This is a genomic window from Pseudomonas nabeulensis (genome assembly GCF_004682045.1).
GTDB lineage: Bacteria > Pseudomonadota > Gammaproteobacteria > Pseudomonadales > Pseudomonadaceae > Aquipseudomonas > Aquipseudomonas nabeulensis.
In genome coordinates, this window is the sequence record NZ_QUZT01000049.1 from 1 (window position 1) to 53,728 (window position 53,728).

40 protein-coding genes are annotated in these 53,728 nt (G+C 62.6%); 15 read left to right on the plus strand and 25 right to left on the minus strand.

The features are described 5' to 3' along the window. Nucleotides 1-77: 77 nt before the first annotated feature. The 3 genes from DYL61_RS22220 to DYL61_RS22230 all read right to left on the minus strand — a co-directional run bounded on the left by DYL61_RS22220 (nucleotide 78) and on the right by DYL61_RS22230 (nucleotide 2,969). The gene (locus DYL61_RS22220; RefSeq protein ID WP_135310112.1) at nucleotides 78-845 is read right to left on the minus strand and encodes an N-acetylmuramoyl-L-alanine amidase; all 768 of its coding nucleotides are present in this window, start codon (nucleotides 843-845) and stop codon (nucleotides 78-80) included. Nucleotides 846-969: 124 nt separating this feature from the next. Next, complete coding sequence (locus tag DYL61_RS22225) at nucleotides 970-2,292, minus strand: ATP-binding protein (protein WP_135310113.1); 1,323 nt, start codon at nucleotides 2,290-2,292, stop codon at nucleotides 970-972. Beyond that, nucleotides 2,289-2,969: a response regulator gene (locus DYL61_RS22230; protein ID WP_105694910.1), complete on the minus strand. Its 681-nt coding sequence runs from the start codon at nucleotides 2,967-2,969 to the stop codon at nucleotides 2,289-2,291. Before DYL61_RS22230 ends, DYL61_RS22225 begins: the two co-directional genes overlap by 4 nt. Before the next feature lie 175 nt (nucleotides 2,970-3,144). On the opposite strand from DYL61_RS22230, the gene dsbD reads away from it, so the two are divergent. The 3 genes from dsbD to dsbG are packed head-to-tail and all read left to right on the plus strand — an operon-like array spanning nucleotide 3,145 to nucleotide 6,454. After that, nucleotides 3,145-4,872 (plus strand): protein-disulfide reductase DsbD, encoded by a 1,728-nt coding sequence (gene dsbD, locus DYL61_RS22235; protein ID WP_135310114.1) that lies wholly within the window; start codon nucleotides 3,145-3,147, stop codon nucleotides 4,870-4,872. Next, nucleotides 4,872-5,717, plus strand: coding sequence for a TlpA disulfide reductase family protein (locus DYL61_RS22240; RefSeq protein ID WP_135310115.1), 846 nt, complete (start codon nucleotides 4,872-4,874; stop codon nucleotides 5,715-5,717). The genes dsbD and DYL61_RS22240 overlap by 1 nt, the downstream gene beginning before the upstream one ends. Beyond that, a complete protein-coding gene (dsbG, locus tag DYL61_RS22245) occupies nucleotides 5,693-6,454 on the plus strand; it encodes a thiol:disulfide interchange protein DsbG (protein ID WP_135310116.1) in 762 nt (253 codons plus the stop codon). Before DYL61_RS22240 ends, dsbG begins: the two co-directional genes overlap by 25 nt. A 130-nt stretch (nucleotides 6,455-6,584) precedes the next feature. Here the strand turns inward: dsbG and DYL61_RS22250 are convergent, their stop codons facing one another. Continuing rightward, a complete protein-coding gene (locus DYL61_RS22250; protein WP_135310117.1) occupies nucleotides 6,585-19,478 on the minus strand; it encodes a non-ribosomal peptide synthetase in 12,894 nt (4,297 codons plus the stop codon). A 51-nt stretch (nucleotides 19,479-19,529) separates the two neighbouring features. Then, nucleotides 19,530-20,282, minus strand: a complete 753-nt coding sequence (locus DYL61_RS22255; RefSeq protein WP_135310118.1) for a thioesterase II family protein — start codon at nucleotides 20,280-20,282, stop codon at nucleotides 19,530-19,532. Between the two features lie 302 nt (nucleotides 20,283-20,584). Between DYL61_RS22255 and DYL61_RS22260 the strand changes: the two genes are divergently transcribed. Continuing rightward, nucleotides 20,585-21,136, plus strand: coding sequence for an RNA polymerase factor sigma-70 (locus tag DYL61_RS22260; RefSeq protein WP_005789991.1), 552 nt, complete (start codon nucleotides 20,585-20,587; stop codon nucleotides 21,134-21,136). 164 nt (nucleotides 21,137-21,300) lie between these two features. Here DYL61_RS22260 and DYL61_RS22265 read toward each other — a convergent pair whose 3' ends face one another. The 3 genes from DYL61_RS22265 to DYL61_RS22275 all read right to left on the minus strand — a co-directional run bounded on the left by DYL61_RS22265 (nucleotide 21,301) and on the right by DYL61_RS22275 (nucleotide 23,888). After that, entirely contained in the window at nucleotides 21,301-22,314 is a 1,014-nt protein-coding gene (locus DYL61_RS22265; protein ID WP_135310119.1) for a GNAT family N-acetyltransferase, read from the minus strand. 68 nt (nucleotides 22,315-22,382) lie between these two features. After that, complete coding sequence (locus tag DYL61_RS22270) at nucleotides 22,383-23,171, minus strand: substrate-binding periplasmic protein (protein WP_135310120.1); 789 nt, start codon at nucleotides 23,169-23,171, stop codon at nucleotides 22,383-22,385. A gap of 93 nt (nucleotides 23,172-23,264) precedes the next feature. Next, the gene (locus DYL61_RS22275) at nucleotides 23,265-23,888 is read right to left on the minus strand and encodes a TetR/AcrR family transcriptional regulator (protein WP_135310121.1); all 624 of its coding nucleotides are present in this window, start codon (nucleotides 23,886-23,888) and stop codon (nucleotides 23,265-23,267) included. A 154-nt stretch (nucleotides 23,889-24,042) separates the two neighbouring features. Between DYL61_RS22275 and DYL61_RS22280 the strand changes: the two genes are divergently transcribed. The 8 genes from DYL61_RS22280 (at nucleotide 24,043) to ppnP (ending at nucleotide 33,242) form a co-directional block, all read left to right on the plus strand. Beyond that, nucleotides 24,043-25,821: an acyclic terpene utilization AtuA family protein gene (locus DYL61_RS22280; protein WP_135310122.1), complete on the plus strand. Its 1,779-nt coding sequence runs from the start codon at nucleotides 24,043-24,045 to the stop codon at nucleotides 25,819-25,821. A gap of 13 nt (nucleotides 25,822-25,834) precedes the next feature. Next, nucleotides 25,835-26,707: an SDR family oxidoreductase gene (locus DYL61_RS22285; protein ID WP_135310123.1), complete on the plus strand. Its 873-nt coding sequence runs from the start codon at nucleotides 25,835-25,837 to the stop codon at nucleotides 26,705-26,707. A gap of 3 nt (nucleotides 26,708-26,710) precedes the next feature. Then, entirely contained in the window at nucleotides 26,711-28,327 is a 1,617-nt protein-coding gene (atuC, locus tag DYL61_RS22290) for a geranyl-CoA carboxylase subunit beta (RefSeq protein ID WP_135310124.1), read from the plus strand. Between the two features lie 16 nt (nucleotides 28,328-28,343). Further along, nucleotides 28,344-29,501 (plus strand): citronellyl-CoA dehydrogenase, encoded by a 1,158-nt coding sequence (gene atuD / locus DYL61_RS22295; RefSeq protein WP_135310125.1) that lies wholly within the window; start codon nucleotides 28,344-28,346, stop codon nucleotides 29,499-29,501. Then, a complete protein-coding gene (locus DYL61_RS22300; RefSeq protein ID WP_135310126.1) occupies nucleotides 29,498-30,259 on the plus strand; it encodes an enoyl-CoA hydratase/isomerase family protein in 762 nt (253 codons plus the stop codon). The genes atuD and DYL61_RS22300 overlap by 4 nt, the downstream gene beginning before the upstream one ends. A 134-nt stretch (nucleotides 30,260-30,393) precedes the next feature. Beyond that, the gene (locus DYL61_RS22305) at nucleotides 30,394-32,277 is read left to right on the plus strand and encodes an acetyl-CoA carboxylase biotin carboxylase subunit (protein WP_135310127.1); all 1,884 of its coding nucleotides are present in this window, start codon (nucleotides 30,394-30,396) and stop codon (nucleotides 32,275-32,277) included. A 75-nt stretch (nucleotides 32,278-32,352) separates the two neighbouring features. After that, nucleotides 32,353-32,895, plus strand: a complete 543-nt coding sequence (locus DYL61_RS22310; protein WP_135310128.1) for a 3'-5' exonuclease — start codon at nucleotides 32,353-32,355, stop codon at nucleotides 32,893-32,895. Between the two features lie 62 nt (nucleotides 32,896-32,957). Next, a complete protein-coding gene (gene ppnP / locus DYL61_RS22315; protein WP_135292017.1) occupies nucleotides 32,958-33,242 on the plus strand; it encodes a pyrimidine/purine nucleoside phosphorylase in 285 nt (94 codons plus the stop codon). A gap of 49 nt (nucleotides 33,243-33,291) precedes the next feature. On the opposite strand, the gene DYL61_RS22320 is transcribed toward ppnP, so the two are convergent. Both DYL61_RS22320 and DYL61_RS22325 read right to left on the minus strand, forming a co-directional pair. Further along, nucleotides 33,292-34,098: an MOSC domain-containing protein gene (locus DYL61_RS22320; protein ID WP_135310129.1), complete on the minus strand. Its 807-nt coding sequence runs from the start codon at nucleotides 34,096-34,098 to the stop codon at nucleotides 33,292-33,294. A gap of 208 nt (nucleotides 34,099-34,306) precedes the next feature. Further along, nucleotides 34,307-35,242 carry a chemotaxis protein CheV gene (locus DYL61_RS22325; RefSeq protein WP_105694892.1) on the minus strand — a complete coding sequence of 312 codons (936 nt, stop codon included), beginning with the start codon at nucleotides 35,240-35,242 and terminating at the stop codon, nucleotides 34,307-34,309. 541 nt (nucleotides 35,243-35,783) lie between these two features. On the opposite strand from DYL61_RS22325, the gene DYL61_RS22330 reads away from it, so the two are divergent. From DYL61_RS22330 to DYL61_RS22340, 3 genes are all read left to right on the plus strand, one after another. Continuing rightward, nucleotides 35,784-36,233: a hypothetical protein gene (locus tag DYL61_RS22330; protein WP_135310130.1), complete on the plus strand. Its 450-nt coding sequence runs from the start codon at nucleotides 35,784-35,786 to the stop codon at nucleotides 36,231-36,233. A 376-nt stretch (nucleotides 36,234-36,609) separates the two neighbouring features. Continuing rightward, nucleotides 36,610-37,500, plus strand: a complete 891-nt coding sequence (locus DYL61_RS22335; RefSeq protein WP_135310131.1) for a sensor histidine kinase — start codon at nucleotides 36,610-36,612, stop codon at nucleotides 37,498-37,500. Beyond that, the gene (locus DYL61_RS22340) at nucleotides 37,497-38,156 is read left to right on the plus strand and encodes a response regulator transcription factor (RefSeq protein ID WP_135310132.1); all 660 of its coding nucleotides are present in this window, start codon (nucleotides 37,497-37,499) and stop codon (nucleotides 38,154-38,156) included. The genes DYL61_RS22335 and DYL61_RS22340 overlap by 4 nt, the downstream gene beginning before the upstream one ends. On the opposite strand, the gene yegS is transcribed toward DYL61_RS22340, so the two are convergent. From yegS to flhA, 15 genes are all read right to left on the minus strand, one after another. Beyond that, on the minus strand, nucleotides 38,115-39,035 hold the full coding sequence (gene yegS, locus DYL61_RS22345; protein WP_135310133.1) for a lipid kinase YegS: 921 nt from the start codon (nucleotides 39,033-39,035) through the stop codon (nucleotides 38,115-38,117). The genes DYL61_RS22340 and yegS overlap by 42 nt on opposite strands. 219 nt (nucleotides 39,036-39,254) lie before the next feature. Beyond that, nucleotides 39,255-39,647 (minus strand): DUF2802 domain-containing protein, encoded by a 393-nt coding sequence (locus DYL61_RS22350; protein ID WP_135310134.1) that lies wholly within the window; start codon nucleotides 39,645-39,647, stop codon nucleotides 39,255-39,257. Then, the gene (locus DYL61_RS22355; protein WP_010564003.1) at nucleotides 39,648-40,130 is read right to left on the minus strand and encodes a chemotaxis protein CheW; all 483 of its coding nucleotides are present in this window, start codon (nucleotides 40,128-40,130) and stop codon (nucleotides 39,648-39,650) included. It lies immediately after the preceding gene. A 53-nt stretch (nucleotides 40,131-40,183) separates the two neighbouring features. Then, a complete protein-coding gene (locus tag DYL61_RS22360) occupies nucleotides 40,184-40,975 on the minus strand; it encodes a CheW domain-containing protein (protein WP_135310135.1) in 792 nt (263 codons plus the stop codon). Further along, complete coding sequence (locus tag DYL61_RS22365; RefSeq protein WP_105694884.1) at nucleotides 40,975-41,763, minus strand: ParA family protein; 789 nt, start codon at nucleotides 41,761-41,763, stop codon at nucleotides 40,975-40,977. The genes DYL61_RS22360 and DYL61_RS22365 overlap by 1 nt, the downstream gene beginning before the upstream one ends. Before the next feature lie 51 nt (nucleotides 41,764-41,814). Then, entirely contained in the window at nucleotides 41,815-42,702 is an 888-nt protein-coding gene (gene motD / locus DYL61_RS22370) for a flagellar motor protein MotD (protein ID WP_105694883.1), read from the minus strand. A gap of 199 nt (nucleotides 42,703-42,901) precedes the next feature. Beyond that, a complete protein-coding gene (locus DYL61_RS22380) occupies nucleotides 42,902-43,642 on the minus strand; it encodes a flagellar motor protein (protein WP_025855889.1) in 741 nt (246 codons plus the stop codon). Then, the gene (locus tag DYL61_RS22385) at nucleotides 43,642-44,787 is read right to left on the minus strand and encodes a protein-glutamate methylesterase/protein-glutamine glutaminase (protein ID WP_135310137.1); all 1,146 of its coding nucleotides are present in this window, start codon (nucleotides 44,785-44,787) and stop codon (nucleotides 43,642-43,644) included. Before DYL61_RS22385 ends, DYL61_RS22380 begins: the two co-directional genes overlap by 1 nt. 47 nt (nucleotides 44,788-44,834) lie before the next feature. Then, entirely contained in the window at nucleotides 44,835-47,021 is a 2,187-nt protein-coding gene (locus tag DYL61_RS22390) for a chemotaxis protein CheA (protein ID WP_135310138.1), read from the minus strand. A gap of 10 nt (nucleotides 47,022-47,031) precedes the next feature. Next, the gene (locus DYL61_RS22395; RefSeq protein WP_105694880.1) at nucleotides 47,032-47,820 is read right to left on the minus strand and encodes a protein phosphatase CheZ; all 789 of its coding nucleotides are present in this window, start codon (nucleotides 47,818-47,820) and stop codon (nucleotides 47,032-47,034) included. Nucleotides 47,821-47,838: 18 nt separating this feature from the next. Continuing rightward, nucleotides 47,839-48,213, minus strand: a complete 375-nt coding sequence (locus tag DYL61_RS22400) for a chemotaxis response regulator CheY (RefSeq protein ID WP_015885173.1) — start codon at nucleotides 48,211-48,213, stop codon at nucleotides 47,839-47,841. 167 nt (nucleotides 48,214-48,380) lie between these two features. Then, nucleotides 48,381-49,121, minus strand: a complete 741-nt coding sequence (fliA, locus tag DYL61_RS22405) for an RNA polymerase sigma factor FliA (RefSeq protein ID WP_105694879.1) — start codon at nucleotides 49,119-49,121, stop codon at nucleotides 48,381-48,383. Then, nucleotides 49,118-49,951: a flagellar synthesis regulator FleN gene (fleN, locus tag DYL61_RS22410; protein ID WP_003192912.1), complete on the minus strand. Its 834-nt coding sequence runs from the start codon at nucleotides 49,949-49,951 to the stop codon at nucleotides 49,118-49,120. Before fleN ends, fliA begins: the two co-directional genes overlap by 4 nt. A gap of 104 nt (nucleotides 49,952-50,055) precedes the next feature. Continuing rightward, complete coding sequence (flhF, locus tag DYL61_RS22415) at nucleotides 50,056-51,372, minus strand: flagellar biosynthesis GTPase FlhF (protein WP_135310139.1); 1,317 nt, start codon at nucleotides 51,370-51,372, stop codon at nucleotides 50,056-50,058. 12 nt (nucleotides 51,373-51,384) lie between these two features. Next, a complete protein-coding gene (gene flhA / locus DYL61_RS22420) occupies nucleotides 51,385-53,499 on the minus strand; it encodes a flagellar biosynthesis protein FlhA (protein ID WP_135310140.1) in 2,115 nt (704 codons plus the stop codon). Between the last annotated feature and the right edge of the window lie 229 nt (nucleotides 53,500-53,728).

Consider the following 53,728-nt stretch of genomic DNA (forward strand, 5'->3'; position numbering starts at 1 on the left):
GAAAGCCGCTCATCTGCTGTTTCCTTAACTGACAGGCATTGGGGCATGCCCCCTCCCACATTTGACCGAGTACGACGTTACAGTCCGCGGTACTTTTCATTCAGGGCATACAGAATCGCGCAAGTCTCTGCATCCAGAAACCCGCAAAAGTCCCGTGGCCGGAAATGCATCTGAAACGCCCGCGTCCTGAGTTCAAACGCCTGGCGATTCTGCGCCGGCTTATAGCCATAGCGCTGAAACGCCCGCTCCACCTCCACTTCCGGTGGTAACCCGACACAAAAGCGGCGCTGGTACATCGCCCGCGTCGGCTCATCAAACCAGGCGCCTATACCCGCTTCGTACAGGCGCCGCCACGGCAGCCGAGGGCCGGGATCGCTCTTGCGCCAATACGCCACATCTGAATGCCCGAGGATGTCCGTAGGACCGATCTGCGCAAAGCGCCCGAGGATGTCGCGAAGCAGCGCGACCAGCACCTGGATCTGTTCCTCCTCGTACGCAGGAAACGTGAACATGCCAGCCTCATCCCGTGCCAGGTTGACGATCTCGATGCCAATCGCGCGGCTGTTGAGATTATCGCGGCCGCCCCATTGGCTGACCCCCGCATGCCAGGCGCGCTTGTCCTCGTCGACCAGGCGAAACACCCGCAACTCGTCATAACCGGCGGCGCGGTAGCTGGACTCTTCAGGGTCGGGTAGCAAATAGTGCGCGCTGACCCCGTCTTCGGTCAGGGTGCGCAGGGACGCAGCAAAGGGTGCAGCGGTGTAATGCACGATCACTTGCTGCGCGGCTTCACCGTTGCGTTCGTTGAAGCCTTTGGCAGGAAAACTGGTATCGATGACCAACATGAGAACCGTCCTTTTCAATGCAGGCCGAGTCTTTCAGCCCGTTCAAGCGCAAAAAAATTACCGCCATCCTGAAGGCTTGCACCTTGAGGAGGCGGTAACTATTTGGCACGTGAAAGAAAAGTGATCAGCGGCGCAGCGGCATACCCAGCTCGACGCGCAGGCCATCGGCTTGACTGTCGAATTTCAGCGAGCAGGAACAGCGCTGCACAATCGCTTGCACGATGGCCAGGCCCAGTCCGCAGCCTTCGCTGTTGCCATTGCGCCAGAAGCGTTGGGTCAGGTATTGCAGGTCTTCGGCGGAAATTTGCTTGCCGTGGTCACGCACGCGAAAGACCACGTGATCGTCGGCGGTAAACACGCTGAGTTCCACACGGGTGTCTGCCGGGGTATGGCGCAGGGCGTTATCCAGCAGGTTCCGCAAGGCGGCAACGGCCAGGCCGACCGGCATTTCCACCGGCGTGTCGCTGAGGTTGTCCGGCAGAATCAGGTCGATGCGCTGGTTGTCGCCGGCATTGGCATCTTCGATGGCCAAGCGTGCCACGTCCTCCGTGCTGGACTGCAGGCCATCGTCGAACGACAGGCTGCCCTCGACGCGTGCCAGCAAGAGCAATTGCTCAAGCGTGCGGTGCAGGCGGTCGGCGCCTTCCTCGGCGTGGGCCAGCGACTGGTCGCGGGCGGCGCCTTCGGTCATGCGCGCCACTTGCAGGTGGGTCTTGATCGCCGTCAACGGGCTGCGCAGTTCGTGGGCGGCATCGCCGGTGAGGCGACGTTCGCGTTCGATGGTCTTGGCGATGCGTTGCAGTAACTGATTCTGGGTGTCCAGCAGCGGCTTGAGTTCACTGGGCAGCGGGTGAATCTGCAACGGTTCGAGGGAGTCGGCGCTGCGACGCATCAGCGCATCGCGCATGCGGTTGAGCGGCAGCAGGCTCTGGCCGATGCCCAGCCACAGCAAGCACAGGCAACCCAGCATCGCCACGCCCACCGGCACCGACGCCGCCAGCAGGATCGACAGGTTCAGCGCCTCGCGCTCTACCTGGCGGTCGGCGGTGGTAATCAGCAGGTCGCCACGGGACAGTGTGAAGCTGCGCCAGCCGACACCGTCGATCACCTGGTCACGAAAGCCGCTCTTGCGCGACTCCAGGCCTTCATCCGGGGTGGTATGGCTACGCGCCAGGATTTCCCCGCGCAACGAGCTGACCTGGCACGCCATGCCGCCCGGCACATGCAGTTGTTCGGCGCTGAAATGCGCGCCACCGCTGACACTGGCCAGGCCCGGCATCTGCTCGGTCAGCCCGGCCACCATGCGCGCGGAGGCCACCAGCCGTTGGTCGAGGGAGAACATCATCTGGTTGCGCAAGTCGTTGAGCATCCAGGCGGCGGCCAAGGCCCAGATCAATACAAAAGCGGCGCCCAGCTTGAACGTGAGGCGCAGGCGCAGGCTTTTCACGAGGCGTCGTCCCCGCCATCCGCCGGCCCCAGGCGATAGCCGAGGCCGCGTACGGTCTCGACGATGCCGTTGCCCAATTTGCGCCGCAGGTGGTGGATGTGCACGTTGAGGGCATTGCTTTCCAGCTCATCGTTGAAGCCGTAGACGCTGTCCTTGAGCTGTTCGCTGGACAGAACGCGGCCCTTGTTGTGCAGCAGTGCTTGCAGCAGGGCCTGTTCGCGACGGGACAAATCCACCGGCTCGCCGCCCAGAAAGGTTTCGCGGCTGCTCGGGTCGTACGCCAGGCGACCATGTTCGATCAGGTTGACACTGCGCCCCGCCACCCGTCGCAGCAGGGTTTGCAGGCGTGCGGCGAGTTCGCGCAGGTCGAAGGGTTTGAGCAGATAGTCATCGGCCCCGGCTTGCAGGCCGTCGACACGGTTGGTCACCGAGTCCCGTGCGGTGAGGATCAGCACGGGGATTTCCAGGCCCTGGCTGCGCTGTTGTTGCAGCAACTTGAGGCCGTCCTCATCCGGCAGGCCGAGGTCGAGCACCATGATGTCGAACGTAGCGGCCTTGAGCATGGCCCGCGCCGCCGCCGCCGTGCCCACACGCTCCACGGTAAACCCCTGGGCGGTGAGGCCGGCCACGATGCCGCTGGCGATCAGTTCGTCGTCTTCGCAGACCAGTACGTGCATGCTGAACCCTTCATGAAAGATGGGGGGATTAGAAAAGGCACAGATTAAGCGCGCATTATGCCGCCAAAGTTCGCAACATCAGACATTCCCTACACTCTAGAATAGCGCCCGGTTAATCATCGGTTAATCAACGCCACACATTGTGTGCCTACTTGCAACGAACTAAGGCTTGACCATGCGGCATCTGTTTACCTTTCTGCTGGTGTTGTTCGCGGGATTCGCCCAAGCGTCACCGGGCAACCCGTTTGAGACCAAACCCGATTTCCTCCCGGTGGGCAAGGCCTTCACCTTTACCTCCGAACGTCTCGAAAGCGGCGAGACCCAGCTGTATTGGCAGATTGCCGACGGTTATTACCTGTACAAACAGCGCATGAAATTCGACGGCCTGGCCGAGAAACCGACGCTGCCTCAGGGTGAAGCCCATAGCGATGAGTTCTTCGGCGACCAAGAAGTGTATCGCCAGGGCCTGGAAGTGAAGATCCCCGCCGGCGTCACCGGCCAGGTCAAGCTGGGCTGGCAGGGCTGCGCCGATGCAGGCCTGTGCTACCCGCCGCAGTCGATCACCGTGGACCTGGGCGGTAATCCCGCCGTGGCGGCCACCGCCGAAGCCCAGGACCAGAGCCTGGCCAGTGGCCTGCAACAGCGCAGCCTGGGGTGGAGCCTGCTGATTTTCTTTGGCCTGGGCCTGCTGTTGGCCTTCGCCCCTTGCTCGCTGCCGATGTTGCCGATTCTTGCTGGCCTGGTGGTCGGCAGTGGCGCCAGCCCGCGTCGCGGTTTTGCCCTGGCCAGCAGCTATGTGGTGTGCATGGCGTTGGTGTATGCAGCCCTCGGTGTACTCGCGGCGCTACTGGGCGGCAACCTCGCGGCCTGGCTGCAAACGCCGTGGATCCTCGGCAGTTTCGCCGCGTTGTTCGTGATCCTTGCCCTGCCGATGTTCGGTTTTTTTGAACTGCAACTGCCGGCCTTCCTGCGTGATCGCCTGGACACCGTCAGCCGCCAGCAAAGCGGCGGCAGCCTGGTGGGCGCGGGGATTCTCGGCGCACTCTCCGGCCTGCTGGTCGGCCCGTGCATGACCGCGCCCCTCGCCGGTGCCCTGCTGTATATCGCCCAAAGCGGTAACGCGCTGCATGGCGGCCTGATCCTGTTCGCCATGGGCATCGGCATCGGCATCCCGCTGTTGTTGCTGGTGACCGTGGGCAACCGCTTCCTGCCTAAACCCGGCACCTGGATGAACGTGCTCAAGGGCATCTTCGGCTTCCTGTTCCTCGGCACCGCCGTGCTGATGATTCGCCCGGTGATCGGTGAAAGCCTGTGGATCGGCCTGTGGGGCGCATTGGCCCTGGTAATGGCTTACTGCGGTTGGACCCTCGCTCGCGAATACGGCCTGGCCGCCAAGGTGTTCGGCGCCGGGTCCCTGCTGTTGGGCCTGTGGGGCGCGGTGTTGGTGGTGGGCGCGGCCGGTGGCAGCGATGACCTGTGGCAACCGTTGAAGGTCTACAGCGGCTCTCGCGTTGCCGACAGCGCCAGCGCCCACGACGCCTTTATGACCATCAGCGACCCGGCCATCCTGCAAAGCCAGCTCGACAGCGCCAAGGTCCAGGGCCAATGGGTGCTGGTGGACTACTACGCCGACTGGTGCGTGTCGTGCAAGATCATGGAAAAACAGGTGTTCGGCAAACCCGAGGTGATGGACGCGTTGAAAGACGTGCGCCTGCTGCGCCTGGACGTCACCGCCGACAACGCCGCCAGCCGCGAGCTGCTCGGCCGCTACAAAGTGCCGGGGCCACCGAGCTTTGTGTGGATCGGCCCGGACGGCGAAGAACGCCGCGCCCAACGCATCACCGGCGAAGTGGATGCCGCCGCTTTCCTGCAACGCTGGACGCAAACTCGAGACGCGCCCTGATGCTGACCCTGACCATCGGCACCTTCGCCATCGCCCTGAACCATATCCTGCTGATCAGTGCGCTGATCCTCGCCACCCTGGTGGGCTGGCGCGTGGCCAAGCGCGGCGGTGAAAACCCGGAATCGGTGCTGTTCAGCCTGTTCCTGCTGGGCATGCTGGCGGCGCGCATCAGCTTTGTATTGATGTACTGGGATGAGTACAGCAACGACTGGCTGCAAATGGTCGACCTGCGCGATGGCGGCTTTCTCGCCTGGCCCGGCGTGATCGTGCTGATCCTCGGCGCGCTGGCCTACGGCTGGCGCCGCCCGCCCCTGCGCACGCCGCTGAGCGCCGGGGTCATCACTGGCCTGGTGTTCTGGGGCATGGCCAGCCTGGCACTGAACCTGTACGACAAGGGCTCGCAGCTGCCCGACATCACCCTGCGCAATGCCAATGGCGACGTGGTGCAATTGGCCGACTACAAAGGCGGCCCGCTGGTGATCAACCTGTGGGCCACCTGGTGCCCACCGTGCCGACGCGAAATGCCGGTGCTGGAACGCGCACAACACCAACGCCCTGACGTGACCTTCCTGTTCGTCAACCAGGCCGAGAGCATGCAAAGCGTCAGTACCTTCCTCGCCACCCAAGGCCTGACCCTGGATAACGTGCTGTTCGACGCCAGCGGCCGCCTCGGCCAGGCCGTGGGCTCCATGGCCTTGCCCACCACCCTGTTCTACCAAGCCGATGGGCGCCTGATCAACAGCCACCTGGGCGAGTTGTCACACGCCAGCCTGGCCCGCGCCATGGAACCCTTCGACACCGCCACAACAAGGAAACCGACATGCCAAGCCTCCGCCACCTGCTGATCTCACTACCGCTGACGCTGGCGGTCACCCTGGCCCATGCCGAAGACTGGCCCGCACCGATCAAACAGATCGAAGCCAAGGGCGCCAAGATCCTCGGCAAATTCGACGCTCCCAGTGGGCTCACCGGCTACGCCGCGCAATACCAGAACCGTGGCATGGCGCTGTACCTGACCGCCGACGGCAACAGCGTGATCGCCGGCAACCTGTACGATGCCCAAGGCAACGACCTGAGCAGCGCGCCCCTGGAAAAACTGGTGTACGCGCCGATGGCCAAGGAAGTCTGGGCCAAGATGGAAAAAAGCAGCTGGATCCAGGACGGCGACGTCAAGGCGCCACGCATCGTCTACCTGTTCAGCGACCCCAACTGCCCCTATTGCAACATGTTCTGGGAACAGGCCCGTCCTTGGGTGAAGGCCGGTAAGGTGCAGTTGCGCCACATCATGGTCGGCATTATCCGCGAAGACAGCGCGGCAAAATCGGCGGCATTGTTCGCGGCAAAAGACCCGCAAAAGGCGCTGGAAGAACATGAGGCCGCCGGCAAGGGCAGCAAGTTGCAGCCGCTGGCCAAGATCCCGGCAAACATCGAGGCCAAGCTCGATGCCAATATGAAGTTGATGGATGAATTGGAGTTGTCGGCGACGCCGGCGATTTTTTATCTGGATGACAAGGGTGGGTTGCAGCAACAGCAGGGGGCGCCGTCGCCGGAGAAGTTGGCCAAGATCATGGGGCCGAAATAAGCGGCGCCTGTGAGGGCCTCATCGGGGGCAAGCCCCCTCCCACATTTTGACCTGTGAATACATTCAAGTGTGGGAGGGGCGGTGCGACGATTCGACTGGCCCCCGATGAGGCCCTCACAGGCAATGAAGATTAAAGCCCCTCCAGTTCAGCCATCAAATCACTCAACCGATCCACCTTCTCCGCACTGATCTCATTGGCCGCCAGCCCCTCGATATACTCGGCCAGCTCCGCCACCGTGCTGCATTCGAACATCGCCCTGAGCGGCACATCCCGTTGCAAGGTCTTCTGCACCCGCGAGGCAATTTGCGTGGCCAGCAACGAGTGCCCGCCCAGTTCGAAGAAGTTGTCCTGCACCCCTACCCGTTCAACCTTCAGCACCTCAGCCCAGATCGCGGCCAACGTGGTTTCCAGTTCGGTACGCGGCGCCAGGTAGTCCTGGCTGTGCAATTGGCCGATTTCCAGATCGGGCAACGCCTTGCGGTCGAGTTTGCCGTTGGCATTCAGCGGCAGGCGTTCAAGCCATAGCCAGTGCAGCGGCACCATGTATTCCGGCAGTTCGGCGCGCAAGCGTTGCTTGATGCGGTCCAGGCGTTCGCCGGGGCTCAGCGCGGTGTCGGCGGCCACCAGATAGCCCACCAGGTGCTTGCCGTTGACGCCCTCCTGCACGCCCACCGCTCCATCGCGAACTTCCGGTTGCTCATGCAGGCGCGCTTCGATTTCACCCAGTTCGATGCGGTAGCCGCGAATCTTCACTTGATGGTCGATACGCCCGACGTATTCCAGCACGCCGTCACTGCGGCGGCGCGCCAGGTCGCCGGTGCGATACAGGCGTTCGCCCGGCGCACCGAACGGGTTCGGCACAAACACCGGTGCAGTGCGCAGTGGGTCGCTGACATAACCGCGCCCCACCCCGGTGCCCGCCACGCACAGCTCGCCGACTGCGCCTTGGGGCACCAGCTCCAGCGCGCCATTGAGCAGGTACAGGCGGTTGTTGTCGGTGGGCGTACCAATCGGCAGATAAGTGCCACGGGTCGAGGCCAGGTCGACGCGGTAGAACGCCACATCGTCCGAGCATTCCGCCGGACCATAGGCATTCACCAGGCCAATCTGCGGATAACGTTGCAACCATTGGTGCGCCAGCTCCGGTGGCATCGCTTCACCGGTCGGCAGCATCCAGCGCAGGCCGTCGAGGTTGATGCGGTCCTGGGCGAGCATGCCCTGGATCAGTGACGGCACGCTCTCCAGCACCGTGATGCCCTGCGCCTGGACATGCTCCAGCAAGCCTTGCGGATCATGGGCCAGCGTGTTCGGCACAATGTCCACCCGCGCACCAAACAACGGCGCGGCGAGGAACTGCCACACGGAAATATCGAAGCTTTGCGAGGCGGTCTGGGCGATCACATCCGCCTCACTCAGGTCCAGGTACGGCACCTTGCTCAGTTGGTTATTGAGCATGCCGCGCTGTTCCACCATCACGCCTTTGGGCAGGCCAGTGGAGCCCGAGGTGTAGATCACGTAGGCGAGGTTGTCCGGGGCGCTATAGACACCTGGGTTTTCGCCACGCGCCGGGATTTCCTCCCACACCAGCAATGAGCAATCGAAGCCTTCCAGCAACGCAATGGCCTGCTCGCGACACGCCTCGGTGCATACCAGCAGCGGCGTACGGCTCAGGTCGATGATGCTGCGCAAGCGCTGGCTGGGCAGGCCAGGGTCCAACGGCAAGTAACCGGCGCCGGCCTTGAAGCTGCCGATGATCATGCCCAGCAGGTCGAGGTTGCGCTCGGCCAGCAACGCCACCGGTTGGTCCAGGCCAACGCTCGCTGCGATCAAGGCATGGCCCAGGCCGTTACTGCGGCGGTTCAGTTCGTCATAGGTCCATTGCTGGTCGAGGCAACTGGCGGCGATACGCTGTGGATGCGCGGCCACCTGGGCTTCGAACAGTTCGACGTAGCTGCGCTCCAGCGGATACGCGTGCGCGCTCTGGTTGCAGCCGTCCACCAGGAACTCACGTTCCTGCTCGCCAATCAGCGGCAGCTCGGCCATGTCGCCATGGAAGCCCTGCACCAGCGCCAGCAGCAGGCGCTTGAACTCGCCGAGCATGCCTTGCACGGTACTTTCGTCGAAGTAGCGCTGGTCGTAGGACAGGTGCAAGCCCAGGTCATCACCGGGGTAGCACACCGCCGTCAGCGGGAAGTTGGTGTGAGTACGGCCAGAGTCCGAGGTGGCATTCAGGCTTTGTGCGCGGTCCAGCACCGAGACTTCCACCGGGGCGTTTTCGAACACGAACAGGCTGTCGAACAGCGGCTGGCCCTTGGGCAGTTCGCTGTGTTCCTGGATGGTCACCAGCGGCAGGTATTCGTACTCGCGCAGTTGCATATTGCTGTCGAGCAGGCCGCTCAGCCATTGGCGCACGCTGCACTTCTGATCGTCCTCGGGCAGCTTCACCCGCAGCGCAATACTGTTGATGAACAGGCCGACGGTGCGTTGCATCTCGGGCATTTCCACCGGTCGCCCGGCCACGGTAACGCCGAACAGCACATCACGATCGCCGCTCAGGCGGCGCAGCACCAACGCCCACGCCGCTTGGGCGAAAGTGTTGACGGTCAGTTGATGGGCCTGGGCCAGCTCACGCAATTGCGCGCCGTCACGGGCATCGAGACGGGTGTAGCAATCGCCCACCACCATGCCGCCGTGGCCCGCGTGATCACGCATAAAGGGCCGGTCGCTCGGAATCGGCGTAGTGCGCTCGAAGCCTCGCAGGTTCTGCTGCCACCACTGGCGTGCTTCATTCAAATTCTGGCGTTGCAGCCAGGCGATGTAATCGCGATAGCGCGGCGGCGTGGCCAGTTGCGCGTCGCGGCCTTCGCCGAGGGCCATGTAGAGCTCGAAGAAGTCATTCATCAGCAGCGAACGGCACCACGCATCGATGAGGATGTGGTGGTTGCTCATCATGAACCAGTAGCGCTCGGCGCCGACGCGGATCAAGCGCAGGTGGAACGGCGCCTGGTTGAGCAGATCGAAACCCGCTTCGCGCTCGGACTTGAGCAACGCTTGCAGGCGCGGCTCCTGTTCATCTTCCGGGTCGTTGCTCCAATCCAGGTATTCAATCGGCGTGCTACCCGGCTTATGAATCACTTGCAGCATGTCCTCGCCGACGTTCCAGCAGAACGAGGCGCGCAGGGCTTCGTGACGGGCGATCACCGCTTGCCACGCCTGGGCAAAACGCTCGGGGTCGAGGGCGCTGTTGATGCGGTAGCGGTCCTGCATGTAGTACAGGCCGGTGCCCGGTTCCAGCAGGGTGTGCAGCAGCAGACCTTCCTGCATCGGTGTCAGCGGGTAGACGTCCTCGATGGCGCTGGCCGGTACCGGCAACGCATCCAATTGCGGCTGGGTCAGCTGCGCCAGCGGGAAGTCGGACGGCGTGAGGCCACCGGCGTCATCCTTGAGGCAGTGGGCGACCAGGCTGTGCAGTTCGGCGAGGTAGGCCTCGGCCAATTCGCGGATGGTTTGCGGGTCATGACGCTCACGGCTGAAGGTCCAGCGCAGCACCAGCTCACCGCCGTAGACCTGGCTGTCGACGCTCAGGGCATTGGGCAGCGGCGCCTCCGGGTCATGGGCCAGCCCGGCGGACTCGTCCAGCGGGTGGAACAGCGCGTCACTGCCGAAGCTCTGGTCGAACTGGCCGAGGTAGTTGAAGGTGATATCGGCGGTTGGCAGCGCGGCCATGGTTTGCCGGGTCTGCGCGTCGGCCAGGTAGCGCAGCACGCCATAGCCGAGGCCTTTGTGCGGCACGCCGCGCAGTTGCTCCTTGATCGCCTTGATCGAGGCGCCCTGCCCGGCCGCCTCTTCGATCTGCACCGGGGTCAGGCGCAGTGGATAGGCACTGGTGAACCAGCCGACACTGCGGGTCAGGTCGATGTCATCGAACAGGCTTTCGCGGCCGTGGCCTTCCAGTTGGATCAGCGCCGAAGCGTGTCCGCTCCAGCGGCACAACACACGGGCCAGGGCGGTCAGCAACAGGTCGTTGACCTGGGTGCGATAGGCGCTTGGCGCCTGTTGCAGCAACTGGCGGGTGTGTTCGGCATCCAGGCGCACGCTGACGGTGTCGGCATCGCGGTTGCGCGTCGAACCCTGTGGGCGATCCACCGGCAACGCCACGACCGGGCCGGCCAATTGCGCCTGCCATACGTTCAGTTCTTCGCGCAGGGATTCGCTGCCGGCGTACGCCTGCAAACGGGCGGCCCAATCGCGCAGTGCGCTGGTCTTGGCCGGCAGGCTGACGGACTGGCCCTCGCTCAACTGGCGGTAGACCGTTTGCAGATCCTCCAACAACACGCGCCACGACACGCCGTCCACCACCAGGTGATGGATCGCGATCAGCAGGCGTTGCTGGCCTTCAGGGCCGTCCACCAGCAGGGCGCGCAACAGCGGGCCGTGTGCCAGGTCGAGGCTGCGCTGGGTGTCGGTGAACAGGGCGGTACACTGTTGCATGTCACGCACCTGGGCCTGCATCAGCACGCCGCCGTGAGGCACAGCCAAGTGTTCGGCGTGCCATTGGGCGTCGCGCTGGGTGAAGCTCAGGCGCAAGGCGTCGTGATGTTCCAGTACCGCCAGCAACGCTTGCTCCAGGCGATGGGGTTCCAGCAGTTGCAGCGGCTTGAGCACCAGCGCCTGATTCCAGTGCTGACGCTTGGGAATGTCAGTGTCGAAGAACCAGTGCTGGATCGGCGTGAGGCCCGAGCTGCCTGTCAACACACCTTGCTCGGCGGTAACCCGCTCGGAGCGCGTGGCGACGGCGGCCAGGGTTTGCACGGTCTGGTGCTGGAACAAATCCCGTGGGCTGAAATGAATCCCGGCCTGTCGCGCACGGCTGACCACCTGGATCGACAGGATCGAATCGCCGCCCAGTTCGAAGAAGTTATCGTCGAGGCCGACTTGCTGCACATTCAACACCGCTGCCCAGATGGCCGCGAGGGTCTGTTCCAGCTCATTGCGCGGCGCCACGTACTGTTGGCGATTGGCCTCCGGGTCCGGCTGCGGCAAGGCGCGGCGGTCGAGTTTGCCGTTGGCGGTCAGCGGCATAGCGTCCAGCACGATCAAGTGCGCGGGCACCATGTAGTCCGGCAGTTGCGCCTTGAGGTGCGCTTTCAGCGCATCCCGCAAAGCGCCGTGTTCGGCGTCGCTGACCAGGTAGGCCACCAGCTGTTTGCCGCTCGGCGAATCCAGCGCCAGTACCACCGCTTCGCGCACCGCCGCGTGTTCCAGCAGACGAGTTTCAATCTCCCCCAGCTCGATACGGAAACCGCGAATCTTCACCTGATGGTCGATACGCCCCAGGTACTCCACCAAGCCATCGGCGCGTTGGCGCACCAGGTCGCCGGTGCGGTACAGGCGGCCGCCGTTGCTGGCAAACGGATCGGCCACAAAGCGCTCCGCCGTCATGCCCGGACGCTCGTGATACCCCTGGGCCAAACCCGCGCCGCCAACGTACAACTCGCCCGTCGCACCTTGCGGCACCAACGCCAGGTCGGCATCGAGGATGTACGCCACACGGGCGCCGATGATGCTGCCAATCGGCACGCTGCCAGCGCCCTCCTCCAGTTGCTCCGGTGCCAGGCTGGCCAGCGGCATCACCACGGTTTCAGTCGGGCCATAGGCATTAAAGAACACCTGGGGCTGGAACGCGGCACGAATGCGCTGCAAATGCTCACCGGTCAGCGCCTCGCCACCGGTGATGCACATGCGCACCGGCAAGGTTTGCTGTTGGGTCGCCAGCCACTGCGCCAACTGGCTGCCGTAGCTTGGGGTGAAGCCGAGAATATTGATGCGATGGGTGCGGATCAGCCCGCAGATCTCTTCCGCATCCCACTGGCCTTGGGCACGCAGCACCACCTGCGCACCGCTGAGCAACGGCACCAGCAGACGCTCGGTGGCGGCGTCGAAGTTGATCGAATAGAAGTGCAGCTCGCAGTCATCCGGGCGCATACCAAAACGTTCGATCACCGCCGCGCAATGCATGGCGATTTCACCGTGGGACACCACCACGCCCTTCGGCTTGCCGGTGGAGCCCGAGGTGTAGATCAAGTACGCCTGATGCTGCGGCAAGCTGATAAACGGCAGCTCGCTGGACGGGTAATTGGCGAGTACCGGCAGGTCATCTTCCAGGCACCAGCACGCCACGCTGACTGGCAGTTCGCCGAGGGCTTCGAACATTGCCGCATCGCTGAGCAACAGGCCGATGCCGCTGTCTTCGATCATGTAGTGCAGGCGGTCGAGCGGGTATTCCGGGTCCAGCGGCACATAAGCGCCACCGGCCTTGAGGATCGCCAGCAGGCCGACCACCATTTCCAGGGAACGCGGCAACGCCAGGCCGACGCGCACCTGCGGACCGACGCCGCGCTCGCGCAGCATCCAGGCCAGACGGTTGGCGCGCTCGTCCAGTTCGCGGTAGCTCAGGGTTTCACCCGCGAAAGTCAGCGCAGGCGCATCGCCACGGACTGCGGCCTGCTGGCTGAACAACGTGTGGATGCACTGGTCGAGGCGGTGCTCGCCCTTTTCGATTCCCAAGCTGTCTTGCAAAGCTTTTTGCTCAACGGCGGTGAGCAATGGCAACTCACTGAGGCGCTGTTGCGGATCGGCGATCAACGCTTCCAGCAGGTTGCGCCAATGCTCGGCCATGCGTGCAATGCGTGGCTCATCGAACAGGTCAGTGCTGTAGGTCAGGCAGCAACCCAGGCGGTGGTCGAGGTCGGTGACTTCCAGGTTCAAGTCGAACTTGGTCGCACGGGCATCGTTGGCCAGGTACTCGACGGTCATGCCAGCCAGTTGACGGCTTTGCTGGAATTCCCAGCGCTGCACGTTGCACATCACCTGGAACAGCGGGTTGTACGCCGCGCTGCGGGTGGGTTGCAGCGCCTCCACCAAGTGGTCGAACGGCAGGTCCTGATGGGACTGGCCTTCGATCACGGTGTGGCGCACCTGCTCAAACAGCTCGGCGACATTCATCTGCCCAGTGAGCTGGCAACGCAGCACCTGGGTGTTGAGGAATGCCCCGATCAGTCCTTCGCTTTCCGGGCGAATACGGTTGGCCACCGGCGCGCCGATGCGCAGGTCGGTCTGGCCGCTGTAGCGGTAAAGCAGCACGGCCAGGGTGGCGGTCATGGTCATGAACAGGGTCAGGCCGCGTTCGGCATTGAAGGCACGCACGCGGGCGGCCAGGTCGTCACTCAAATCGAAGCGGTACAGCTCGCCCTGATGGCTTTGCACGGGCGGACGTGGACGGTCGCCGGGCAGTTCCAGCAGCGGGTGTTCGTTGCCCAGTTGTTGAGTCCAGTAATCCAGTTGGCGCTGGCGCTCGCCGGACTCCAGCCACTGCCGCTGCCACACGCTGTAATCCAGGTATTGCACCGGCAACGGCGCCAGCGGCGACAGGCGCTCATCGATAAACGCCTCGTACAACGCACTGAGTTCACGGGCAAAGATGTCCATGGCCCAGCCTTCGGTGACGATATGGTGCAGGGTCAACACCAAGTAATGCTCCTGCTCGCCAGCCTTGACCACACAGGCGCGCAGCAACGGCCCGGTTTCCAGGTTGAACGGGGTGTGGGCTTCATGATCGGCCAGTTGCTGCAAACGTTGCTGGCGCTCAATTTCGTTCAGCGCCGAGATGTCCTGCCAGTCCATGCGCAGGCCGGTTTGCGCCGAGACCTTCTGATAGGCAACGCCATCCACGCTCGGGAACGTGGTGCGCAGGGTTTCGTGACGCATGATCAAGGCCTGCAACGCCGCCTCGAAACGCCCCACATCCAGCACACCGCGCAGGCGCGCCATGCCGCCGACGTTATACGCCGGGCTGTCCGGTTCCATCTGCCAGAGGAACCACATGCGCTGCTGGGAGTAAGACAGCGGCACCGCTTGGCTGCGGTCGACCTTGGCAATCGCGGTTTGTTGGTTGCGCTGGCCCGACGCCTGGATCCGCTCGACTTGCTCGGCAAACGCCCCCAGCTCACTGGCTTCAAACAGGGTGCGCAACGGCAGTTCGACGTCACACGCCTGGCGGGTGCGGGAGATGATTTGCGTGGCCAGCAACGAGTGCCCGCCAAGGGCGAAGAAATCATCGTGCAGGCCGATGCGCGGCAGGCCGAGGACTTCGCGCCAGATGGCGGCGATTTGTTGTTGCAGCGCGGTTTCGGGCTCGATGTGTTCGCGGGTTTGCCACACCGGTGCAGGCAGCGCACGACGATCCAGCTTGCCGCTGGGGCTCAGGGGCATGGCGTCCAGGCGCATCAACAGCGCGGGCACCATGTACTCCGGCAGTTCGGCGGCCAGAGCGGTTTTTATCTGGTGTTCGTCCAGCTCACCATGGGCGGTGTAGTAGCCGATCAACTGTGCATCCCGCACCAGCACCACGGCTTGGGCGATGCCGTCCAGGGCCAGCAGGCGCGCTTCGATTTCTTCTGGCTCCACACGGAAACCGCGCAGCTTGACCTGCTGGTCGAGGCGACCCAGGTATTCGATCACGCCGTCGGCGCTAAAGCGCGCACGGTCACCGGTGCGATACAGGCGAGTGCCCGAGTGGTCAGCGACAAACCTCTCGGCGGTCAAGCCAGGCCGGCCGAGGTAACCCCGGGCCAAGCCGATGCCACCAATGCACAGTTCACCCGGCACACCCAGCGGCACGGGGTTGAGTTGCTCGTCGAGCACGCGACAGATCACGTTGCCCAGCGGCCGGCCAATCGGCGAGCGTTCGCCGTCTTCAATACGGCAGTGCCAGTGGGTCACGTTGATCGCGGTTTCGGTCGGGCCATACCGGTTGTGCAACTGCACCGCCGGCAACTGCGCCAAAACGCGATTGCGCAGCTCGGCTGGCAAGGCTTCGCCGCCGGAGAACAGGCGACGCAGGCTGGTGCATTCAGCCACCAGCGGCTCATCGATAAACAGCTGCAACAGCGGCGGCACAAAGTGCAGCGTGGTCACGCCGTGTTGTTGCACCAACTGCGCGATGCGGTGCGGGTCGCGATGTTCGCCGGGGCCGGCCAGCACCAGGCGGCAACCGGTGATCAGCGGCCAGAAACACTCCCACACCGACACGTCAAAACTGATCGGCGCCTTTTGCATCAGCACATCGGTGTCATTGAGTTGATAAGTGGCTTGCATCCACTGCAAGCGCTCGGCCAGGGCCGCGTGGGTATTGCCCACGCCTTTAGGCTGGCCGGTGGAGCCCGAGGTGTAGATCACGTAGGCCAGGTTGTCGCCATTCAGGTGCAGGCCCGGTGGTTGGGTCGGCCAGCTGTCCAGGTGCAGGCTGTCCATGGCGATCACGCACACGCCTTCGGCGGTGGGCAGTTGCTCCAGCAACGCGGTCTGGGTCAGCAGCAGGTGCACGCCGCTGTCCTCGAGCATGTAGGCCAGGCGCTCGGCGGGGTAATCCGGGTCCAGCGGCACATAGGCGCCGCCGGCCTTGATGATCGCCAGCAGGCCGATCAGCAATTGCGGTGAACGCTCGGCAGCAATGGCCACGCACACGTCCGGGCCGACGCCTTTGTCACGCAGGTAATGGGCCAGGCGGTTGGCCTGGGTGTGCAGTTGGGCGAAGGTCAGGCTGCCGTCTTGCCAGACCAGCGCGGTGGCGTCCGAAACCTGTTGGTTAAGCAACTCGGGCAGCCATTGCTGGGCCGGAGCACACGGCGCTTCGCTCCACGCGTGTTGCTCGTCTTGCGGCATCAACTGGAGGTCGCCGATGGCTTGCTGGGGCTGGTCACACACGGCGTGCAGTAGGCTGATGAAATGCTCGGCCAGACGCTCAATGGTGCGGGCGTCGAACAGTTCGTCGGCGTAGTCGAACGACAGGCTCAGGCGCCCGTTGCGGTCTTCTTCGCTGTGCAATTGCAGGTCAAACTTGGCTTCGCGACTGTGCCACGGCAGCTCCTCGGCGAGCATGCCCGGCAGGCGGCGCAAGGCGCTCAAATCTCGTTGCTGGTGGTTGAACATGACCTGGAACAGGCCTTGTTCGCGGGCCTGGGGGAAGGCTTCCAGTAGTTGCTCGAACGGCAGGTCCTGGTGGGCCTGGGCGGCCATCGCGGTCTCGCGGGTAGCGGCCAGCAATTGATCGAACGGCAGGCGCCCGTCCAGTTCGGCGCGCAGCACCAAGGTGTTGATAAAGAAACCGATCAGGCCTTGGGTTTCCTGGCGCGGGCGGTTGGCATTGGGCACGCCGATGCGGATATCGCGCTGGCCGCTGTAGCGGTAGAGCAGGCTCTGGAACGTTGCGAGCAACAGCATGAACGGGGTGGATTGGTGGGCCTGGGCGGTCTGGCGAATCGCCTCACTGAGACCTGCGTTCACGCGCACGCTATGCCGCGAAGCGCTGTTGCGCTGCTGCGCCGCTCGCGGATGGTCGGTGGCCAGGCTGAGGGTCGGATGTTCCTCGCCGAGTTGTGCCTTCCAGTAGGCCAGTTGCCGCTGGCCTTCGCCCTCGGCCAGCCATTGGCGCTGCCAGCTGCCGTAGTCGGCGTATTGCAGGGCCAGGGGTGGCAGTTCAAGGGTTTGACCTTGTGTCGCGGCCGCATAGAGGCGAGAGAACTCGTCGATCAGAATGTTGAGCGACCAACCATCGGCAATGATGTGGTGCAGCGTCACCAGCAGTTGGTGATCTTCATCCTCCAGGCGTAGCAGGGTCACCCACAGCAGCGGGCCTTTTTCCAGGTCGAACTGGGTGCGCGCTTCGTCCTCGCGAATTTGTTGCGCGCGGGCTTCGCGCTCAGCGGCAGGCAAGTCGCTGAGGTCGATGACTTGCAGGTCGAAGTCCGCCTTGGCCTCGACGCGCTGGAAGGCCTGGCCGTCGCGCTCGTAGAAACGGGTGCGCAGGGCTTCGTGGCGTTGGACCAGTTGCTGGAAGCTGGCACGCACCGCGTCTTCATCCAACTCGCCGCGCAAGCGCAGCGCCCCGGGAATGGTGTAGGCGCTGCTACGGGGATCCAATTGCCAGGTGATCCACAAGCGGTTTTGCGCCAGGGATTGAGGCAGCTCGTCCTGGCGCGACAGGCGTTGGATCGCGCCTTGGGCCACGCCACCGTCTTGCTGCAATTGCGCGACCTGCGTGGCGAAGCCTGCCAGGGTCGGCGCTTCGAACAGCATGCGCAGGTTCAGTTCCAGGCCCAGGGTTTCGCGCAGGCGCGCCACGACCTGGGTCGCGGTGATCGAGTTACCGCCCAGCAGGAAGAAGTGATCGTCGGCGGCGACGGTTGCGACCTGCAACTGTTCGCACCAGATCGCAGCAATCTGGTTGTGCAGCTCGGACTCCAACGCCGCCTCGCTGACCGAGGCTTGCCGATCAGGGAATTGCGCATAGCTGTCGAGACTGCCATCGGCATGCCGCAGGCCACACGCCGCACGCTGCACCTTGCCGCTGGAGGTCTTGGGCAACGCGCCCGGATTGAGTAGCACCACCACGCTCGGCGCTTCTTGATAGGCCTCGGCAACCGCTTGGCGAATCGCTTTGATCAGTGCGTCGGGCGGCAGGATTTTCTGCACGCTGCGGCTGATCTCGGCGGCGATGCCGATGCCTTCCAGGCCTTGGTCATTTACCGCGAAGGCGGCAACCCGGCCTTTGCGCACCACTTCCACTTCGCGCTCGATGGTTTGCTCGATGTCCTGCGGGTACAGGTTGTGGCCGCGCACGATCAGCAGGTCTTTCAGGCGCCCGGTGATGTACACCTCGCCAAAGCGCATAAAGCCCAAGTCACCGGTGCGCAACCAGGTACGACCGGCGTGCTGGACGAAGGTCTTGGCGGTGGCTTCGGGGTTGCGCCAGTAGCCGTGGGCGATGCTCGGGCCGCTGGCCCAGAGTTCGCCGACGCGGTTGTCTGGCAGTTCGTTCAAGGTGTGTGGATCAACGATCAGCACGGCGTGTTCGGGCTGGCTGGTGCCGCAACTCATGATTGCACTGCCCTGCCCCGGCTCGGCACGATTGGCCGCCAGCGCTTGCTCATCCATGCGCATGGCCGGGATGCCGTGGCCACGGGTGCCACCGGCGACAAACAGGGTGGCTTCGGCCAGGCCATAGGAGGCAAAGAAGTTGTCTGGGGTGAAACCGCAAACGGCGAATTTCTCGGCGAAGCGTTCCAGGGTGTCGAGACGGATCGGTTCGGAACCGGAATAAGCCACGCGCCATTTGCTCAAGTCCAGGCGTTCCAGGGCCGACTCACTGACGCGCTCGCTGCACAGGCGGTAGGCGAAATCCGGGCCGCCACTGATGGTGCCGTTGTATTCGCTGATTGCTTCGAGCCAGCGCAATGGGCGGCCGAGGAAGTAGGCGGGCGACATCAACACGCACGGCACGCCGCTGAAAATCGGTTGCAGCAAACCGCCGATCAAGCCCATGTCATGGTAAAGCGGCAGCCAGCTGACGATCACGTCGTCGGGGTTGAGGTCGATGCCAAAACCGCGACGGATCAGCACTTCGTTGGCCACCAGGTTGCCGTGGCTGACTTGCACGCCCTTGGGCAATGCAGTGGAACCGGAGGTGTATTGCAGGAAGGCAATGTCGTCGGGTTGCAGCTCGGGGGCGACCCACTGGTCGGCATTGTGCAAGGTGTCGACGCTTAATACCGGCGGTGCATTTTCGAGCTGCGACAGGCCCTCGGCCAGACTGGCGATGGTCAGCAGCAAGCGCGGTTCGGCATCCGCGATGATCGACAGCAGCCGCTCCTGGTGATGACGGCGGGTGGACTCCGGCGGATAGGCGGGCACCGCGATCACCCCGGCATACAGGCAACCGAAGAACGCGGCGACGTAATCCGGGCCACTGGGGAACAACAGCACCGCACGGTCGCCCAGGTCCGCGTTGGCCTGCAAGGCGGCGGCGATGGTGCGGGCGCGCTGGTCGAGGTCGCGATAACTGAGCACAACGCTGTGCTCGGCGGACTCGGCGAGGAAGCGCAGGGCCACCTGGTCCGGGGTCTGCTCGGCGCGACGTTGAAGGGACTGGACCAGTGTGCGGGGAAGTTCGAAGGCGTCCATCATGGGGTTCCTGCCTGAAATCGGCTTACGGGGAAATCGGGAATTCGGGGGAGTTCAACCGGCAATCAGTTGCCGCGCCACGCCATTGCGCCAGCGCGCCAGGTGCTCGTCGGCGTAGCGGCGGATACAGCGCAGCACCGCGCTTTCGTGCTGTACGAGGAAGAAGTGGTGGCCATCGAAGAGGTCCAGGGAGAAGCCGCTGGCGGCGTCGGTCTGCCAGTCGAGCAACTGGTCGGCGCGCACCGAATCCTGTTTGCCGCCAAACACGTGGATCGGCATGCGCAACGGCTCGCGCTGGCCATAGGTGAAGCTGCCGCACAGCAGGAAATCGGCGCGTAGGATCGGCAGCATCAACGCCATCAGCTCGGGGTTGGCCAGGGCCTCTTCGGCGGTGCCTTGCAGCTCGCGCAGGCGGGCGATCAGTTGCTCATCGGTCTTTTCGATGGCGTACTCACTGACATCGCGATGGGCTGGGCCGGCCGTGCCGGAGGCAAACAGCGCCAAGGGCGCAGGCACATTGCGTGCGTTCAGTGCGTGCGCCAGTTCGAACGCCAGCAAGCCGCCCAAGCTATGGCCGAACAAGGCATAAGGAGCGCTCAGGTCGTGGCTGATTTCGTCGGCCAATTGCGCAGCCAAGGTCTTGATGTCGCGCTGCAAGGGCTCATCCATGCGCATCCCGCGCCCTGGCAGCTCCAATGGGCACACCTGCAACCAGGCCGGCAGCGCTCGGCGCCAGCGCGCATACACCATGGCACTGGCGCCTGAATAAGGCAGGCAAAACAGACGCAATCGAGTCGGCGCGCTCATAGCACGAAGACTCCAGACTGAAACACGCTATCTGCACGATAGAAACCCATCTCGCTCTCCTGCGGGTGCTGGTCCTAGGCCGTTTCACTAACGAACCTGTCACCCATGAGAACGGACGGCAGCGGCAAATAATTAGTCGCCGGGGACGAGCGAGACGTGGCTCACACCTTTCAGAAAGCCATAAGATTAGTTCGTCTTCTCATTTGACAATCATTATCATTAAGCCTAATTTGTTGCCCGATGTGTAGGAGGCCTCAGCAAGGACGCCCTCCCCTAACCTATTTGGCAACAAGGTGAATTCCATGACGGAACAAGTATCCACAGGCAGGTGCGACTCACCGCTGCTCCAGGCATTTGTCGACAACCGACTGATCCTGGTGAAGATCGCAGCACGTATTACCGGCTGTCGCTCACGCGCCGAAGACGTGGTGCAAGACGCCTACTTCCGGCTGCAATCGGCACCGACGATCACCTCGTCGTTCAAGGCCCAGCTCAGCTACCTGTTCCAGATCGTGCGCAACCTGGCGATCGACCACTACCGCAAGCAGGCGCTGGAACTCAAATATTCGGGGACGGAAGAGGAAGGCTTGAATGTGGTCATCCACGGCGCTTCACCGGAAACCTCCCACATCAACTTCAACACCCTGGAAAACATCGCCGATGCGCTGACGGAGTTGCCGCAGCGCACCCGTTACGCGTTCGAGATGTACCGCCTGCATGGCGTGCCGCAGAAGGACATCGCCAAGGAACTGGGTGTGTCGCCGACGCTGGTGAACTTCATGATTCGCGATGCGCTGGTGCATTGCCGCAAGGTGTCGGGCAGCCATAGCGATACGTTCGCGCGGCGAGTGTGAAAGACATACAGCCCTTGCAGTGAGCGGGCTTGCCCCGCGCTGGGTGGCGAAGCCGCCCTAATAAGACCGCCGCGGTGTATCAGTAAGACCGGGGTGCCTGGTTTTGGGGCGGCTTCGCCACCCAGCGCGGGGCAAGCCCGCTCACTACAAAGAGCGTCCTGGCTTTAGACCAGCCCACACCGGTCAAAAAACCGCTCACGCCCCAGAATCATCAGCGCCGCCCGCTTGTGCGGGAAATCAAACTCCTTCTCGCAGTGAAAGCACTGGTTCTGCATATGCCCGATCATCTTCGCGTTATCCGCACGCGGTTCCGCCACCACGCGCTGGGTGCGCGGGTCATCCAGGAACAGGTAGTGCACCAACGCCGATAACCAGCTGGCGACTTTGTGCGGGCCGCGGTGATGTTCTTCGCCCACCAGCATGTGGATGCCACGGTCATAGTCGGCCGCGTCGTAGAACGGTGCGATGCGGTCTTCCTTGGCCCAGTAGGCTTCAAAATAGGCGAAGGGTTCGTCGTCAAAACAACCGATCAGCGTGAGGGTGTGAGGGTCGGCTTCCAGCTTGTCCAGGTATTCGCGGTGCTGTTCCAGGCTGCCGCTTTCCTGCCAGAAACTCGCTACCCGCGCGCTGTTCTGCCAGCGGTTGAAGCGCGCCAGGTCCACGTCGATCTCAACCGTACGCAGGGAAATCCACGCGCCCAGGCGCGCATCGAAACGCCGGTAAACCTCACCACGCGGCTTGGGCGCACGAGCCGGATGGCGCTTGCCATCGCTGATGACCATCTGCTGCGGGTAGCTGCCACTCACAGATTGCCCAAGCCACGGTTGGGGCAGTTGCCAGAACAGCGTGCGCTCGCAGTGAAATTGCCCGGCCACCTCGGTGGCGACCAGCAGACCACTGCGCAAGGCGTCTTCGGCGGCATGTTCGAGGTGCCAGACCAGGCGCTGGCGCGTGGGCTCCTTGACGAACAGCCAATAGCTGGCCGCCCATAAGGCACGCACTGGCGCGACGTGGTTGGCGTCCTGCAAATGCACGTGCAACACATCGCCCCGCTCAAGGCGCAAACGCACCAGCGGCTGGCCTTCCAGGGTCAGGCTCAGGTGGGCGTCGGTTTCATCGGCATTCAAGGCAGGCCCGGCCGGCAACGGCAGGACCGAGAGGTCATTCAGATTGGACATGGGAGGGGCTCACGATAATCGTCGACAGATGAAGAAGTGACGTGAGCCGGGCGCGGAAATTTAGCCGATCAGGGTGTGGGCATCACATCGATGCGATACGGTTCGAAGATTTTCAGCATCTCGCCATTTTCCCGCAGGTGCTTGAGCAAACCGGCAAACGCCTCGCCCGTGATCGGCGCCTTGGGCCGCAGTAATGCGTAGTGGTGATAGACCTGGTCGATGCGCTCCGACACCAGGAACTGCCCGGACATCTCAGCGTTGCGCACCATGAAATCACTCAGGTACGAACGGGTGATCAAGGCAATATCCGCCCGCCCCCGCGCCACCATCAACAAGTTGCTGTCATGGGAGTAGGTCAACGTGGCGTTGAAATGCTCGGCCATGTACTTGGGGTCGGAGTTGAAGTGGGCAAAGGCGTAGTGATAACCGCTGAACACCGCCAGGCGCTTGCCCACGAGGTCGGCGAAATAGTCCTGGCTGCGTCCGGTCGCACGCTGGGCGACGAAAATTTCCGCGTCTTCCAGGCCCATGTCGACGCTGGTGTGGGGGATGTTCTGCCAGCCCCAGTCGGGGTTTTCGAAGATCGCCATGTCGACCCGGCCCTGTTCGAAATCCCTGAACCGGCGGGGAATCGAGGTCGGTACCAGCACAAATTGGTAGTCGGTTTGCGAGGCGTTGAGGGCTTCCACCAGTTGCGGCAACAGGCCGGTATCGGCGCCTTGTTCAGGCCGCACAGTGTAGGGCGGGAAGTGCGCCGCGCCGATGCGCACCAATTGCGCAGCCGATGCCGGCATCCACCCCACGGTCCCCAGTGCCCATAAAGTCAGTCCTGTAGCCAGCCGCCATGGCGAAAACATCAAGGCACACACCGTTGAAAAGGTTGATGGCAATAAGCTAGGCGTTTTCGTCGGGAGAGACAACTTTCCACCGTCAAATTAATAGCTTGCGCCTCAATCGGCCTTCAGCACCATCAGCAGGGCTTGTTCGGCCAGTTGCTCCAGCGTCAGGCTGCCCTCAGCGCGGAACCAGGTGGTGGTCCAGGACAGCGCCCCGGTGAGAAAACGCCGGGTGATAAACACATCGCCCTTGATGTAACCGGCGGCCTTGGCCTCCCCCAGCACCTGCAACCAGATCTGTTCATACACATCACGCAGCGCCAGCACGTGGGCCTGGCCTTCGGCCGACAGCGAGCGCCATTCATACACCAGCACCGCCATGGCCTCGCCGCTGCCACCCATGATCGACTGCAATTCGCAGCGAATCAGCGCCAGCACGCGCTCGCGCACATTCGTCGCTTCATCAAGGGAGGCGCGCATCATCGCGGTGTTGTAGTGGATGGTTTCCTCCATCACCGCGCGCAGGATCTCGTCCTTGCTCTTGAAGTGATGAAAGATGCTGCCCGACTGGATACCCACGGCACTGGCCAGGTCGCGCACGGTGGTGCGTTCATAGCCCTTGTTGCGAAACAGATGAGCCGCGGTTTGCAGCAACTTGCCCCGGGCACTCTCGGGATCGGTCAATTGGCCACCGTCGACCATGGTGCGCATCACCCGCAGGGCGTTGTGCTCATCCATGCTGCTCTCCTCTACTTCTACGGACGTCTTGGCCGGCAATTTAGGCCGTGGCGCCTGACCAAGCAAGCGCTTGGGCTGAAACTTGTGTCGAGAGTTTACAAACCAAGCGCTTGCTTGGTAGTCTCGGCAACAGCCATCGGAGGAAGGATTTCTCATGAGCAAGACGGTTCGTATCGGCTGCGCCAGCGCCTTCTGGGGCGACACCTGCACCGCCGCCGCCCAATTGGTGCACGGCGGCCAGTTGGATTACCTGGTGTTCGACTATTTGGCCGAAGTCACGATGTCGATCCTCGCCGGTGCGCGGATGAAAGATCCCCAGGCCGGCTACGCCACGGATTTTGTCGAGGTGCTCACACCGCTGTTGGCCGAGATCCAGCGCCAGGGCATCCGCGTGATCAGCAACGCCGGGGGCATCAACCCCCAAGCCTGTGCCGCCGCCCTGCAAGCGGCCTGCGACAAGGCGGCGATCCCGCTGAAAATCGCCGTGCTGCTGGGCGATGACCTGCAACCCCAGTTGAAAAAACGCCACGGCATCACCGATATGTTCAACGGCGCACCACTGCCGCCGATGTGTGTATCCGCCAACGCCTATCTCGGTGCACCAGGTATCGTCCAAGCGCTCGAGCTGGGTGCCGATATCGTCATCACCGGCCGCGTGGTAGACAGCGCCGTGGTCAGTGCCGCACTGGTGCATGAATTCAACTGGTCCTGGCAGGACTACGACCACCTCGCCCAGGCCGCATTGGCCGGGCATATCATCGAATGCGGCGCGCAGTGCACCGGAGGCAACTTCACCGATTGGCGTGACGTGCCGGACTATGAACACATCGGTTTTCCCATCGTTGAGGTCAGCGCCGACGGGCAGTTCACCGTGAACAAAGTCGACGGCAGTGGCGGGTTGATCAGTGAACTCAGCGTGGCCGAGCAACTGGTGTATGAGATCGGCGATCCACGTGCTTACCTGCTGCCGGATGTGATCTGCGATTTCAGCCAGGTCAAATTGCAGCAACAAGGCAAACACCAAGTGCGTCTGCACGGCGCCAAGGGCCTGCCGCCCACCGACCAATACAAGGTCAGCGCCACCTACCCGGATGGTTTTCGCTGTTCCGCCAGTTGCCTGATCGCCGGCATCGACGCGGTAGCCAAGGCCGAACGGGTCAGCCAGGCGATCATCAACAAGACCTCAGCGTTGTTCAGCCAGCGCGGCTGGGCGCCTTACACCGAGGTGAGTATCGAACTGCTGGGCAGCGAAGCCACCTATGGCGCCCACGCCCGGCGGCACGACTGCCGTGAAGTGGTGGTGAAGCTGGCCGTGCGGCACCCCAGCAAACAGGCATTGGTGCTGTTTGCCCGCGAGATCGCCCAGGCGGCGACCGGCATGGCGCCGGGGCTTACCGGCATCGTCGGTGGCCGGCCGACGGTGTATCCGCTGATTCGGTTGTTTTCATTCCTTGTCGATAAATCCGTGTGTGAACCGGTGATCGACTTCCAGGGCAAGCGCCACGCCTGCGCGTTGCCACCCGCCGACTCACTCGCAACACCCTGCGCGCCCATCGAGCCCCCCAAACCCCAAGGCCGTGCCAACGCCAGCGTGCCCTTGGTCAAGCTCGCCGTGGCGCGCTCCGGCGACAAGGGCAACCACAGCAATATCGGTGTGATCGCCCGCGCCCCTGAATACCTGCCGTGGATCGCCGAAGCACTGACACCCGAAGTGATCGTCGACTGGATGGGCCATGTCCTCGACCCACTCCACGGCCGCGTCGAACGCTGGTATTTGCCTGGCAGCCACAGCCTCAATTTCTTGCTGGAAAACGCCCTGGGCGGCGGCGGTATCGCCAGCCTGCGCATCGACCCGCAAGGCAAGGCGTTCGCCCAGCAGTTGCTGGAAATCCCGATTGCCGTGCCGCAACACATCGCCGATCAATTCCAATAAAAGGAGCGTTGCCGTGGCCTTCGACTCGATCTTCAAAGCCGACCTGTTCCAGGGGCACACCGTGATTGTCACCGGCGGCGGCAGCGGTATTGGCCGCTGTACCGCCCATGAACTGGCAGCCCTCGGCGCCCGAGTGATCCTGGTGGGACGCAAACCGGAGAAACTGCAAAAGGTCGCGGCAGAGATTGCCGAAGATGGCGGCACCGCCCACTGGCAAGCCTGCGATATTCGCGATGAAGAGGCGGTGAAAACGCTGGTCGGCCAAATCCTCAACGACCATGGGCCCATTCACGGTTTGGTGAACAACGCTGGCGGGCAATATCCATCGCCGCTGGCCGCCATCAATCAAAAGGGGTTTGAAACCGTACTGCGCACCAACCTGGTGGGCGGTTTCCTGATGGCACGGGAAGTGTTCAACCAATCCATGAGCCAACACGGCGGCGCCATCGTCAATATGCTCGCCGACATGTGGGGCGGCATGCCCGGCATGGGCCACTCGGGCGCGGCGCGCTCGGGGATGGACAACTTCACCAAGACCGCCGCCTTCGAATGGGGCTACGCCGGCGTGCGGGTCAACGCCGTGGCGCCGGGCTGGATTGCCTCCAGCGGCATGGACACTTACGAAGGCGCGTTCAAGGCGGTGATCCCCACATTGCGCGAGCATGTGCCGCTCAAGCGTATCGGCACCGAGTCGGAAGTCAGCGCGGCCATCGTGTTTTTGCTCAGCCCCGCCGCCAGCTTTATCAGCGGCAGCACGTTGCGCATCGACGGCGCCGCCAGCCAGGGCAATCGTGCGTGGCCGTTGCACAAGGCGCAGCCGCCGAGCGAGCCGTTCAATGGTTTTCATCGGGCGTATGTGCCCGATGTGCTCAAGGCGGAGCAGTGACCCATGCCGGTGATTGAATCCCTGATCGATCCCCACAGCCCCCAGTTCGCGCAAAACCGCGACGCCATGCTGGTGGGCATCCAGCACCTGCGCCAACTGGAACACACGCTGCTGAGCAAGGCACAGGAAGCCAAGCCCAAGTTCGACAAGCGCGGCCAACTGCTGCCGCGCGAGCGCCTTAACCTGCTGCTGGACCCCGGCGCACCGTTCCTGGAGCTGGCAGGCCTGGCCGGCTACAAGCTGCACGATGACAAGGACGGCAGCGCGGCCGGTGGTGGGTTGATCGCTGGCATCGGCTACGTCAGCGGCGTGCGCATGCTGGTGGTGGCCAACAACAGTGCGATCAAGGGCGGCACGATCTCGCCCACCGGCCTGAAAAAATCCCTGCGCCTGCAACAGATCGCCATGGAGAACAAACTGCCGGTGGTGACCCTGGCCGAAAGCGGCGGCGCCAACCTCAACTACGCGGCCGATATTTTCGTCGAAGGCGCACGCAGCTTCGCCAACCAGGCGCGCATGTCGGCCATGGGCTTGCCGCAGATTACCGTGGTTCACGGCTCGGCCACGGCGGGCGGGGCCTATCAACCGGGCCTGTCGGATTATGTGGTGGTGGTACGCGGCAAGGCCAAGCTGTTTTTGGCCGGGCCACCGCTGCTCAAGGCGGCAACGGGTGAAGTGGCCACCGATGAAGAACTGGGCGGCGCCGAGATGCACGCGCAAACCGCCGGGACCGCCGAATATCTGGCGGAAAACGATGCCGATGGCGTGCGCATCGCACGCGAGATCGTCAGCGCGTTGCCCTGGAATGATCGCTTGCAGGTGGAGCCCAAAAAAGCCTACGCGGAGCCGTTGTACCCCATCGAAGAGCTGTTGGGCCTGATCCCCGACGACCCGAAAAAACCCTACGACGTACGCGAAATCCTCGCACGCCTGGCCGACGCGTCGCACTTCCTCGAGTTCAAGGCCGAGTTCGATCCCCACACCGTCTGTGGCCACCTGCATATCCAGGGCCGCGCCGTCGGTGTGATCGGCAATAACGGTCCCATCACGCCCAAGGGCGCCAGCAAGGCGGCGCAGTTTATCCAGCTGTGCGACCAGAGCCGTACGCCGCTGCTATTCCTGCACAACACCACCGGTTTTATGGTGGGCACCGAGTCCGAGCAGCAAGGCGTGATCAAGCACGGCGCGAAGATGATCCAGGCAGTGGCCAATGCACGGGTGCCTAAACTGACGATTGTGGTGGGTGGCTCCTACGGCGCGGGCAACTATGCGATGTGCGGCCGGGGCCTCGACCCGCGTTTTATCTTCGCCTGGCCCAACAGCCGCACGGCGGTGATGGGCGGTGCGCAGGCGGGCAAGGTGCTGCGCATCGTCACCGAGGCCAAGCAATTGAAAGACGGCCTGGTGCCCGACCCCAAGGTGCTGGACATGCTGGAACAGGTCACGGCGCAGAAGCTCGACAGCCAGTCCACCGCCCTGTACGGCAGTGCAAACCTGTGGGACGACGGGCTGATTGATCCACGGGATACCCGGACCTTGCTCGGTTTTTTGCTGGATATCTGCCACGAGGCCGAGGCACGGCAGTTGCAACCTAATAGCTTTGGTGTGGCGCGTTTCTAACCGGAGAACAAGAACAATGATCTTTACCCAGGAACACCAGGAACTGCGCCGCACCGTGCGCGCCTTCGTTGACCGCGAGATCAATCCCCACGTGGACGAATGGGAAAAAGCCGGGCGCTTTCCCATCCACGAGATCTTCCGCAAGGCCGGCGACCTCGGCCTGCTGGGCATCTCCAAGCCGGAAAAATTCGGCGGCATGGGCCTGGACTACAGCTACTCCATCGTTGCCGCCGAAGAGTTCGGCACCATCCGTTGCGGTGGCATCCCCATGTCCATCGGCGTGCAGACCGACATGTGCACCCCTGCCCTCGCCCGCTTCGGCAGCGATGAACTGCGCGACGAATTCCTGCGCCCGGCCATCAGCGGTGAGCAGGTGGGTTGCATCGGCGTCTCGGAAACCGGCGCCGGCTCCGACGTGGCCGGGCTCAAGACCCATGCGCGCAAGGACGGCGACGACTACGTGATCAACGGCAGCAAGATGTGGATCACCAACTCCCCCAGTGCCGACTTTATTTGCCTGCTGGCCAACACCTCCGACGACAAGCCGCATATCAACAAATCGCTGATCATGGTGCCGATGAACACCCCCGGCATCAGCGTCAGCCCGCCCCTGGAAAAACTCGGTATGCACAGCTCCGAGACCGCCCAGGTGTTCTTCGACAATGTGCGCATCCCCCAGCGCAATCGCATCGGCCAAGAAGGCGCGGGCTTCATGATGCAGATGTTGCAGTTCCAGGAAGAACGCCTGTTTGGCGCGGCCAATATGATCAAGGGCCTGGAGTACTGCGTCGACAGCACTATCGAGTACTGCAAGGAGCGCCAGACCTTCGGCAAGGCGCTGATCGACAACCAGGTGATCCACTTTCGCCTGGCTGAACTGTCCACCGAAATCGAGTGCCTGCGCGCCTTGGTCTACCAGGCCACCGAGCAATACATCAAAGGCCAGGACGTGACCCGCCTGGCATCGATGGCCAAGCTCAAGGCCGGACGCCTGGGCCGCGAAGTCAGCGACAGCTGCCTGCAATATTGGGGCGGCATGGGCTTTATGTGGGACAACCCGGTGGCGCGGGCGTATCGCGATGTGCGGCTGGTGTCGATTGGCGGCGGTGCCGACGAAATCATGCTGGGCATCATCTGCAAATTGATGGGCACCTTGCCGGGGAAAAAACCATGAATACCTTGCTGCTTGAGCCGCATAACGGCGTGCTGCACATCACCCTCAACCGCCCGCAAAGCCGCAATGCCATGAGCCTGGAAATGGTCAACGAATTGCGTGCGGTGTTGGCGCAACTGGACAGCCAGACACGGGCCGTGGTGATCAGCGGCGCCGGTGGGCACTTCTGCGCCGGGGCGGATGTGAAGGATCTGGTCACGGCGGGCAATCAACTGCAGGCGCTGAACCGCGCATTTGGCACCTTGTTGCAAGAGGTTGAAGCGGTGCCGCAAGTGGTGATCGTGGTACTGCAAGGTGCGGTGCTGGGCGGTGGGTTTGGGTTGGCGTGCGTGAGTGATATTGCGATTGCCGACCACCAGGCCCAGTTCGGTTTGCCCGAGACCAGCCTGGGCTTGCTGCCGGCGCAGATTGCGCCGTTTGTGGTCAAGCGCATCGGGTTGACCCAAGCGCGCCGACTCGCACTGACGGCAGCACGCTTTGATGGTGTCGAGGCTGAGCGCTTGGGCGTCGTGCACTTTACCGAGCGTGATGCGCAGGGGTTGGCCGAGCGATTGGATGAAGTGCTGGGGCACGTGTTGCGCTGTGCGCCGGTAGCGAATGGGCGGACCAAGCAGTTGTTGCTGGCGAGTGTGGATGAGCCGCTTGAAAGGGTGCTGGATCGCGGGGCGCAGTGGTTTGCCGAGGCTGTGCGAGGGGAGGAAGGGATTGAGGGGACGCAGGCGTTTGTGCAGAAAAGGAAACCTCGGTGGTGCAGATGACGCTATCGGGGGCAAGCCCCCTCCCACATTGGATTGGGTTCACACATTTGCATTTGTGAATACAGTCAAGTGTGGGAGGGGGCTTGCCCCCGATGAGGCCCTGACAGACACCCCATCAACCAAGGGATAACCCCATGCCCACCTTCAGCAAAATCCTCATCGCCAACCGCGGCGAAATCGCCTGCCGCCTCCAGCGTACCGCCCAGGCCCTGGGCTACCGCACCGTGGCCGTCTATAGCGATGCCGACGCCCAGGCCCTGCACGTGCAGATGGCCGACGAGGCCGTCCACATCGGCCCGGCTCCGGTACAGCAGTCGTACCTCAACATCACGGCCATCCTCGACGCCGCAACCCTCACCGGCGCCGACGCCGTCCACCCCGGCTACGGCTTCCTCTCCGAAAACCCCGAATTCGCCCGCGCCTGCCTGGCGGCAGGCCTGACCTTTATCGGCCCCAGCGTCGAGGCCATCGAACTGATGGGCAGCAAGCGCCTGTCCAAGCTCGCCATGCTCGACGCGGATGTGCCGTGCATCGCCGGCTACCAGGGCAGCGCCCAAGACGACGCCACCCTGCAACACGAAGCCGAACGCATCGGCTACCCGCTGATGATCAAGGCCAGCGCGGGCGGCGGTGGACGGGGCATGCGCCTGGTCCACAGTGCCGACGCCCTGCTGGACAATTTGCACACCGCCCGCTCGGAGGCCAAAAACGCCTTCGGCAGCGATGAGTTGATCCTCGAACAGGCCCTGATCGACCCGCGCCACGTCGAGATCCAACTGTTCGGCGACAGCCACGGCCACCTGGTCTACCTCGGTGAACGCGATTGCTCGATCCAGCGTCGCCATCAAAAAGTCATCGAAGAGGCGCCCTGCCCGGTGATAACGCCCGCCCTGCGCCAGGCCATGGGCGAAGCCGCCCTCAAGGCCGGGCGCGCGGTGAACTACGTTGGCGCGGGCACCGTGGAGTTCCTGCTCGACCGCGACGGCCGGTTCTACTTTCTGGAAATGAACACCCGCTTGCAGGTGGAGCATCCGGTCACCGAGTTGATCACCGGCCTCGACCTGGTGGAGTGGCAATTGCAGATTGCCGCTGGCCAGCCGCTGCCGCTGAGCCAAGAGGCTGTCACGCTGAGCGGTCACGCCATGGAGGTGCGCCTGTACGCCGAAGACCCGGCCCGGGGCTTCCTGCCGCAAACCGGCGATGTGCTGCGCTGGCAACCGGCGGCGGGTGTGCGTACCGATCATGGGGTTGTCGAAGGGCAGCGCATCAGCCCGTACTATGACCCGATGCTGGGCAAGATCATTGCCCACGGCGCCACGCGTGAAGAGGCGCGGCGCAAGTTGTTGCGCGCCGTCGAAGACACGTTGCTGTTGGGCGTCGCCACCAACCAGCGACTGCTGGTGGATTTGCTCAAGCATCCGGACTTCATCGCAGGCGATTTCAGCACCGGGTTTATCGCCGAGCACTTCAACGAGATCCCCCGACCCATCGCGTCAAACCAACAGCTTTCCCTGGCCGCCGCGCTGTTTTATCAACACGGCGCTGACCAGCATCCAAAACAATTGGCGGGCTGGCGCAACAACGCGGGTGTCCCTGGCACCTACCGTCTGGAGGTCAATGACGCACTGCACAGCGTCACCGTCGAGCCGTTGCCCCTCACCCTCGACGGCCGCCACGCCATCGTGGTGCTCAATGGCATCCGCCGCCGCATCGCCTATTACCTCGACGGCGACCAACTGTGGCTACCGGGCTTGACGGTCATCAACCGTACCCAGCAAGCCGCCAGTCGCCAGGCGGACGCCAGCAGCGGGACCGTCAAAGCGCCGATGGATGGCGCCATCGTCGATGTGCGGGTCAGGGTCGGCGACCGAGTGAGCAAGGGCCAACTGTTGCTGGTGTTGGAAGCGATGAAAATGGAGCACCCGCTCACTGCCGGCATCGACGGCGTGATCACGGGCGTGCAGGTCATCACCGGCGATCAGGTGCGCAATCGCCAGGTTCTGCTGGAGATCGAATAACGCCCCTAGGCGGAACTACACGGCCGGGCTACGCTCTATCCCCATCAGGAAAGGACGAGTACGGGAACCTGCACCATGCCTCATTGGCTGATTATTGACCTTGAAGCCACTACGGATGACGGCGGCTGGCCCGTGACGGAGATGGAAGTCATCGAGATCGGCGCGAGCCTGGTGAACCGCCAGGGTCGCGAGCTGGATCACTTCCAGCGTTTTGTGCGGCCGCTGCGTCGCCCCTTGCTGACGCCGTTCTGCCGTCAGTTGACGCACATCACCCAAGCCAATATCGACAGCGCCGCGCCGATCACCGAGGTGTGGCCACTGTTCGAGCGCTGGCTGGGCCAGCATCAGCCGCGCCTGGAAGGCTGGGCGAGCTGGGGCGACTATGATCGCAAGCAGTTGGAGCTGGAGTGGCAACGCCATGGCCTGGCCAGCGCGCTCGCCGATACGCCCCATGTGAACCTCAAGCAGCGCTTCGCCAAGGCCCGGCGCCTGGACAAGCCCTTGGGGCTTAACGGTGCGCTGCAATTGGCGGGGATGCAGTTCCATGGCCAACAACATCGAGCACTGGAGGATGCGCGCAACACCGCGCGCCTGCTGCCGCTGATTTTGCCGGTCTAGGCAGCTCCCCTGCCCTTGGGCATACTGGCCGACCTTTCCAGACCCTTTCCGAGGATTCACCCATGTTTAAAGTCAACGAGTACTTCGACGGCACCGTCAAGTCGATCGCTTTCGGCACCGCAGAAGGTCCGGCGACCATCGGCGTGATGGCCCCGGGTGAATACGAATTCGGCACTGCCCAGCGTGAAATCATGCACGTGGTCTCCGGCGCCCTGACCGTCAAGCTGCCCGACGCCGCCGAATGGGAAACCTTCGCCGCCGGCAGCCAATTCAACGTACCGGCCAACAGCAAGTTCCAGCTGAAGGTCGCCGTGGACACCGCTTACCTGTGCGAATACCGCGGCTAAGTGCCCACGCGCTAAAAAAATGCCCGTCTCGCAGGAGACGGGCATTTTTTTATTCCAGGATCGTCACCGGCATGCCCACTTCCAGGCGCCCGATTCCATCGTTGACCAGGTTCTGGCCGAAAATCGCACCGTCGTCGGTCTTGCGATAGGCCTCCAGGGTAGCGAAGGGTTCGCGGTCAGCACTGCGCTCGCCGGTCTGTGGATCGATGGTGGTGAGAATGCAGCGCGAACACGGTTTGACCGCACGAAACTCTACATCGCCAATGCGCAGGCGTTTCCAGCCGTCCTCGGCAAACGCAGCGCTGCCTTCGACCACCAGGTTGGGGCGAAAACGCAGCATCTCCATCGGGCGGCCGATGCGCTGGGAAAGATCATCCAGCGACGCCTGGCCGATCACCAGCAACGGGTAACCATCGGCGAACGCCACTTGGTCGTCGTCCTTGCCATAACCGGCCTGGGTGGTGCGGGCGCGTTCCAACGGGATCTGCACCAGCCGCGTGGGCTTGCCGATGAAATCGCTGACCCAAGCAGCGGCGGCGTCGCCAGCATCCGGTACGCGCAAAGTGTCACGCCAGATGGTCACGCCCCGCAGCTCGGCCTCGCTACCGGGCAAGGCCACGTCCAGCGGCGCATGGCCTGGCGAACTCAGGGTCAGGCCACCGGCGCTGTTCCACAACGCCGACAGTTGGCTCATCTTCGCCACCGCGCGTTGGGTGAGGAAACGTCCGCTGGCTTCATCCACCAGCATCCAGCGTCGGTCACCGTCCAGCCCAAGCTTATCCAGGCCGATCTGCTGCAAGACCTCGGCCTTGCCGGACTTCAAGGGGTAACGGTACAACGCGCTGAGACGAAGCATGGGCCTGCATTCCTGGAAGGAGAAAGCTCACACTATATCGTGTAGTGAGCGGGCTTGCCCCGCGCTGGGGGGCGAAGCCGCCCCAAGACCAGGCAACTCGGTCTTTCTGACACACCGCAGCGGCCTTATTGGGGCGGCTTCGCCACCCAGCGCGGGGCAAGCCCGCTCACTACAAAGCGGGGTACCTCTGGGATGGCACGGCGGTGTGTCAGGCAGGCACTTCGTCCAGCAACAGACGTTGACGCACCACATCCACCAGCTTGTCGGGCTGGAATTTGGACAGGAAATTGTCGCAGCCGACCTTCTTGACCATCGAATCGTTGAAGCTGCCCGACAGCGAGGTGTGCAGCACCACGTAGAGCCCGCGCAGGCGCGGGTCGTTGCGGATTTCGGTGGTGAGGCGGTAGCCGTCCATCTCGGGCATTTCGGCGTCGGTGAAGACCATCAGCAGCTTGTCAGTCATCACCTGGCCGCTGTCGGCCCAGGCCTTGAGCATGTTCAACGCCTTGAGGCCGTCGCTGGCGATGTGCATTTTCACGCCCAATTGGCCGAGGGTGTCGCGCAATTGCGACAGCGCCACGTTGGAGTCGTCCACCAGCAGCACTTCACGGCCTCGGGCGCGTTCCAGCACAGGGTCTTCGAGTTTTTCGCGGGAAACCTTGGCGTTGTACGGCACGATCTCGGCGAGGACTTTTTCCACGTCGATGATCTCCACCAACTGGTCGTCAACCTTGCTGATGGCGGTGAGGTAATGCTGGCGACCGGCGCTGGTCGGTGGTGGCAGGATGGCTTCCCAGTTCATGTTGACGATGCGGTCGACGCCGCCCACCAGGAACGCCTGCACCGAGCGATTGTACTCGGTGACGATGATGGTGCTGTTGGGCCCCGGCACCAGCGGGCGCATGCCGATGGCCTGGGACAGGTCAATCACTGGGAGGGTCTGGCCCCGCAAGTTCACCACACCACACACGAAGGGATGACGCTGGGGCATCAGAGTCAACTTGGGCAGTTGCAACACCTCTTGCACCTTGAACACGTTGATCGCGAACAGCTGCCGCCCGGCCAGGCGAAACATGAGGATCTCCAGGCGATTCTCACCCACCAGTTGTGTGCGTTGATCTACCGTGTCGAGAATGCCGGCCATTAAAAGCTCCTGGTGCGCTAAGGGGTTGTGCAGTTCATAAGGCTCTTTATCGGCGGCGAACGCCGAATCTTGACCCTACTAAAATGCCACGCAAATCCATTGATGTCACACTGACATCATGGTTTACTGCGCGGGCCTCTTCATATGGCAATGCGGATACATTGCGCGACACTCAAACCGACGCAAGGTTCCGCCATATAAGGGATTCCCCTATACGCAATCAGGCCCAACCTGATATTCGCAATATCTAATAGCCATTAATGTGACGCCATTCTCATTGCATGAATGGAGTCAGGCTTTTGTTTGCCATGCCAAGCCCCCGGCCCACGGGTCTTCCGGACATCTACATGTCGGCAACTGAAGGTGTGTACTTGACCCCCGCGATGAGGGCTATGCACAACCGTCGCCGTCATTCTAGTAAACGTCCTACTCGAATCTCGGAAGCAACCTACAGATTCCAGTCATATTTCAGCGCTAGTTTTAAGCCATTCACCCGGTGCGGCATCTCATCACCCGACCTTATGTTGTGGAGACTTGCAAGATGAACAGCGCAACTGAATGGCAAACCACACTTCCCGAATTCCTGCTTGAAGCGGAAATGCTGCTGGCGAAGTCGGAAGAATGCTTGAACCACCTGCATCTGATCCGCGATGACAGCGACGCCATCGACTGCATGAAGAACAGCCTGATCAAGTTGGCCGAAAAGGCCGATAGCCTGGCCCTGCAGGCGATCAGCGAATTCTCCCGACATATCCAATACCTGATCGCCAACGCTGCCAGCCCCGTGCAACTGCATGATCAAGCGCTGGATGCATTGCACGCGTGCCTGACGCTGCTGGCCTGGCAATTGGAGCTGATCGACACGCGCACCGGTGAACTCGGCATGGACGACAGCGAACAGGTGACGTTGTTGGCAACGGTCACGCTGCAGATCCCTCAAAAGAACTTCAGCTATCAGCCACAGCAACGCCTGCGCCAGATATCTAATTGAGTACTTATCGGGTCGCGTTCAAATCATGAGATATCTGCAAATCACACCTTCAACTTAGTGGTTGAGACTGAATTGCGCGCACAAAGATATCAATTAGCCAGTAATTGTAACAAAGACAACATAAGCACATTCAAACAATACAACTCCTCCTCTTCTGATGAACTCCGGTAATAGCGCCTTGTGCATGTGCGCGGTTTATAAGCCCACCAGGCACGCCACCAGGCGACCAACGGTAAGAGTGGTGGTACTATGCCCCCGCTCGAAGTGACTCAACTTCATCATGTATAAAAACGATTCGACAACGCACGCCGAACAGAGGCCCGTCAGCCGCCATGACCGGTCTTCCCGCAGCAAACCTTCATTGGTTCCCTCCGCTATGTACGCCAACTTCAAGACACTCATTGCAAGGTCCGCGTCCCGCAACACGACGCGCCGCCTGATCCTTGCCCTGTGCGTTGGCTCGCTGTCGTTGAGTCTGTGGGCCTATGCTTCTCCCGCTGCCCTGCCACTCTTGGTGATGCTTAACCTGGCCACGCTGGTGGTGGTCGGATTGCAACAATGGCACTCGCGTAAATCCATCAAGTTCCAGCCTCAGGAACTGGCCGACCGCCTGCTGCAAGTGCAGGAAAACGAACGCCATCGCCTTAGCCGTGAGCTGCATGACGATATCGGCCAGTTGCTCACCGCCGCCAAGCTGCAAAGCGAATGGCTCAAGCGCCGCCTGCCGCCCGACCTGCAAGACCAGTGCACAGTCCTGTGCAACACCCTCAATGAAACCCTGGCCAAAGTGCGTGACGTGTCCGCCATCCTCAACCCGCGGCAACTCGCCAGTCTGGGCCTGGAGGCCAGCCTGCGCGCCCACTTGCTCAAGGCCCTGGAAAACACCCCCGTGCATTGGAGCCTGGAGTGCCAGCAGCGGCTCACCGGGATCCCGGAAGAAATGGCCGTGGCGGCCTTTCGCATCACCCAGGAAGCGGTCACCAACATGCTTCGCCACGCCCAGGCGCACAATTTGCTGGTGCGCCTGCAACGCCTGCCCGAGGGCCTGTCGCTGAGTATCTGCGATGACGGCCAGGGCTTTTCACCCGCCATCAACCCTGGCCTGGAAGGCCAACGGGGCATGGCCGGGATGTCTGAGCGAATTGATCAACTGGGGGGCACGCTATCCGTCAGCAGCCAGCCTGGCAAAGGGACGCGGATCGACGCACTTTTCCCCTGGGCGCCCCGCGCCCTCGAACGGGCCAGCTCCCCTAAGGTTGCCGAGTGACCTGCACATTACTCCTGGTGGATGACCACGCACTGATCCGGGCCGGCGTACGCGCCTTGGTCCAGGATATCCCCGGCTACCAAGTGGTCGGCGAAGCCAACGACGGCGCGCAATTGCTCGAGCAATTCAACGCGCTGCAGCCCGACATCGTGCTGCTGGACCTGTCGATGAAGCACACCGGCGGCCTGGACGCCTTGCAGCAGCTCAAGCGCGCCTACCCCAAGAGCCGCGTGCTGATCCTGTCGATGCACACCGACCCCGAGCTGATCATGTGCGCGCTGGAGGCCGGCGCCCACGGCTACCTGCTCAAGGACACCACCGCCAACGAGCTGGAACATGCGCTGCTGGCGCTGCGCAACAGCGAGCGCTACCTGAGCCCGGCCATCGCCCACACCGTGATCAACCAGGCGCTGGTGCGCGCCAACGGCCCCACCACGCCCGCAGGGCACAGCCATAACCTCACAGCTCGGCAGTTGGAGATCTTGCGGCTGATCGTGCGCGGCAAATCCACACGAGAGATCGCCCATGGCCTGGGCCTGAGTATCAAGACGGTCGAGGCGCATCGCTCGCAAATCATGAAGCGCCTGCAGATTTTCGACGTGGCGGGTCTGGTGTTATTTGCGGTGCGCGAGCAAATCATCAGTCTGGACGACTAGCGGCGAATTCACCGGCAGGTGCACCCGCAGCGCCTTGGGCAAGGCGGTGAAGCGCAGGTCATCGCCCTTGAGCGGTTCGCCGTCGAGGTTGATGTACAACCCTTCTGCCACCTTGATCTCGACCCACGGCAGGCGCGCGCGCACAAACAGATTGTCCAGGCCCCAGCCGTCGGTCATCAGGGTCAGCAACGTGCCCACCACCTCCTGCGGCGCCGGCAGGATGCTGATATCCAGCAAGCCGTCATCGGCCAATGCCCCCGGACACAGCACGTGCCCCCCACCCGCCTGGCGGCCGTTGCCGATGCCCAGCGCGAGCAGGTCGCCCTTCCAGTGGAACCCCGGCCCTTCCAGCTCACCATAGGCGGCCTTCAACTCGCTGAAGCGGGTCAAGCCGGTGAACAGGTAAGCGGCGCCGCCGAGGACTTTCTTCAAGTCTTCCGAGGTATTGGCCGTGACCTGGCTGCCGAAGCCGCCCGTGGCCATATTGAGAAAAAACTGCCCGCCCGCCTGGCCAAGGTCGATGGCCCTGGCCGGCACATCCAGCAGTGCCAGGGCCGCGCCGGGCTCCAACGGCACGCCGGCAGCGCGGGCGAAGTCATTGGCGGTGCCCAAGGGCATCAACACCAGGCTGGCGTCGGTCTTGGCCAACGCCATCGCCTCGGCCACATCGCGCAGGGTGCCGTCGCCGCCACCGGCAATCAGGTGGGTGTAGCCGCCGTCGAGGGCTTCATTGACCAGGCGCTGGGCATCTCCACCCTCCCACGTCACACGCACCGCCAACTCCCAGCCCAAGTCACGCCGGGCCTGCACGGCAGCGCGCACGTCCTCGTTGAGGGCTTGCTTGCCGTGAAGGATCAACAGTGCCTTGGGGGTGGTCATGGGGTTTTCTCCGGGGATGAAAAGGTTTCTGATGGATGTTGACCGTCGGTGACAGACAAAAGGTCGTCAGGCTGGAAAATAATTCCAGGGACAACGCATAAACAAATGTGGGAGGGGGCTTGCCCCCGATAGCGGTGGATCAGTCAGCACATCTGGTACTGAGACACCGCCATCGGGGGCAAGCCCCCTCCCACATTTTGATTGGGGTACGACCTGGATTCAGCTCTTGTGCAACTTACTCATCAACTGCGCCTCAGCCTGGGTCAGGCCGCACGACTGGGTCAACTCATCCACGGTCGCGCCCATCCCCACCAGCTTCGCCGCTTGCGCGAAGGACAGGCTCGCCGGATCACGCTGCTCGATCTGCGCCAGTTTGTCCGGCAATGGCCCGAGGATCGCACGCAGTTCGTGCACCTCGTCCCCAACCTTTACCGCGCTCTGCTGGAAGTGATCGACACGCTTGGCCAGTTCGAGCATGCGTCGGTCACGCACGGCGTCGCGTTCGGCCTGTTTCACGGCCAACTCCCGCTGCTGGCGCACGTAGCGCAGCACAAACGCCAGGGTCCCGGCCCACAACAGGGCCAGGACAATCACCGCTGCCTCAAGGAACAATCAGATGCTCTCCAGTTCCGACCATTCTTCTTCGCTCATCATCTTGTCCAGCTCAACCAGAATCAGCAGTTCGCCGTTCTTGTTGCACACGCCCTGGATGAATTTGGCGGATTCTTCATTACCCACGTTCGGCGCGGTTTCCACTTCCGATTGGCGCAGGTAGACCACTTCGGCCACGCTGTCGACCATGATCCCGACCACTTGCTTGTCGGCTTCGATGATCACGATACGCGTGTTGTCGTTGACTTCGGTCGGCACCAGTCCAAAGCGCTGGCGAGTGTCGATCACGGTCACCACGTTGCCGCGCAGGTTGATGATGCCCAGCACGTAGCTTGGCGCACCCGGCACTGGCGCGATCTCGGTGTAGCGCAGCACTTCTTGCACGCGCATCACGTTGATGCCGTAGGACTCGTTGTCCAGTTTGAAGGTTACCCATTGCAGGATCGGATCATCCAAACCTTGTGCGGACGCTGACTTGTTCATACCCCTGACCCCTTCAAGATGGGCCACGCAACAGCGCGGCCCTTATTGTTCAATCAACTGTGTTTGTTCAGTGGCATCGTCTTCACCGCCCCGCTGGCGATCAACTCGGCCAGTTCGGCGACGTCGAGCAACGCGCACATGTGTTCGATCACGGTGCCCGCCAGCCAAGGCCTTTGGCCCCGGTGGCTGCGCCATTTGATTTCGTTCGGGTCCAGGCGCAACGAGCGGCTGACTTGATGCACCGCCAGCCCCCACTCATAGCCCTGCACCGAGATCACGTACTGCAAGCCCTGGCGAAAGTCATCGCGATAGCGGTCGGGCATGACCCATCGCGCCGTATCGAGGACTTTGAGATTGCCAGCCTGGCTGGGCAGGATGCCAAGGAACCACTCCGGCTGGCCGAACAGCGGTGTCAGCTCCTGGCCTTCCAGGGAATAGATCGAGCCCAGGCACACCAACGGCACCGCCAGAGTCAACCCGGCGACGTCGAACAGCAGGCATTCAAAGGGTTCGGCAGCCCACGCCGGACGGCCATCGCCGGTCACTGGCGGCGGCGTAATACTCGGCGGCAGGTGGACTTCCACCACGGGCTCGACCACCACAGGCTCGACCACCACCGGCGCCATCACCGCAGGCGTGATCGGCACCACGACATGGGAATCGCGAGCCTGCTCTTCCAACACCGCCAGTTGGAACTCATCCAGGCTGCTTTGCGGCTCGACCACAGGTTCCAGCACCAGGATCGGTTCAGGCAGTTCTTCCGTGGTCGCATCCTGGAGCAAGGCATCCAGGTAGGATTCCAGCGCCAGTTGCGGTCGGGTCTTGAATTCGACAGGCCGGTTCATCACGCCACCTGCGCCACAAGTTGCTGGGCCAGCAGGTGTTTGAGCAACGCACGGTAGGCCAGCACGCCACGGCTTTTCGGGTCGAACTGCGACGGCGTGAGGCCGGCGCGGCTGGCGTCCCGCAGGCGCGTGTCCACCGGGATATAGCCATTCCAGATGGTGTCCGGGTAGGCATCGCGCAGCACACGCAAGGTGCCAAGGGACGCCTGGGTGCGGCGGTCGAACAAGGTCGGCACGATGCTGAACGGCAGCGCCTGTTTGCGCGACCGGTTGATCATCGCCAGGGTGCTGACCATGCGCTCCAGGCCCTTGACCGCCAGGTGCTCGGTCTGCACCGGGATCACCAACTGCTGGCTGGCCGCCAGCGCGTTGACCATCAACACACCCAGCAACGGCGGGCTGTCGATGATTGCGTAGTCGAAGTCCTGCCACAGTTGCGCCAAGGTCTTGGCGATCACCAGGCCCAGGCCGCTCTGCCCCGGCGACTGGCGCTCAAGGGTCGCCAGCGCGGTGCTGGACGGCAGCAGGGAAATGCTTTCGTTGCTGGTGGGCAGCAACAACTGGCCCGGCAGGTCAGCCGGTACGCTGCCCTTGTGCAGGAACAGGTCGTAATTGCTATGTTCCAGTGCATCCGGGTCATAGCCGAAATAGCTGGTCATGGAGCCGTGGGGGTCCAGGTCGACCACGACCACACGCTTGCCCGCCTCGGCCAACAAACCGGCTAAAGCGATGGAGGTGGTGGTCTTGCCGACCCCACCCTTTTGATTGGCAACTGCCCAGACTCTCATTCAGTGGGTTCCTCCCGGTGGGCACAGGCGCGACCGAGACATTGCATAAGGTTATTGAGCCGGTGACGGAGTATTGACGCTGCCCTGACGAACCGGCGGCTTTGCAGGAGCCGGTGCAGTTTGTGTGCCAGCGCGCTTCAACGCCGCATCCGGTGTTGCATTCGCCGTGCCAGTGCCGGTCAGGCTGCGACGCACATCCAGGTTGCGCGACACCACCAACACCACCCGGCGGTTCTTCGCACGGCCTTCGACCGTGGCGTTATTAGCCACCGGCTGGAATTCGCCATAGCCCACCGAGGCGAGTCGCCCGGGGTTCACGCCCTGCATCGCCAGCATGCGCACGATGCTCGATGCGCGCGCCGAAGACAGCTCCCAGTTGGTCGGGTACTGCGCGGTACTGATGGGGAAATTGTCGGTGAAGCCTTCGACGTGGATCGGGTTCTCAAACGGTTTGAGGATCGCCGCCACCTTGTCGATGATCGTGAACGCCTGGTCGCTGGGCAACGCATCGGCGCTGGCGAACAGCAGGCTGGAATTAAGCTCGATCTCCACCCACAACTCATTGCCGCGCACGGTCATCTGGTTGGAGCTGATCAGGTCGCCAAACGCGGCGCTGATGTCATCGGCGATGCTTTTCAGCGGGTCGCTGGTGCCGCCCACGCCGGCGGCGGTTTCATCGCTGTCATTGACCAGCGGCTTGGCCGGGGTCACGGTCTTGGGCCGCTCTTCGCCAATCGGGATAGGCTTGAGCGCACGGTCGGCGTCGTTGAACACCCCGATCAGCGCCTGGGATATGACTTTGTACTTGCCTTCGTTGATCGACGAGATCGAGTACATCACCACAAAAAACGCGAACAGCAAGGTGATGAAGTCCGCGTAGGACACCAGCCAGCGCTCGTGGTTGACGTGTTCTTCTGGCTCGCGACGGCGACGGCTCACAGGCTGTTACCTCTATTGTGGCAAGCACGCTTGTTGTGGCGAGCGAGCTTGCTCGCGCTGGGGCGCGAAGCGGCCCCAATTCGGTCACCACATTTCTCCAACAAAACCCGGGTCGCCTGTTTTGGGGCCGCTTCGCAGCCCAGCGCGAGCAAGCTCGCTCGCCACAGGTTCACTGGCCACAAATCGATCACCATCGCCATCAATCCATGAAGCCCTGGAGCTTCAATTCGATGGAACGCGGGTTTTCACCCTCGGCAATCGACAGGATGCCTTCGAGCAACATCTCGCGATAACGCGACTGGCGCAGGGCAATCGACTTGAGCTTGCTGGCCACCGGCAACAGCACCAGGTTGGCACTGGCCACACCGTAGATGGTGGCGACGAACGCCACGGCAATGCCGCTGCCCAATTGCGACGGATCCGCCAGGTTGCCCATTACATGGATCAGGCCCATTACCGCACCGATGATGCCGATGGTCGGCGCGTAGCCGCCCATGCTTTCAAAGACTTTGGCGGCGTTGATGTCGCGGCTTTCCTGGGTGTAGAAATCCACTTCGAGGATGCTGCGGATGGCTTCCGGCTCGGCGCCGTCCACCAGCAATTGCAGGCCTTTGCGGGCGTAGCTGTCGGGTTCGGCATCGGCCACGCCTTCCAGGCCCAGCAGGCCTTCCTTGCGGGCGGTGAGGCTCCAGTTGACCACGCGGTCGATACCGCCGGGCAGGTCCACGCGGGGCGGGAAAATAATCCACACCAGAATCTGCATGGCGCGCTTGAACGAACTCAAGGGCGACTGCAACAAGGCCGCACCCACCGTGCCGCCAATCACAATCAACGCCGCCGGGCCGTTGGCCAGCGCGCCGAGGTGGCCGCCTTCGAGGTAGTTGCCGCCGATGATCGCAACAAACGCCATGATGATGCCGATCAGGCTCAGAACATCCATTAGAGGCAGGCCTCCACCAGATGCTTGCCGATGTCGTCCAGGCTGTAGACCGCGTCGGCCAGGTCAGCCTTGACGATGGCCATGGGCATGCCATAGATCACGCAACTGGCTTCGTCCTGGGCCCAGATGGCGCTGCCGCCCTGCTTGAGCAGGCGTGCACCTTCGCGGCCATCGGCGCCCATGCCAGTGAGCACCACCGCCAGAACTTTGTCGCCGTAGGACTTGGCGGCCGAGCCGAAGGTGATATCCACGCACGGCTTGTAGTTCAGGCGCTCATCGCCCGGCAGGATTTTGATCGCGCCACGGCCATCCACCATCATCTGCTTGCCGCCGGGCGCCAGCAACGCCAGGCCAGGACGCAGGATGTCGCCATCCTCGGCTTCCTTGACACTGATGCGGCACAGCTTGTCCAGGCGTTCGGCGAAGGCCTTGGTAAACGCCGCGGGCATGTGCTGGACCAACACGATCGGCGCCGGGAAGTTGGCCGGCAACTGGGTGAGCACCCGTTGCAGCGCCACCGGGCCGCCGGTGGATGTACCAATGGCAACCAACTTGTAGGCTTTGCGCTTCGGTGCCGGCGAATGCGTTGCCGCCACAGGCGCGGCCGCACGCACCGGGGCCACCGCAGGCCGTGCAACCGGCGCCGGGGCTGGCGCTGGCGCTGGCGCTGGGCGCGCGAACGATGACGTCGACGCAGCAGGCGTCGCAACCGGGGCGGGTGCTGGCGTACTGAACAGGCTGCGACGGTTACTGCGAGAAATGCTGTGGACTTTCTCGCACAGCAGTTGCTTGACCTTCTCGGGGTTGCGCGAGATGTCTTCGAAATTCTTCGGCAGGAAGTCCACCGCACCGGCATCCAGCGCGTCGAGGGTGACTCGAGCGCCTTCGTGGGTCAGCGAGGAGAACATCAACACCGGGGTCGGGCAGCGTTGCATGATGTGCCGAACGGCCGTGATGCCGTCCATCATCGGCATCTCGTAGTCCATGGTGATCACGTCGGGCTTCAACGCAATGGCTTGATCGATCGCCTCTTTGCCGTTGGTGGCCGTGCCGACCACCTGGATCGTTGGATCGGCGGAAAGAATTTCCGAGACGCGGCGGCGGAAGAAACCCGAATCGTCCACCACCAGGACCTTGACTGCCATAAACACTCCGTTAGGCGGGGCGGGCAAACCGCCCTACCCCACCAGAATCAAATACGCCGAGCGGCGTAACGCTTGAGCATGCTCGGAACATCGAGGATCAGCGCGATCCGACCGTCACCGGTGATGGTCGCACCCGACATGCCCGGGGTTCCCTGCAGCATTTTGCCCAAAGGCTTGATGACCACTTCTTCCTGACCCACCAGTTGATCGACCACAAAGCCGATACGCTGGGTGCCCACGGACAGAATCACCACATGGCCTTCGCGCTGCTCTTCATGCTTGGCCGATGCCACCAGCCAGCGCTTGAGGTAGAACAGTGGCAACGCCTTGTCGCGCACGATCACCACTTCCTGGCCGTCCACCACGTTGGTGCGCGACAGGTCGAGGTGGAAAATTTCGTTGACGTTGACCAACGGGAAGGCGAACGCCTGGTTACCCAGCATCACCATCAGGGTCGGCATGATCGCCAGGGTCAACGGCACCTTGATCACGATCTTCGAGCCCTGGCCCTTGGTCGAGTAGATATTGATCGAGCCGTTGAGCTGGCTGATCTTGGTCTTCACCACGTCCATGCCGACGCCACGGCCGGACACGTCGGAGATCTCGGTCTTGGTCGAGAAGCCCGGGGCGAAGATCAGGTTGTAGCACTCGGTGTCGGTCAGGCGGTCGGCGGCGTCCTTGTCCATCACGCCACGCTTGACTGCGATATTGCGCAGGATGGTCGGGTCCATGCCCTTGCCGTCGTCGGTAATCGACAGCAGGATGTGGTCGCCTTCTTGCTCGGCCGCCAGGATCACCTTGCCGTTGCGCGACTTGCCCGAGGCTTCGCGTTCTTCCGGGGTTTCCACGCCGTGGTCGACGGCGTTGCGCACCAAGTGGACCAGCGGGTCGGCCAGGGCCTCGACGAGGTTTTTGTCGAGGTCGGTTTCTTCACCCACCAGTTCCAGGTTGATCTCTTTCTTGAGCTGACGCGCCAGGTCGCGAACCAAACGCGGGAAGCGGCCGAAGACTTTCTTGATCGGCTGCATCCGCGTTTTCATCACGGCGGTCTGCAGGTCGGCGGTCACCACGTCGAGGTTCGACACGGCCTTTTGCATGGCTTCATCGCCGCTGCTCAGGCCCAGGCGCACCAGGCGGTTACGCACCAGCACCAGCTCGCCGACCATGTTCATGATGTCGTCCAGGCGCGCGGTATCCACGCGCACGGTGGTTTCGGCTTCACTGGCGGGCTTGTCGGCGGCGGCCGGTGCCGGTGCGGCAGCACGCGCCGGGGCCGCTGCGGCGGCAGGCGCTGGCTTGGCGACTGGCGCCGGGGCTTTCGCAGCAACCGGAGCAGCGGTGACGGCTGTAGCAGCCGGCGCCACTTCGCTGAACTTGCCTTTGCCGTGCAACTCGTCCAGCAGGGACTCGAACTCGTGATCGGTGATCAGCCCATCGCCCGCAGGTTCTGGCGCAGCCGGTGCGGCGGCGGTGGCGGCGACTTCCGGCAAGGCGTCGGCCACGAAGGTGCCCTTGCCATGCAGTTGGTCGAGCAACGCTTCGAATTCGTCGTCGGTAATATCGGTATTGGCGTTGGCTGCCGGTGCTTCTGGCGCAGCAGCAGGTGCCACGGCATCAGCAGCGAACTGGCCTTTGCCATGCAACTGGTCGAGCAGGGATTCGAACTCTGCGTCGGTGATATCTTCACTGCTCGGCGCAGCAGCGGGTGCCGCCGGCGCTTCGGCCTCGGCCTTCACGGCACTGAGGGAATTGAGCAGTTGTTCGAACTCGCTGTCGGTCACGTCCGGCTCGGCTTGCACCACAGGCTCAGGCACTGCCTCAACCACCGGTGCCGCCGAGGTGTCGGCAGGTTCCGCCAGGCGCGCCAGGGCGGCCAGCAGTTCCGGGGTGGCGGCCGTGATCGGTGCACGGTCGCGCACTTCACTGAACATGCCGTTGACCGCATCCAGTGCTTCGAGAATCACGTCCATCAATTCCGAATCAACGTGACGCTCACCCTTGCGCAGGATGTCGAACACGTTCTCGGCGATGTGGCAGCACTCCACCAGCTCGTGGAGCTGGAGGAAGCCGGCGCCCCCTTTTACAGTGTGAAAACCGCGAAAAATTGCATTGAGCAGGTTCGCATCATCCGGCCGGCTTTCCAGCTCGACCAGTTGCTCGGACAACTGCTCTAAAATTTCGCCGGCCTCTACAAGGAAATCCTGGAGGATTTCTTCATCGGCGCCGAAGCTCATGTGGTGCTCCTTAGAAGCCTAAACTGGATAACAGGTCGTCAACATCATCTTGACCAGATACAACGTCTTCACGTTTATCGGCATGAATCTGCGGACCTTCACCCTTGGCGAGATGTTTTTTTGGATCTTTTTCCGAGAGGATCGCCGCGCGGTCATGTTCGATACCGGCAAAACGGTCGACCTGGCCGGCCATGAGCACCAATTTGAGCAAATTGCTTTCCACTTCGGTGACCAATTGGGTCACGCGCTTGATCACCTGACCGGTGAGGTCCTGGTAATCCTGGGCCAGCAGGATGTCGTTGAGGTTGCTGGAAACCGTGCGGTTTTCCTGCTCGCTGCGTGACAGGAATCCGTCGACCCGACGCGCCAGCTCACGGAACTCTTCAGCCCCGACTTCGCGGCGCATGAAGCGGCCCCAGTCGTGGCTCAACGCTTGTGCCTCGGTGGCCATGCCGTTCACCAGGGGCGTGGCGTTTTCCACCAGATCCATGGTGCGGTTGGCCGCCGCCTCGGTCAGCCTGACCACATAGGACAGGCGTTCGGTGGCATCCGTGATCTGCGAGATTTCTTCGGCCTGGGGCATATGCGGGTCAATCTGGAAATTGACGATCGCACTGTGCAGCTCGCGTGTGAGCTTGCCCACTTCCTGGTACAGGCCGCGGTCACGGGTCTGGTTGAGCTCATGGATCAACTGCACCGCGTCGCCGAACTGGCCTTTTTCAAGGCTGTCGACCAACTGGTGAGCATGCTTTTTCAGGGTCGACTCGAAGTCGCCCTGTGACGTTTCGTTATGCTCCATAGCTCCCCCGCGATGGCATCAGCCGTGGATGCGTTCGAAGATTTTTTCGATCTTCTCTTTCAACGCCAAGGCTGTGAAAGGCTTGACCACGTAGCCGTTGACCCCAGCCTGGGCGGCTTCGATGATCTGTTCACGCTTGGCTTCGGCGGTCACCATCAGCACAGGGAGGCTGCGCAGTTTTTCGTCAGCGCGCACGTGGCGCAGCAAGTCGATACCGGTCATGCCCGGCATGTTCCAGTCCGTTACCAGAAAGTCGATGCTGCCGCTGTTGAGGATCGGAATCGCTGTAATGCCGTCATCCGCCTCGACCGTGTTGGTGAACCCAAGGTCACGCAACAGGTTTTTTATGATCCGCCGCATCGTTGAAAAGTCATCAACGATGAGGATTTTCATGTTCTTGTCCAATTCGACCTCCAAGCAGTCTTAAACGCGCCCAGCACCTGGACGCGCCATTTCAATCAACAGGCATTACACAAAAAGGACGCCTCGGCACCACGCAATGAAACCGCAAACGCCACAGGCCCTCACGGTCTCGAATGCAGTGTCCCTAAACTGCCTGTTCAGCGCGCTCGCCACTCTCCCAAACGCCCCCGCAAGCGGGCTGCGCACTGGCTGTGCAGCTGACTGACGCGCGACTCGCTGACCCCCAGGACCTCACCGATTTCCTTGAGGTTCAGCTCTTCGTCGTAGTACAGCGCCAACACCAATCGCTCACGTTCCGGCAGGTTGGCAATCGCTTCCGCCAACGCCCCCTGGAAGCGTTCATCTTCCAGGTCGCGCGACGGCTCCAGATGAGCACTTGCGCCGTCCTCGTGCAGCCCCTCGTGTTCGCCGTCCTGCAAGAGGTCGTCAAAACTGAACAGGCGGCTGCCCAAGGTATCGTTCAAAATCCCGTAGTAATCGTCGAGACTCAATTGGAGTTCGGCCGCAACTTCATGATCTTTAGCGTCGCGGCCGGTTTTTGCTTCAATTGCGCGAATTGCATCACTGACCATGCGCGTATTGCGATGCACCGAACGCGGCGCCCAGTCGCCTTTACGCACCTCATCAAGCATCGCGCCACGGATACGGATGCCCGCATACGTCTCGAAACTCGCACCCTTGCTCGCGTCGTATTTGGTCGACACTTCGAGCAGGCCGATCATGCCGGCCTGGATCAAGTCTTCGACCTGGACGCTGGCGGGCAAGCGTGCCAGCAAGTGATAGGCAATGCGCTTGACCAGCGGCGCGTAGCGCTCGATCAACTCGCCCTGACTGTCACGGGCAGACTTCTTGTACGCGTTGTAGCCAGTCGCTGTCATAGCACGGGTCCTGCGCTCGTCTGATGCACCAATCGCTCGACGAAAAACTCCAGATGCCCCCGCGGGTTGGCGGGCAACGGCCAGGTATCGACCTTCTGGGCAATGGCCTTGAACGCCAGTGCGCATTTGGAACGAGGGAACGCTTCGTAGACCGCACGCTGCTTTTGCACGGCCTTGCGCACACACTCGTCGTAAGGAACTGCGCCGACGTATTGTAAGGCGACATCGAGGAAGCGATCCGTGACCTTGGTCAACTTGGCGAACAGGTTGCGACCCTCCTGCGGGCTTTGGGCCATGTTGGCCAGCACGCGGAAGCGGTTCATGCCGTAGTCACGGTTAAGCAGTTTAATCAGGGCATAGGCGTCGGTGATCGAGGTGGGTTCATCGCAGACCACCAACAGGACTTCCTGCGCGGCGCGCACGAAGCTGACCACGGACTCGCCGATCCCGGCGGCGGTGTCGATCACCAGCACGTCGAGGTTGTCGCCAATATCGCTGAACGCCTGAATCAGGCCGGCGTGCTGCGCCGGGCTCAGGTGCACCATGCTCTGGGTACCGGAGGCGGCCGGCACGATGCGGATGCCACCGGGGCCCTGGAGCAGCACGTCGCGCAGCTCGCAGCGGCCCTCGATCACATCGGCGAGGGTGTGTTTGGGTGTCAGCCCGAGCAGAACGTCAACGTTCGCCAGCCCCAGGTCAGCATCCAGCAGCATGACGCGACGGCCAAGCTCTGCCAGGGCCAGGGACAAATTCACTGACACGTTAGTTTTGCCGACGCCACCTTTGCCGCCGGTCACCGCGATCACCTGTACGGGATGCATGCTGCCCATTTTATTTCTTTACCTTGTCTTGCTTAGACGCAGGCTACATGGCTTGGCCGCGTGTCTCTTGCAGGCCATCGATGTAGGTACATTTCACGGTGTTCGTCCTGCCCTCAACCCACCCGCTTTGCCGGGTTCTGGTAAAGGTCGGCGAACATATCGGCCATCGCTTCCTCGCTAGGCTCGTCTTGCATTTGCACACTCACGGCACGGCTGACCAACTGATGACGGCGCGGCAGATGCAGGTCATCCGGGATCCGCGGCCCGTCGGTCAGGTAGGCGACCGGTAATTCATGGCTGATGGCCAGGCTCAACACTTCGCCCAGGCTCGCCGTCTCATCCAGTTTAGTCAGGATGCAACCGGCCAGCCCGCAGCGCTTGTAGCTGTGGTACGCAGCGGTCAGAACCTGTTTCTGGCTGGTAGTTGCAAGCACCAGGTAATTCTTCGACTTGATGCCACGGCCCGCCAGGCTTTCCAACTGCATGCGCAACGCCGGGTCGCTGGCTTGCAGGCCGGCGGTGTCGATCAGTACCACACGCTTGCGCAGCAGCGGGTCGAGGGCGTTGGCCAGGGACTGGCCCGGGTCGACGTGGGTCACCGGCACATTGAGGATGCGTCCCAACGTCTTGAGTTGCTCCTGGGCGCCGATGCGGTAACTGTCCATGCTCACAAGCGCAATATTTTGCGCGCCGTACTTGAGCACGTAACGGGCGGCCAACTTGGCCAGGGTGGTGGTCTTGCCCATGCCGGCCGGGCCGACCATGGCGATCACACCGCCCTCTTCCAAGGGTTCGATTTCCGGGGTGACGATCATCCGCGCCAAGTGAGCCAGCAACATACGCCAGGCCTGGCGGGGCTCTTCGATTTCGGTGGTCAACGCCAGCAGGTCACGGGACAGCGGGCCGGACAGGCCAATGCGTTGCAGGCGGCGCCACAGGTTGGCCTGTTGCGGTTTGCTGCCTTGCAGTTGGGTCCAGGCCAACGAGCCGAGTTGCACTTCCAGCAGTTCGCGCAGGCCGTTGAGTTCAAAGCGCATCGAGTCGAACACGCGCTGGTCGACGGCGGCAGCCGGAGCAGGCGCGGCAGGACGTGGCGGCTCTTTGAACGTCGGTTCCACCAACGGCTCGGCGGCGGTCAGCGGCAGCCCGGCGAACAACTGGCGATTGGTGGTGGCATCGCTGTCGCCACGCATGCTCAGTTCGGCCTGGGCCGAGACGATGCGCGAGGCGGTCTTGCGCAGCTCGTCTTCGAGTTCCATGTTCGGCACGCGCGGGGCCAGGGCCTGGGGGGTGTAATCCAGGGCAGCCGTCAGCTCGACACCGCCGGCAATACGACGGTTACCGATAATCGCGGCGTCGGCGCCCAGCTCATCACGGACCAGTTTCATGGCCTGACGCATATCGGCGGCGAAAAAACGCTTAACTTGCATAACCCACTACCCTCAGCCGTTGGGCCCTACTGTCGCGACGATAGTCACTTGCTTGTTGTCAGGAATTTCCTGATAAGCCAAAACGTGCAAATTCGGTACTGCCAGGCGTCCAAACCGCGACAACATTGCCCGGACCGGGCCGGCCACCAGCAGAATCACCGGTTGGCCCTGCATTTCCTGGCGCTGTGCGGCGTCAATCAAGGAACGCTGCAGTTTCTCAGCCATGCTTGGCTCCAGCAGAACGCCCTCTTCCTGGCCTTGTCCTGCCTTCTGAATACTATTGAGCAATATTTGTTCCAACCTGGGTTCCAGGGTGATCACAGGCAGCTCAGACTCAGTGCCTACAATGCTTTGCACGATTGCACGCGACAATCCGACGCGCACCGCAGCCACCAGGGCGGCAGTATCTTGACTCTTGGCGGCATTGTTGGCGATGGCCTCGGCAATGCTGCGAATGTCACGCACCGGCACTTGTTCGGCCAGCAGCGCCTGCAACACCTTGAGCAGTTGCGACAGCGACAGCACGCCCGGCACCAGTTCTTCGGCGAGTTTTGGCGAGGCCTTGGCCAGCAAGCCCATCAATTGCTGGACTTCCTCGTGGCCGATCAGCTCGTGGGAGTGCTTGTACAGGATCTGGTTAAGGTGCGTGGCAACCACGGTACTGGCATCCACCACCGTGTAACCCAGGGACTGCGCCTGGCTGCGCTGGCTGATTTCGATCCACACCGCCTCCAGGCCAAAAGCCGGATCTTTGGCGGTTATGCCATTGAGACTGCCGAAGACCTGCCCCGGGTTGATCGCCAGTTCGCGGTCCGGGTAGATCTCGGCTTCGGCGAGGATCACGCCCATCAGGGTCAGGCGATAGGCGCTCGGCGCCAGGTCGAGGTTGTCGCGGATATGCACGGTCGGCATCAGGAAGCCCAGGTCCTGCGACAATTTCTTGCGCACCCCCTTGATCCGGGCGAGCAACTGGCCGCCCTGGTTGCGGTCCACCAGCGGGATAAGGCGGTAGCCGACTTCCAGGCCGATCATGTCGATAGGAGTCACGTCGTCCCAGCCCAACTCCTTGGTTTCCTGGGCGCGGGCCGGGGATGGCAGCAGTTCTTGCTGGCGGGCGATCTCTTGCTGGGCAATCACTTTGACCTGGTTCTGCTTTCTCCAGAACAGGTAGGCTGCACCGCCCGCCAGGGCCGCCATGCTGAGGAAGGACACATGGGGCATGCCCGGTACGATGCCCATGATCGCCATGATCGCGGCGGCCACGGCCAGGGCCTTGGGCGACGCGAACATCTGCCGATTGATTTGCTTGCCCATGTCTTCGGAGCCCGAAGCACGGGTCACCATGATGGCCGCCGCTGTGGATAACAACAGTGATGGCAATTGCGCCACTAAACCGTCACCGATGGTCAGCAAGGCGTAGACCTTGCCCGCGTCGCCGAAGGTCATGCCGTGCTGGAAAATACCGACCGCCATGCCGCCGATCAGGTTGATAAAGAGGATGAGCAGGCCGGCGATGGCGTCACCGCGCACGAACTTGCTGGCACCGTCCATGGAGCCATAGAACTCGGCTTCCTGGGCCACTTCGGCACGACGGGCCTTGGCTTGGTTCTGGTCGATCAGGCCGGCGTTGAGGTCGGCGTCGATGGCCATCTGTTTGCCGGGCATGGCGTCGAGGGTAAACCGCGCGCTCACCTCGGAAATCCGCCCGGCACCTTTGGTCACCACGACGAAGTTGATGATCATCAGGATCGCGAACACCACGATACCAACCACGTAGTTGCCGCCGATCACCACCTCACCGAAGGCCTGGATCACCTTACCGGCGGCGGCGTGACCGTCCTGGCCGTGGAGCATCACCACGCGGGTGGACGCGACGTTCAGCGCCAACCGCAGCAGGGTCGCCACCAGCAGAATCGTCGGGAATACCGCAAAGTCCAAGGGCCGCAGGGCGTACACACACACCAGCAGCACCACGACCGACAGCGCAATGTTGAAGGTGAAGAACACGTCCAACAGGAACGGCGGCATGGGCAACATCATCATTGCCAGCATCACCAGCAACAACAACGGCACACCCAGATTGCCCCGCGACAGGTCAGTCAGGGTGCCACGGGCCGTGCTGAGCATTTGAGAGCGATCTACCACCGGTATTCCTCGTGTTCCTTGAAGCAAAGTTTTGACGCCATAAGGCGACTTGCAGGCGGTATTGCAAGAAGCCTTCCAACTTTGACTGGGAACTCGGAACACTGCTTATGCACACATACAAATGTGGGAGGGGGCTTGCCCCCGATAGCGGTAGATCAGCACCAGATAGGCTGACTGAACCACCGCTATCGGGGGCAAGCCCTAATGCCAG

What these genes read in the sequence shown, in the direction of transcription:
- DYL61_RS22220 (WP_135310112.1), bottom strand. Translation starts at nt 845, where the DNA reads ATGTTGGTCATCGATACCAGTTTTCCTGCCAAAGGCTTCAACGAACGC.
- DYL61_RS22230 (WP_105694910.1), bottom strand. Translation starts at nt 2,969, where the DNA reads ATGCACGTACTGGTCTGCGAAGACGACGAACTGATCGCCAGCGGCATC.
- dsbD (WP_135310114.1), top strand. Translation starts at nt 3,145, where the DNA reads ATGCGGCATCTGTTTACCTTTCTGCTGGTGTTGTTCGCGGGATTCGCC.
- DYL61_RS22240 (WP_135310115.1), top strand. Translation starts at nt 4,872, where the DNA reads ATGCTGACCCTGACCATCGGCACCTTCGCCATCGCCCTGAACCATATC.
- dsbG (WP_135310116.1), top strand. Translation starts at nt 5,693, where the DNA reads ATGCCAAGCCTCCGCCACCTGCTGATCTCACTACCGCTGACGCTGGCG.
- DYL61_RS22250 (WP_135310117.1), bottom strand. Translation starts at nt 19,478, where the DNA reads ATGATGGACGCCTTCGAACTTCCCCGCACACTGGTCCAGTCCCTTCAA.
- DYL61_RS22255 (WP_135310118.1), bottom strand. Translation starts at nt 20,282, where the DNA reads ATGAGCGCGCCGACTCGATTGCGTCTGTTTTGCCTGCCTTATTCAGGC.
- DYL61_RS22260 (WP_005789991.1), top strand. Translation starts at nt 20,585, where the DNA reads ATGACGGAACAAGTATCCACAGGCAGGTGCGACTCACCGCTGCTCCAG.
- DYL61_RS22265 (WP_135310119.1), bottom strand. Translation starts at nt 22,314, where the DNA reads ATGTCCAATCTGAATGACCTCTCGGTCCTGCCGTTGCCGGCCGGGCCT.
- DYL61_RS22270 (WP_135310120.1), bottom strand. Translation starts at nt 23,171, where the DNA reads ATGTTTTCGCCATGGCGGCTGGCTACAGGACTGACTTTATGGGCACTG.
- DYL61_RS22275 (WP_135310121.1), bottom strand. Translation starts at nt 23,888, where the DNA reads ATGGATGAGCACAACGCCCTGCGGGTGATGCGCACCATGGTCGACGGT.
- DYL61_RS22280 (WP_135310122.1), top strand. Translation starts at nt 24,043, where the DNA reads ATGAGCAAGACGGTTCGTATCGGCTGCGCCAGCGCCTTCTGGGGCGAC.
- atuC (WP_135310124.1), top strand. Translation starts at nt 26,711, where the DNA reads ATGCCGGTGATTGAATCCCTGATCGATCCCCACAGCCCCCAGTTCGCG.
- atuD (WP_135310125.1), top strand. Translation starts at nt 28,344, where the DNA reads ATGATCTTTACCCAGGAACACCAGGAACTGCGCCGCACCGTGCGCGCC.
- DYL61_RS22300 (WP_135310126.1), top strand. Translation starts at nt 29,498, where the DNA reads ATGAATACCTTGCTGCTTGAGCCGCATAACGGCGTGCTGCACATCACC.
- DYL61_RS22305 (WP_135310127.1), top strand. Translation starts at nt 30,394, where the DNA reads ATGCCCACCTTCAGCAAAATCCTCATCGCCAACCGCGGCGAAATCGCC.
- DYL61_RS22310 (WP_135310128.1), top strand. Translation starts at nt 32,353, where the DNA reads ATGCCTCATTGGCTGATTATTGACCTTGAAGCCACTACGGATGACGGC.
- ppnP (WP_135292017.1), top strand. Translation starts at nt 32,958, where the DNA reads ATGTTTAAAGTCAACGAGTACTTCGACGGCACCGTCAAGTCGATCGCT.
- DYL61_RS22320 (WP_135310129.1), bottom strand. Translation starts at nt 34,098, where the DNA reads ATGCTTCGTCTCAGCGCGTTGTACCGTTACCCCTTGAAGTCCGGCAAG.
- DYL61_RS22325 (WP_105694892.1), bottom strand. Translation starts at nt 35,242, where the DNA reads ATGGCCGGCATTCTCGACACGGTAGATCAACGCACACAACTGGTGGGT.
- DYL61_RS22330 (WP_135310130.1), top strand. Translation starts at nt 35,784, where the DNA reads ATGAACAGCGCAACTGAATGGCAAACCACACTTCCCGAATTCCTGCTT.
- DYL61_RS22335 (WP_135310131.1), top strand. Translation starts at nt 36,610, where the DNA reads ATGTACGCCAACTTCAAGACACTCATTGCAAGGTCCGCGTCCCGCAAC.
- yegS (WP_135310133.1), bottom strand. Translation starts at nt 39,035, where the DNA reads ATGACCACCCCCAAGGCACTGTTGATCCTTCACGGCAAGCAAGCCCTC.
- DYL61_RS22355 (WP_010564003.1), bottom strand. Translation starts at nt 40,130, where the DNA reads ATGAACAAGTCAGCGTCCGCACAAGGTTTGGATGATCCGATCCTGCAA.
- DYL61_RS22360 (WP_135310135.1), bottom strand. Translation starts at nt 40,975, where the DNA reads ATGAACCGGCCTGTCGAATTCAAGACCCGACCGCAACTGGCGCTGGAA.
- DYL61_RS22365 (WP_105694884.1), bottom strand. Translation starts at nt 41,763, where the DNA reads ATGAGAGTCTGGGCAGTTGCCAATCAAAAGGGTGGGGTCGGCAAGACC.
- DYL61_RS22380 (WP_025855889.1), bottom strand. Translation starts at nt 43,642, where the DNA reads ATGGATGTTCTGAGCCTGATCGGCATCATCATGGCGTTTGTTGCGATC.
- DYL61_RS22385 (WP_135310137.1), bottom strand. Translation starts at nt 44,787, where the DNA reads ATGGCAGTCAAGGTCCTGGTGGTGGACGATTCGGGTTTCTTCCGCCGC.
- DYL61_RS22390 (WP_135310138.1), bottom strand. Translation starts at nt 47,021, where the DNA reads ATGAGCTTCGGCGCCGATGAAGAAATCCTCCAGGATTTCCTTGTAGAG.
- DYL61_RS22395 (WP_105694880.1), bottom strand. Translation starts at nt 47,820, where the DNA reads ATGGAGCATAACGAAACGTCACAGGGCGACTTCGAGTCGACCCTGAAA.
- DYL61_RS22400 (WP_015885173.1), bottom strand. Translation starts at nt 48,213, where the DNA reads ATGAAAATCCTCATCGTTGATGACTTTTCAACGATGCGGCGGATCATA.
- fliA (WP_105694879.1), bottom strand. Translation starts at nt 49,121, where the DNA reads ATGACAGCGACTGGCTACAACGCGTACAAGAAGTCTGCCCGTGACAGT.
- fleN (WP_003192912.1), bottom strand. Translation starts at nt 49,951, where the DNA reads ATGGGCAGCATGCATCCCGTACAGGTGATCGCGGTGACCGGCGGCAAA.
- flhF (WP_135310139.1), bottom strand. Translation starts at nt 51,372, where the DNA reads ATGCAAGTTAAGCGTTTTTTCGCCGCCGATATGCGTCAGGCCATGAAA.
- flhA (WP_135310140.1), bottom strand. Translation starts at nt 53,499, where the DNA reads ATGCTCAGCACGGCCCGTGGCACCCTGACTGACCTGTCGCGGGGCAAT.